The 57,671-nt window shown below is 66.0% G+C and carries 54 protein-coding genes and 2 tRNA genes (2 of these 56 running past the window's edge); 17 read left to right on the forward strand and 39 right to left on the reverse strand.

Going from position 1 to position 57,671, the window contains the following annotated elements:
* The 14 genes from smc to CH306_RS23900 all read right to left on the reverse strand — a co-directional run.
* Positions 1–1,630: the 5' portion of a chromosome segregation protein SMC gene (smc, locus tag CH306_RS23835; RefSeq protein WP_256981246.1), read on the reverse strand. 2,117 nt of this gene lie to the left of the window's left edge; 1,630 of the gene's 3,747 nt are visible here — the first part of the coding sequence; it begins with the start codon at positions 1,628–1,630; its stop codon lies off the left edge, out of view.
* Between the two features lie 60 nt (positions 1,631–1,690).
* Positions 1,691–1,966, reverse strand: coding sequence for an acylphosphatase (locus CH306_RS23840; RefSeq protein ID WP_094648177.1), 276 nt, complete (start codon positions 1,964–1,966; stop codon positions 1,691–1,693).
* A complete protein-coding gene (locus tag CH306_RS23845) occupies positions 1,963–2,871 on the reverse strand; it encodes an SMP-30/gluconolactonase/LRE family protein (protein WP_143545365.1) in 909 nt (302 codons plus the stop codon). The genes CH306_RS23840 and CH306_RS23845 overlap by 4 nt, the downstream gene beginning before the upstream one ends.
* Positions 2,871–3,299, reverse strand: a complete 429-nt coding sequence (locus CH306_RS23850) for an OsmC family protein (RefSeq protein ID WP_032397787.1) — start codon at positions 3,297–3,299, stop codon at positions 2,871–2,873. The genes CH306_RS23845 and CH306_RS23850 overlap by 1 nt, the downstream gene beginning before the upstream one ends.
* Positions 3,300–3,357: 58 nt before the next feature.
* Positions 3,358–4,224 carry a bifunctional DNA-formamidopyrimidine glycosylase/DNA-(apurinic or apyrimidinic site) lyase gene (mutM, locus tag CH306_RS23855; protein ID WP_032397786.1) on the reverse strand — a complete coding sequence of 289 codons (867 nt, stop codon included), beginning with the start codon at positions 4,222–4,224 and terminating at the stop codon, positions 3,358–3,360.
* A complete protein-coding gene (gene rnc, locus CH306_RS23860; protein WP_032397785.1) occupies positions 4,224–5,006 on the reverse strand; it encodes a ribonuclease III in 783 nt (260 codons plus the stop codon). The genes mutM and rnc overlap by 1 nt, the downstream gene beginning before the upstream one ends.
* Positions 5,007–5,032: 26 nt before the next feature.
* Positions 5,033–5,215 carry a 50S ribosomal protein L32 gene (gene rpmF / locus CH306_RS23865; RefSeq protein ID WP_032397784.1) on the reverse strand — a complete coding sequence of 61 codons (183 nt, stop codon included), beginning with the start codon at positions 5,213–5,215 and terminating at the stop codon, positions 5,033–5,035.
* On the reverse strand, positions 5,216–5,824 hold the full coding sequence (locus CH306_RS23870; protein WP_032397783.1) for a YceD family protein: 609 nt from the start codon (positions 5,822–5,824) through the stop codon (positions 5,216–5,218).
* Between the two features lie 91 nt (positions 5,825–5,915).
* Positions 5,916–6,707 (reverse strand): DivIVA domain-containing protein, encoded by a 792-nt coding sequence (locus CH306_RS23875; protein ID WP_032397782.1) that lies wholly within the window; start codon positions 6,705–6,707, stop codon positions 5,916–5,918.
* Between the two features lie 119 nt (positions 6,708–6,826).
* Positions 6,827–7,315 carry a pantetheine-phosphate adenylyltransferase gene (gene coaD / locus CH306_RS23880; RefSeq protein WP_032397781.1) on the reverse strand — a complete coding sequence of 163 codons (489 nt, stop codon included), beginning with the start codon at positions 7,313–7,315 and terminating at the stop codon, positions 6,827–6,829.
* A gap of 36 nt (positions 7,316–7,351) precedes the next feature.
* On the reverse strand, positions 7,352–7,906 hold the full coding sequence (gene rsmD, locus CH306_RS23885; RefSeq protein WP_032397780.1) for a 16S rRNA (guanine(966)-N(2))-methyltransferase RsmD: 555 nt from the start codon (positions 7,904–7,906) through the stop codon (positions 7,352–7,354).
* A complete protein-coding gene (locus tag CH306_RS23890; RefSeq protein ID WP_045195617.1) occupies positions 7,903–11,319 on the reverse strand; it encodes a pyruvate carboxylase in 3,417 nt (1,138 codons plus the stop codon). The genes rsmD and CH306_RS23890 overlap by 4 nt, the downstream gene beginning before the upstream one ends.
* 132 nt (positions 11,320–11,451) lie before the next feature.
* The gene (recG, locus tag CH306_RS23895; protein ID WP_045195619.1) at positions 11,452–13,728 is read right to left on the reverse strand and encodes an ATP-dependent DNA helicase RecG; all 2,277 of its coding nucleotides are present in this window, start codon (positions 13,726–13,728) and stop codon (positions 11,452–11,454) included.
* A 13-nt stretch (positions 13,729–13,741) separates the two neighbouring features.
* Positions 13,742–15,421: a DAK2 domain-containing protein gene (locus tag CH306_RS23900; RefSeq protein WP_094648099.1), complete on the reverse strand. Its 1,680-nt coding sequence runs from the start codon at positions 15,419–15,421 to the stop codon at positions 13,742–13,744.
* 275 nt (positions 15,422–15,696) lie between these two features.
* Here CH306_RS23900 and rpmB point away from each other — a divergent pair, with 275 nt between their 5' ends.
* Together rpmB and CH306_RS23910 are read left to right on the forward strand one after the other, a co-directional pair.
* Positions 15,697–15,888: a 50S ribosomal protein L28 gene (gene rpmB, locus CH306_RS23905; protein WP_008717389.1), complete on the forward strand. Its 192-nt coding sequence runs from the start codon at positions 15,697–15,699 to the stop codon at positions 15,886–15,888.
* Between the two features lie 131 nt (positions 15,889–16,019).
* Positions 16,020–16,814, forward strand: coding sequence for an enoyl-CoA hydratase/isomerase family protein (locus tag CH306_RS23910; protein WP_094648100.1), 795 nt, complete (start codon positions 16,020–16,022; stop codon positions 16,812–16,814).
* Positions 16,815–16,819: 5 nt separating this feature from the next.
* On the opposite strand, the gene CH306_RS23915 is transcribed toward CH306_RS23910, so the two are convergent.
* Genes CH306_RS23915 through CH306_RS23925 form a run of 3 tightly spaced genes read right to left on the reverse strand, consistent with a single transcriptional unit; the run spans position 16,820 to position 19,061 of the window.
* The gene (locus tag CH306_RS23915; protein ID WP_032397775.1) at positions 16,820–17,512 is read right to left on the reverse strand and encodes a uracil-DNA glycosylase; all 693 of its coding nucleotides are present in this window, start codon (positions 17,510–17,512) and stop codon (positions 16,820–16,822) included.
* A complete protein-coding gene (locus CH306_RS23920) occupies positions 17,509–18,033 on the reverse strand; it encodes a gamma carbonic anhydrase family protein (RefSeq protein ID WP_094648101.1) in 525 nt (174 codons plus the stop codon). Before CH306_RS23920 ends, CH306_RS23915 begins: the two co-directional genes overlap by 4 nt.
* Positions 18,034–18,071: 38 nt before the next feature.
* Entirely contained in the window at positions 18,072–19,061 is a 990-nt protein-coding gene (locus CH306_RS23925) for a thiamine-phosphate kinase (protein WP_179272774.1), read from the reverse strand.
* 191 nt (positions 19,062–19,252) lie between these two features.
* Here CH306_RS23925 and CH306_RS23930 point away from each other — a divergent pair, with 191 nt between their 5' ends.
* Together CH306_RS23930 and CH306_RS23935 are read left to right on the forward strand one after the other, a co-directional pair.
* Positions 19,253–19,501: an Lrp/AsnC ligand binding domain-containing protein gene (locus CH306_RS23930; RefSeq protein ID WP_094648103.1), complete on the forward strand. Its 249-nt coding sequence runs from the start codon at positions 19,253–19,255 to the stop codon at positions 19,499–19,501.
* Between the two features lie 3 nt (positions 19,502–19,504).
* A complete protein-coding gene (locus CH306_RS23935; protein WP_032397771.1) occupies positions 19,505–20,110 on the forward strand; it encodes a DUF3515 domain-containing protein in 606 nt (201 codons plus the stop codon).
* Between the two features lie 18 nt (positions 20,111–20,128).
* Here the strand turns inward: CH306_RS23935 and CH306_RS23940 are convergent, their stop codons facing one another.
* Both CH306_RS23940 and CH306_RS23945 read right to left on the reverse strand, forming a co-directional pair.
* Positions 20,129–21,235 (reverse strand): D-alanine--D-alanine ligase family protein, encoded by a 1,107-nt coding sequence (locus CH306_RS23940; RefSeq protein WP_045199902.1) that lies wholly within the window; start codon positions 21,233–21,235, stop codon positions 20,129–20,131.
* Between the two features lie 73 nt (positions 21,236–21,308).
* Positions 21,309–22,307: an NAD(P)H-dependent glycerol-3-phosphate dehydrogenase gene (locus CH306_RS23945; RefSeq protein WP_032397770.1), complete on the reverse strand. Its 999-nt coding sequence runs from the start codon at positions 22,305–22,307 to the stop codon at positions 21,309–21,311.
* Between the two features lie 102 nt (positions 22,308–22,409).
* On the opposite strand from CH306_RS23945, the gene cofC reads away from it, so the two are divergent.
* From cofC to CH306_RS23960, 3 genes are all read left to right on the forward strand, one after another.
* Positions 22,410–23,174, forward strand: coding sequence for a 2-phospho-L-lactate guanylyltransferase (gene cofC / locus CH306_RS23950; RefSeq protein WP_371828404.1), 765 nt, complete (start codon positions 22,410–22,412; stop codon positions 23,172–23,174).
* Positions 23,175–23,367: 193 nt separating this feature from the next.
* The gene (locus CH306_RS23955; protein ID WP_230597037.1) at positions 23,368–25,488 is read left to right on the forward strand and encodes an RNA degradosome polyphosphate kinase; all 2,121 of its coding nucleotides are present in this window, start codon (positions 23,368–23,370) and stop codon (positions 25,486–25,488) included.
* Positions 25,488–26,423 (forward strand): NUDIX hydrolase, encoded by a 936-nt coding sequence (locus CH306_RS23960; RefSeq protein WP_032397769.1) that lies wholly within the window; start codon positions 25,488–25,490, stop codon positions 26,421–26,423. The genes CH306_RS23955 and CH306_RS23960 overlap by 1 nt, the downstream gene beginning before the upstream one ends.
* A gap of 95 nt (positions 26,424–26,518) precedes the next feature.
* Here the strand turns inward: CH306_RS23960 and CH306_RS23965 are convergent, their stop codons facing one another.
* From CH306_RS23965 to leuC, 3 genes are all read right to left on the reverse strand, one after another.
* On the reverse strand, positions 26,519–27,208 hold the full coding sequence (locus CH306_RS23965; protein WP_032397768.1) for an HU family DNA-binding protein: 690 nt from the start codon (positions 27,206–27,208) through the stop codon (positions 26,519–26,521).
* Positions 27,209–27,356: 148 nt separating this feature from the next.
* Positions 27,357–27,974 carry a 3-isopropylmalate dehydratase small subunit gene (leuD, locus tag CH306_RS23970; RefSeq protein ID WP_032397767.1) on the reverse strand — a complete coding sequence of 206 codons (618 nt, stop codon included), beginning with the start codon at positions 27,972–27,974 and terminating at the stop codon, positions 27,357–27,359.
* A 44-nt stretch (positions 27,975–28,018) separates the two neighbouring features.
* Complete coding sequence (leuC, locus tag CH306_RS23975) at positions 28,019–29,443, reverse strand: 3-isopropylmalate dehydratase large subunit (RefSeq protein WP_032398343.1); 1,425 nt, start codon at positions 29,441–29,443, stop codon at positions 28,019–28,021.
* Positions 29,444–29,593: 150 nt separating this feature from the next.
* Between leuC and CH306_RS23980 the strand changes: the two genes are divergently transcribed.
* Complete coding sequence (locus CH306_RS23980) at positions 29,594–30,322, forward strand: IclR family transcriptional regulator (RefSeq protein WP_094648104.1); 729 nt, start codon at positions 29,594–29,596, stop codon at positions 30,320–30,322.
* A 113-nt stretch (positions 30,323–30,435) separates the two neighbouring features.
* Positions 30,436–30,603: a DUF5302 domain-containing protein gene (locus CH306_RS29205; RefSeq protein WP_170946045.1), complete on the forward strand. Its 168-nt coding sequence runs from the start codon at positions 30,436–30,438 to the stop codon at positions 30,601–30,603.
* A 62-nt stretch (positions 30,604–30,665) separates the two neighbouring features.
* Here the strand turns inward: CH306_RS29205 and CH306_RS23985 are convergent.
* Together CH306_RS23985 and CH306_RS23990 are read right to left on the reverse strand one after the other, a co-directional pair.
* A tRNA-Glu gene (locus tag CH306_RS23985) sits at positions 30,666–30,738 on the reverse strand.
* A gap of 91 nt (positions 30,739–30,829) precedes the next feature.
* Positions 30,830–30,901, reverse strand: a tRNA-Gln gene (locus CH306_RS23990).
* Positions 30,902–31,146: 245 nt separating this feature from the next.
* Between CH306_RS23990 and CH306_RS23995 the strand changes: the two genes are divergently transcribed.
* The gene (locus CH306_RS23995) at positions 31,147–32,766 is read left to right on the forward strand and encodes a bifunctional 3'-5' exonuclease/DNA polymerase (RefSeq protein WP_094648105.1); all 1,620 of its coding nucleotides are present in this window, start codon (positions 31,147–31,149) and stop codon (positions 32,764–32,766) included.
* On the opposite strand, the gene CH306_RS24000 is transcribed toward CH306_RS23995, so the two are convergent.
* The 3 genes from CH306_RS24000 to CH306_RS24010 are packed head-to-tail and all read right to left on the reverse strand — an operon-like array spanning position 32,724 to position 36,031.
* Positions 32,724–33,728 carry a YihY/virulence factor BrkB family protein gene (locus CH306_RS24000; RefSeq protein WP_179272763.1) on the reverse strand — a complete coding sequence of 335 codons (1,005 nt, stop codon included), beginning with the start codon at positions 33,726–33,728 and terminating at the stop codon, positions 32,724–32,726. The genes CH306_RS23995 and CH306_RS24000 overlap by 43 nt on opposite strands.
* 46 nt (positions 33,729–33,774) lie before the next feature.
* Positions 33,775–35,250, reverse strand: a complete 1,476-nt coding sequence (gltX, locus tag CH306_RS24005) for a glutamate--tRNA ligase (RefSeq protein ID WP_094648106.1) — start codon at positions 35,248–35,250, stop codon at positions 33,775–33,777.
* 7 nt (positions 35,251–35,257) lie between these two features.
* Complete coding sequence (locus CH306_RS24010; protein WP_094631800.1) at positions 35,258–36,031, reverse strand: fumarylacetoacetate hydrolase family protein; 774 nt, start codon at positions 36,029–36,031, stop codon at positions 35,258–35,260.
* Positions 36,032–36,161: 130 nt separating this feature from the next.
* Here CH306_RS24010 and CH306_RS24015 point away from each other — a divergent pair, with 130 nt between their 5' ends.
* Positions 36,162–37,385: an MFS transporter gene (locus CH306_RS24015; protein WP_179272764.1), complete on the forward strand. Its 1,224-nt coding sequence runs from the start codon at positions 36,162–36,164 to the stop codon at positions 37,383–37,385.
* Between the two features lie 81 nt (positions 37,386–37,466).
* Here CH306_RS24015 and CH306_RS24020 read toward each other — a convergent pair whose 3' ends face one another.
* From CH306_RS24020 to CH306_RS24040, 5 genes are all read right to left on the reverse strand, one after another.
* On the reverse strand, positions 37,467–38,477 hold the full coding sequence (locus CH306_RS24020; RefSeq protein WP_032397760.1) for a 3-isopropylmalate dehydrogenase: 1,011 nt from the start codon (positions 38,475–38,477) through the stop codon (positions 37,467–37,469).
* 49 nt (positions 38,478–38,526) lie between these two features.
* Positions 38,527–40,122, reverse strand: a complete 1,596-nt coding sequence (gene serA / locus CH306_RS24025) for a phosphoglycerate dehydrogenase (protein WP_094648107.1) — start codon at positions 40,120–40,122, stop codon at positions 38,527–38,529.
* 185 nt (positions 40,123–40,307) lie between these two features.
* Complete coding sequence (ilvC, locus tag CH306_RS24030; protein ID WP_170944858.1) at positions 40,308–41,309, reverse strand: ketol-acid reductoisomerase; 1,002 nt, start codon at positions 41,307–41,309, stop codon at positions 40,308–40,310.
* Between the two features lie 60 nt (positions 41,310–41,369).
* Positions 41,370–41,873, reverse strand: a complete 504-nt coding sequence (gene ilvN, locus CH306_RS24035; protein WP_032397758.1) for an acetolactate synthase small subunit — start codon at positions 41,871–41,873, stop codon at positions 41,370–41,372.
* Positions 41,870–43,813: an acetolactate synthase large subunit gene (locus CH306_RS24040; protein WP_032397757.1), complete on the reverse strand. Its 1,944-nt coding sequence runs from the start codon at positions 43,811–43,813 to the stop codon at positions 41,870–41,872. Before CH306_RS24040 ends, ilvN begins: the two co-directional genes overlap by 4 nt.
* 257 nt (positions 43,814–44,070) lie before the next feature.
* Here CH306_RS24040 and CH306_RS24045 point away from each other — a divergent pair, with 257 nt between their 5' ends.
* The gene (locus tag CH306_RS24045) at positions 44,071–44,619 is read left to right on the forward strand and encodes a PH domain-containing protein (RefSeq protein ID WP_179272765.1); all 549 of its coding nucleotides are present in this window, start codon (positions 44,071–44,073) and stop codon (positions 44,617–44,619) included.
* 60 nt (positions 44,620–44,679) lie between these two features.
* Positions 44,680–46,521, forward strand: coding sequence for a dihydroxy-acid dehydratase (gene ilvD / locus CH306_RS24050; protein ID WP_094648108.1), 1,842 nt, complete (start codon positions 44,680–44,682; stop codon positions 46,519–46,521).
* Between the two features lie 75 nt (positions 46,522–46,596).
* Here the strand turns inward: ilvD and CH306_RS24055 are convergent, their stop codons facing one another.
* Entirely contained in the window at positions 46,597–47,571 is a 975-nt protein-coding gene (locus CH306_RS24055) for a DoxX family protein (protein ID WP_032397754.1), read from the reverse strand.
* A 93-nt stretch (positions 47,572–47,664) separates the two neighbouring features.
* On the opposite strand from CH306_RS24055, the gene CH306_RS24060 reads away from it, so the two are divergent.
* The gene (locus CH306_RS24060; RefSeq protein ID WP_094648109.1) at positions 47,665–48,813 is read left to right on the forward strand and encodes a PQQ-dependent sugar dehydrogenase; all 1,149 of its coding nucleotides are present in this window, start codon (positions 47,665–47,667) and stop codon (positions 48,811–48,813) included.
* A gap of 60 nt (positions 48,814–48,873) precedes the next feature.
* Here the strand turns inward: CH306_RS24060 and gatB are convergent, their stop codons facing one another.
* Positions 48,874–50,385, reverse strand: coding sequence for an Asp-tRNA(Asn)/Glu-tRNA(Gln) amidotransferase subunit GatB (gene gatB, locus CH306_RS24065; protein WP_094648110.1), 1,512 nt, complete (start codon positions 50,383–50,385; stop codon positions 48,874–48,876).
* A gap of 163 nt (positions 50,386–50,548) precedes the next feature.
* On the opposite strand from gatB, the gene CH306_RS24070 reads away from it, so the two are divergent.
* Positions 50,549–51,013 (forward strand): acyl-CoA thioesterase, encoded by a 465-nt coding sequence (locus CH306_RS24070; RefSeq protein WP_179273223.1) that lies wholly within the window; start codon positions 50,549–50,551, stop codon positions 51,011–51,013.
* Between the two features lie 19 nt (positions 51,014–51,032).
* Here CH306_RS24070 and CH306_RS24075 read toward each other — a convergent pair whose 3' ends face one another.
* The 3 genes from CH306_RS24075 to CH306_RS24085 all read right to left on the reverse strand — a co-directional run bounded on the left by CH306_RS24075 (position 51,033) and on the right by CH306_RS24085 (position 54,026).
* The gene (locus tag CH306_RS24075; RefSeq protein ID WP_032397750.1) at positions 51,033–52,064 is read right to left on the reverse strand and encodes an ATP-dependent 6-phosphofructokinase; all 1,032 of its coding nucleotides are present in this window, start codon (positions 52,062–52,064) and stop codon (positions 51,033–51,035) included.
* Positions 52,065–52,165: 101 nt separating this feature from the next.
* Positions 52,166–52,828 (reverse strand): response regulator, encoded by a 663-nt coding sequence (locus CH306_RS24080; RefSeq protein WP_094648112.1) that lies wholly within the window; start codon positions 52,826–52,828, stop codon positions 52,166–52,168.
* Positions 52,829–52,838: 10 nt separating this feature from the next.
* The gene (locus CH306_RS24085; RefSeq protein ID WP_094648181.1) at positions 52,839–54,026 is read right to left on the reverse strand and encodes a sensor histidine kinase; all 1,188 of its coding nucleotides are present in this window, start codon (positions 54,024–54,026) and stop codon (positions 52,839–52,841) included.
* 217 nt (positions 54,027–54,243) lie between these two features.
* Here CH306_RS24085 and CH306_RS24090 point away from each other — a divergent pair, with 217 nt between their 5' ends.
* On the forward strand, positions 54,244–54,900 hold the full coding sequence (locus CH306_RS24090) for a hypothetical protein (protein WP_143545366.1): 657 nt from the start codon (positions 54,244–54,246) through the stop codon (positions 54,898–54,900).
* Positions 54,897–56,288 (forward strand): alpha/beta-hydrolase family protein, encoded by a 1,392-nt coding sequence (locus CH306_RS24095; RefSeq protein WP_094631805.1) that lies wholly within the window; start codon positions 54,897–54,899, stop codon positions 56,286–56,288. Before CH306_RS24090 ends, CH306_RS24095 begins: the two co-directional genes overlap by 4 nt.
* A 17-nt stretch (positions 56,289–56,305) precedes the next feature.
* Here the strand turns inward: CH306_RS24095 and CH306_RS24100 are convergent, their stop codons facing one another.
* The gene (locus CH306_RS24100) at positions 56,306–57,388 is read right to left on the reverse strand and encodes an alpha/beta hydrolase (RefSeq protein WP_256981247.1); all 1,083 of its coding nucleotides are present in this window, start codon (positions 57,386–57,388) and stop codon (positions 56,306–56,308) included.
* Between the two features lie 6 nt (positions 57,389–57,394).
* Positions 57,395–57,671: the final stretch of an Asp-tRNA(Asn)/Glu-tRNA(Gln) amidotransferase subunit GatA gene (gatA, locus tag CH306_RS24105; RefSeq protein ID WP_094648114.1), read on the reverse strand. 1,196 nt of this gene lie beyond the right edge of the window; the window shows 277 of its 1,473 coding nt (coding positions 1,197–1,473); its start codon lies beyond the right edge, outside the window; the stop codon is at positions 57,395–57,397.

The following is a 57,671-nucleotide window of genomic DNA, read 5'->3' on the forward strand; positions in this document are numbered from 1 at the left end:
ATTCGGCGTGTGCGGCATCGGCGGCCGGACCCATGGCCACTGCCACCGCGATCTCGTATCCCGGTTCGACCGTGAGATGGCCCGCGAGCAGACCCGACAGACCGTCCTGCTGATTCTCCACCAGCCACCCGGCACCGTCCTTGCGTTCGAGGCCCATCGTGAGCGCCTCGATCCTGGCCTCGAACGACGCCACCTTCTTGCCCGCGATGCGTTCTTCTGCCTGCAGCTCCGTCACTCGGGCGTCGGCATGTCGCAGTGCGGCGACGGCTCGCTCGTAGTGCGTGTCGAGGCTCAGTTCGCTCGCGTCGAGGGTGCCGATCTGATCCTGCACACTCTCGAATTCGCGCTGAGCCGATTCGCCGCGCTCGCGGGCCTCGTCGATGGCCACCGACAAACGCGCCACCTCCGCGTCGATCGACTCGACCTTGGTTCGGAAGGTATCGACTCGGCCGGACAGACGCGCGAATCCCTCGCGGCGGTCGGCCACCGCGCGCACGGCAGCGAGGTGGGCACGCTCGGCGGCCGCAGCGGCGGCTTCACGCTCGGCCAGCTGCTCACGTGCCGCCTCGAGGGTTTCGCGTGCCATCTCGACGGCCTCGACGAGTTCCATCTCTTCTTCGGCGACTCGATCGGCCTGCGCTTCGAGCTCGTCCGGGTCCTGTCCCCGACCGGTGGATTGCACGGCGTCGAGATGCCGAGCACGTTCGTGGGCGATTCGAACCGTCGCGTTGACGCGTTCGGCGAGGGCCGACAGACGGAACCACGTCTGCCCGGCGGCCTCGGCGCTGGGGGTCAGCCGGGCGACGGCCTGTTCGTGTTCGCCGAGTGCCACCGAGCCGGCTTCGAGGGCGTCCTGCACCATCGCGTACTGCTCACGCGCCGCTTCCTCGTCCTGGGTCTGGTTCGCGAATTCCTCGCGCCTGGCCACCAGGTCGTCGGCCACCAGTCGCAGCCGGGCGTCGCGCAGGTCGGCCTGGACGGTCTGCGCGCGACGCGCGACCTCGGCCTGCCTCCCGAGAGGCTTGAGTTGGCGGCGCAATTCCGTCGTGAGGTCGGTCAACCGCGCCAGGTTGGCCTGCATCGCGTCGAGCTTGCGAACGGCCTTTTCCTTGCGCTTGCGGTGCTTGAGCACCCCGGCTGCTTCCTCGATGAAGGCTCGACGGTCCTCGGGCCGCGATTCCAGGATCGCGGCGAGCCGGCCCTGCCCGACGATCACGTGCATCTCGCGACCGATACCGGAGTCGCTCAGCAGTTCCTGAACGTCCATCAATCGGCACGAACTGCCGTTGATCTCGTACTCACCCGCGCCGTCACGGAACATACGGCGGGTGATCGAGACCTCGGAGTAGTCGATCGGGAGTGCGCCGTCGGAATTGTCGATCGTCAGAGTGACCTCTGCGCGGCCGAGCGGGGCTCGACCCGACGTGCCCGCGAAGATGACGTCTTCCATCTTCCCGCCGCGCAACGCCTTGGCGCCCTGTTCACCCATCACCCAGGTCAGGGCATCGACGACATTGGATTTGCCGGAGCCGTTGGGGCCGACGACACAGGTGATTCCGGGCTCGAAACGAAGAGTCGTCGCCGAAGCAAAGGACTTGAAGCCCTTCAGCGTCAGACTCTTGAGATACATAGCGTCCGTACTTTACCGGCACGCTGCCAGAAAGTGCGCCGAGCCTCCCGCAACGGACGATCAGCGTTCGACGAATCCCGTCAGATCTCCGCGGGCGGCGTCCCAACTCTCCACAACGAGCGTGACCCTGCCCGGAGTCCGATCACCTCGGAGCAGGGCCAGGAGCGCCTCGAGATGCTCACGTGGGCCCTCCGCTATCACCAGGACTCGTCCGTCCGCGTGATTGGTCGCGTGACCGACGAGTCCGAGTTCGAGTGCGCGCGAGCGAGTCCACCACCGAAACCCGACGCCCTGAACGAGCCCGTGCACCCACGCCGTCAACCGTTCGTCGTTCATGCCTGCCACCCGGGCTCGAGCTTCCTGACAGTTCCATCGAAACTGGTGGCGTACAACGCTTTCTCGTCGAACCCGACCCCGCCGAAGGCGACCGACGAGGTCAGCGGAACGCCGGTCGCTATCACACAGGAGGCGCCGGATTCCGGATCGATACGGACCACCCTGCCGGCGAGATTCTGTGCGAGATAGACCGTTCCGTCGTCGCCGACGGTCAGGTCGTCCGACATCGCCAGTGGTCCGACACCGTCGATGCGAATGCGCGCGGACGGTCCGGACGGATTCTGCTCGTCGAGCACGGTGAGCGTGGTCTCGAGATCGAACGTGTTGGCCACGTACATCTTTCCGTTACCGATTCCGATGCCGTTTGCCGATCCCAGATCGGTACGCACCGTCGACACCGAACCGTCGACCGCAACGCTCGTCAGGCCGGAGTGGCCACCCAGGTTGCGGGTGGTGAACAGATCACCGGTCGCCGATCGCGCCAGCCCGTTGGGCATCGTCAGGCCCGACGCGTACGTCGACCGAACCCCCGTGCCGAGATCGATCGTGTCGACGGTGCCGGTTCGGGTATCGAGAAGACCTGCGGCAGCGCTGTTTCCGGTCGTGAAGTACAGCGCGTCGGCGTCGCGGACCAGTCCGCCAGGCGACTGGACGTCGGCGACGAGTGTGCCCCGTGCGCCGTTGGGGGCCACGGTACGCAGCGCGCCGGGTCCGATGAGAGAGGTCTCGGACACGATCATCGAGCCGCGGCCGTCGAACTCGAGGTTCTCGAGCACCCCGAATCCCGCCGCCACCGTGCTCACCGACCACGGAGTGCAACTGCTCGACGCCTCGGCGGTGGGAGCCAGGGCGGTCGCCGTGCCGAGGATCAGACCCGCGACGATTACGGCTGCCCCGGCTCTCATCAGGCGTCCACGTCGATGTCCAAGGTGATCTTCGTACCCGCCTTCAGGGTGCGCCCGACGGTGCACACCTTGTCGATGGCGCGCTCGACGACGGTGAGCAGACGCTCCTGCGCCTCGGGGTCCATCGCGCCGAGGTCGACTCGGAGAATCTCGTTCAGTTCCGGGTACAGCTCGTTTTCGCGATCGGCGGCCCCGGAGACCTCGACGGTGGCGGCGTAGTCGTCGCCCAGTCGCCGCGAGAGCGGTAGGTCCGAGCTCATGCCGGTGCATGCGGCGAGTGCGATCTTGAGCAGCTCGCCGGGGGTGAAGACGCCCTCCACCGATTCCGACCCGATGAGCACTTCGGCTCCTCGGGAGCTGCGGCCGGTGTAGCGACGGGTGCCTGTGCGCTCGACCCAGAGGTTGGTCGGCGTGCTCTGTTCTGCCATGACGGAAATACTAGGCGGGCTGTTCAGGAGTCGAACCCGCGGAATGACCTGGGCGCTGTCAGCTGCGCAGGTGTCGGGGTCGCGGCTGGCAGGTGGGGCAGCTGAACGAGCTGCGGTTCATGAACTTCTCGCGTCTGATCGGGGTTCCGCACCGCGAGCACGGCAGACCCTCCTGACCGTAGGCGTCGAGGGAACGATCGAAGTAGCCGGACTGTCCGTTGACGTTGACGTACAACGCGTCGAAAGAGGTTCCACCCTGCGCGAGGGCCTCGCCCATGACGGCGTGCACTGCGGTCAGAAGGCGCCGCAGCGCCGGCCGCGTCAGCGCCTCCGCGATTCGATTGCCGTGGATCTTCGCGCGCCACAGCGCCTCGTCGGCATAGATGTTGCCCACGCCCGAGAGCACCGTCTGATCGAGCAGTGCCCGCTTGATCTCGGTGTGCTTGCCGCGCAACACGTCGACCACCGATTCGGCGTCGAACAGTGGATCGATCGGATCACGGGCGATGTGTGCGACCGGTTCGGGTAACTCCGTGCCGTCCACGGTGACGATCGGGGCGAGCGCCCAGCCGCCGAAGGTGCGTTGATCGACGAAGCGCAGATCGGCGCCGTCGTCGAGTCGTGCCCGGATCCGGAGGTGCTTCTCGTCCGGGGCGGATGGCGGCTGCACCAGCATCTGTCCGCTCATGCCCAGGTGCACGACGGTGGCGAAGTCGCCGGGTTCCATCACCAGCCACAGGTATTTACCGCGCCGCCGAGCCGAGGAGACGCGCTGACCGCGCAGCTGGCCGATCAGATCGAGGCCACCGAGATCGTGACGCCGCACGGCGCGAGGGTGCAGCACTTCCACCGATTGCATCGTCCTGCCGACGACGTGAGATTCCAGACCGAGCCGGACGACCTCGACCTCGGGGAGTTCCGGCATCAGGATTCGTCGGTTGCCGGCTCGCCGGGAATCGCGGTGTCGTTGTTCGACAACGTGTTCCACGCCAGACTGGCGGCCTTCTGCTCGGCTTCCTTCTTCGACCGACCGATACCGACGCCGCGCGGGAATCCACCGACCAACACGGTCGCGGTGAATTCCTTGTCGTGGTCGGGTCCGGTCGACGAGATCTCGTACGCCGGAACGCCGAGTGCACGTTCGGCGGTCAGTTCCTGCAGGCTCGTCTTCCAGTCCAGCCCGGCACCGAGCTTGGGAGCCCGATCGAGGAGGCCTGCGAACAGCGTCAGGACAACGGTGCGAGCGACGTCGATGCCGTGCTGGAGGTGGATTGCACCCAGCAACGACTCCATGCCGTCGGCAAGGATGCTCGGCTTGTCGCGCCCACCGGTCTGTTCCTCGCCCTTACCCAGCAGCAGATGGCGACCCAGTCCGCCGTCACCGAGACCGCGCGCGACTTCCGCCAAGGCGTGCATGTTGACCACGCTCGCCCTGATCTTGGCCAGCTGACCTTCGGATTTGGTGGGATGCACCGCGTAGAGGTGCTCGGTCACCGCAAGACCGAGGACGGAATCTCCCAGGAACTCGAGCCGCTCGTTGGTGGGCAGACCACCGTGTTCGTACGCGAACGATCGGTGCGTCAGCGCCAACGTCAGCAGAGGTTCCGACAGGGAAACACCGATAGCGGCGAGGAGCGACTCTCGGTCGTCCCCGCCGCCGGCGGCAGTGGAGCTATTCTTCTGTGAACCGCTGTTGTGCCGGTCCACTACTTCGTTTGTCACGTAAGCGGAAATCAGACCGCTGCGACGACCTGGCGGCCCTTGTAGGTGCCGCACGAGGGGCACGCGATGTGGGGCAGAGTCTTCTCGCCGCAACCGCGGTTGGGGCACGTCACGAGGGTGGGCGCAGTGGTTTTCCACTGTGCACGACGCGACCTCGTGTTGGAACGCGACATTTTGCGCTTCGGGACAGCCACTTACTTCTCCTCGGCTTCGTTGTTCACAAGTTCTGTGCTCGGTTCTGGATCCACGCCAAATTTGGCTGCAAGACCAGCCCAGCGAGGATCAATTGTATCGTGACTGTGGCCGGATTCAGCAATCGCCAGGCGAACGCCGCATTCTGGGCACAATCCCTCGCACTCGTCGCTGCACACGGGGTGGAGTGGAAGCTCCAGACCGACCGCGTCGACAATGACGGGTTCGAGATCTATCAGGTCGTCGACGATGCGGTGAATCTCGTCCGCATCGGTTGTCTCCTCGGTGATGCTGTTCGGGTACGCGAACAACTCCGTCAAGTAGACGTCGACGTTGCCACCGACCGGGTCGAGGCAACGAGTGCACTCTCCGGCCGTGGCCGCTCGTACGGAGCCGGTGACGAGAACGCCCTCCGAGACCGCCTGCAACTGCAGATCGAGCGAGACCGGAACACCGGCTTCGATGGCTATGGCATCGAGGCCGATTCGGGAAGGAGCCGGAACCGTCCGCTCGATGGCCTTCGTCGACCCGGGTCGACGACCGAGGTTGAGAATGTCCAGAACGAATCCGTCGTCCAATTCCGGACGGGTCGTTCTCTTGGGCGGGGGCACGTCTGTTCTTCCTTACTGTCGGTATGCCTACTGTCGGTAAGCAACCCCACAACGATACGCATACGTGCATACGAGGGCAAATCGCTGCCGATCAGTGGCGGCTGCGACGCCCCTGCTCCTGGCTCCCGTACGCGGATTCTCCGTACGGCTCACTGCCGTACTCGGGCACGCCCGAGCCGGTTCGCAGCTGCTGACGCCCACGTCCGACCGAACGAATGGTGCCGCTGAGGAACTCCTCGAACTCTGCAAGCTTGGTGTCGACGTAGACGTCGCACTCGCTGCGCATCCGGTCCGATTCGGCGTGAGCGCTGTCGATCACCCGAGCCGACTCGGCGTGGGCCGCCTGAACGACCTCGGTCTCCGACACGAGACGGTTCTGTTCGGCAGTACCGTCTGCGACGGACCGCTCGTACGACGCCGTCCCGGACTCGATCATCCGATCGGCCTCGGTGCGGGCGCGAACGGTCAGAGCCTCGTACTCGCGCTGGCCTTCGAGCACCGTTCGCTCGGCCTCCGCCTCGGCATCGGCCACGAGCTGGTCGGCATGCGCCGACGCCTCGGACACCATGCGATCTGCCTGCGCCTTGGCGTCGGCGAGAATGCGATCGGCCGAATCCCGAGCGTTCTCGACCGTGTTCTGGGCCTCGGCGTTGGCGGTGCCGACCGTCTTCTCCGCGGTGGCCCTGGCATCGCCGACGAGCTTGTCGCGATGGTCCAGTACGTCCTGGGCGTCGTCCAGCTCGCCGGGGATCGCGTCCCGAACGTCGTCGAGCAGTTCCAGGACATCGCCGCGAGGGACGACGCACCCGGCAGTCATCGGAACGCCGCGCGCCTCCTCGACAATGGCGACGAGCTCGTCGAGCGCCTCGAATACGCGGTACACCGGTTACCCCAATCGTCGAATCTGCCACTGCGCGGTCTTCACTCGCAGTGCTGCGCTGTTCAGTCTGCCCGCCGAGGCGGACGTCTGCGCTATACCGGCTCGGTGTGTCGCTCTTCGAACTACTCTGCGGCCCGCTCGGCGATACGGGCGGTCAGGCGGTCCTGAACGAAGGGCGGCAGCATCCCGGTGACGTCTCCCCCGAAGGTCGCGACTTCCTTGATCAGCGAACTGGACAGAAAGCTGTGCGCTGGATTCGCCGGGAGGAACAGCGTGTCCACTCCGGTGAGGGTTCGATTCATCTGCGCCATCTGCAACTCGTAGTCGAAATCGACCGAACTGCGCAGACCTTTGACGATCGCCGAAAAGCCTTCTTGCCGAGCGTAATCGACCAACAGTCCGTACCACGAGCCGATCCTGACGTTCGGCAGATGCTCCGTGGCGACCTCGAGCATCTCGATCCGCTCGTCGATGCTGAACATTCCCTTCTTGCTCTTGTTCACCATCACCGTGACCACCACCTCGTCGAAGGCTGCGGCCGCCCGCTCGAAGATGTCGAGGTGACCGTTGGTCACCGGGTCGAAGGATCCAGGGCAGAGTGCGCCAGTCATGCCCGCGAACCTATCAGCCGATCCCGTGCACGCTCGTTACGCACGTGCAGCGATCTCGATTCGACTCTCGCCGTACTTCTTCGACTTCTCCGGGACCAGTCCGGTCGGCCATCGGGTCTCCGGCGAACGCGACGACCGCTCCAGGACGACGACCGCATCGGGTGTGAGCCATCCCCCGACGACGAGCCTGTCCAACAGCCCGGCGACGGCAGTGTCGGTGACGGCATACGGCGGGTCGGCCAACACCAGGTCGTACTCGGCATCCGCTGCCCCGGCCAGCACGGAGGCCACCGGGGCGCAGCGGACCGAAGCGCCGGGCAATCCCACCGACTCGATGTTCTTTCGCACCACCGCTGCCGCTCGGGCATCGGACTCGACCAACACCGCCGACGACGCTCCACGCGAGAGTGCCTCCAGCCCCAGTGCTCCCGATCCCGCGAACAGATCCAGCACCGCGGCACCGTCGAGTTCCATCCGACTCTCCAGCGAGCTGAACAGCGCTTCGCGAACTCGCTCGGAGGTGGGGCGGGTGCCCTGGCCGGGAACCGACAATCGTCGACCACCCGCGACACCCGCCACGATCCGCGTCATTCGCTGCCGGCCTCTTCGCCCGTCGACCCCCCACCGATGACGACGAGCAGATCGCCGCCTTCCACCTGCTGCACACCGGAGATCGCCAACCGGGTCACGGTGCCGCCGCGGGGAGCGGTGATCGCGGCCTCCATCTTCATCGCCTCGATCGTGGCGACGGTGTCTCCGGCCGAGATCTTCTGTCCCTCCTCGACCGACAGCGTCACCACACCGGCGAACGGTGCCGGAATATGACCGGAGTTGGATCGATCCGCCTTCTCGACCGTGGGGGCCTCGCTCGAGATGGACCGGTCGCGCACCGAGACCGGACGCAACTGTCCGTTCAGAATGCACATGACGGTGCGCATTCCGCGCTCGTCGGGGTCGGAGATCGCCTCGAGCCCGATCAGCAGTTCGACGCCCTTCTCCAGGGCCACCCGATGCTCCTCGCCCTGCCGCAGGCCGTAGAAGAACTGATTGGCCGACAGCCGCGTCGTATCGCCGTACTTCTCGCGGTGAGCGGCGAGTTCGGCTGTGGGACCGGGGAACAACAGACGGTTGAGAGTCTCGCGGCGCTGAGCCGAGGTGCCGTCGAGGTTCTTCTCGTCCTCATCGGTGAGCGGTGTCACCGGCTTGCCCTCGCCACGACCCTCCAGCGCCTTCGTCCGCAACGGTTCCGGCCATCCGCCCGCAGGCGTACCCAGATCGCCGCGCAGGAATCCGATCACCGAATCGGGGATGTCGTAGCGACCGGGATTCTCGGCGAATTCCTCGGCGGACGCGCCTGCACCGACCAGAGCAAGTGCCAGGTCGCCGACGACCTTCGAGCTCGGTGTCACCTTGGTCAGACGGCCCAACATGCGGTCGGCTGCAGCGTAATTGGCCTCGACGGTCTCGAACCGATCACCGAGCCCGAGCGAGATGGCCTGCTGCCGTAGGTTCGAGAGCTGTCCGCCGGGGATCTCGTGTGTGTACACGCGACCCGTCGGTGCCGGCAGACCGGACTCGAACGGCGCGTACACCTTTCGCACGGCTTCCCAGTACGGCTCGAGGTCACAGACAGCCTGCAGATTCAGGCCGGTGTCGCGCTCGGTGTGCGCGGCAGCCGCCACGATCGCCGACAACGCAGGCTGGCTGGTGGTGCCTGCCATCGCGGCGCTGGCACCGTCGACGGCGTCGGCCCCGGCCTCCCATGCGGCGAGGTAGGTCGCGAGCTGACCACCGGGTGTGTCGTGGGTGTGTACGTGAACGGGCAGATCGAAGTTCGAGCGCAGTGCCGTCACCAGAGTCTTGGCTGCGGGTGCGCGCAGCAGTCCTGCCATGTCCTTGATGGCGAGCACGTGCGCGCCTGCGTCGACGATCTGCTCGGCCAACTTCAGGTAGTAGTCGAGGGTGTAGAGGTTCTCGTTCGGGTTCGACAGATCACCCGTGTAGCTCAGTGCCACCTCGGCGAGCGCCGTGCCGGTCTCGCGCACGGCATCGATGGCCGGACGCATCTGATCGACATTGTTGAGCGCGTCGAAGATGCGGAAGATGTCGATGCCGGTGTCGGTGGCCTCGGCGACGAAGCTGCGGGTCACCTTCTCCGGGTACGGGGTGTAGCCGACGGTGTTCCTGCCGCGCAGCAACATCTGAATTGCGATGTTCGGCACGGCCTCTCGCAGGCTCGCCAATCTCTCCCACGGATCCTCGTGCAGGAATCGCAGTGCCACGTCGTAGGTGGCACCGCCCCACGCCTCGATGGAGAGCAGCTGCGGCGTGGTGCGCGCGACGTACGGAGCGACTCCGAGCAGTCCGCTCGTCCTCACGCGCGTGGCCAGCAACGACTGATGCGCGTCGCGGAACGTGGTGTCGGTGACGCCGAGGGCTTTTCGATTGCGCAGATCGCGAGCGAACCCCTCGGGTCCGAGCGCAAGCAGCCGCTGCCTCGAACCGTCCGGGATCGGGGCTGCGAAGTCCACCGGCGGCAGCTTGTCGTGCGGGTACACCGACGACGGACGCTCGCCGTGCGGCTTGTTCACCGTCACGTCGGCCAGGTACGCGAGAATCTTGGTGCCGCGGTCGCCCGAGGAGCGCGAGGTGAGCAGTTCGGGGCGCTCCTCGATGAACGAGGTGGTGACCCGGCCCGCGGTGAAGTCGGGATCGACCAGAACCGCTTGCAGGAACGGGATATTCGTGGCGACACCGCGAATCCTGAACTCCGCCAGGGCTCGTCGGGCACGCGCCACGGCGGTGTCGAAGTCACGGCCTCGGCAGGTGAGCTTGACGAGCATGGAGTCGAAGTAGGCACCGACCTCGGCACCCAGAGTGGTACCACCGTCGAGGCGCACTCCGGCACCGCCCGGCGTCCGGTACGCGGTGATGCGTCCGACATCCGGGCGGAATCCGTTCGCCGGATCCTCGGTGGTGATGCGGCACTGCAGGGCCGCACCACGCAGCACGATGTTCTCCTGCTGCAGACCGAGATCGGCAAGTGTCTCTCCCGAGGCGATCCGCAGCTGGGACTGCACCAGATCCACATCGGTCACCTCTTCGGTGACGGTGTGCTCCACCTGAATTCGAGGGTTCATCTCGATGAAGACGTGATTGCCGCGGGTGTCGAGCAGGAACTCGACGGTACCGGCACACGAATAGCCGATCTGCTTCGCGAACGCGACGGCGTCGGCGCAGATCTTCTCCCGCAATCCCTCGGGCAGATTCGGAGCCGGAGCGAGCTCGATGACCTTCTGATGCCGACGCTGCACGCTGCAGTCTCGCTCGAACAGGTGCACCACGTTGCCCTGGCCGTCGGCCAGGATCTGAACCTCGATGTGCCGGGGATCGATCACGGCTTGCTCGAGGAACACGGTCGGATCACCGAAGGCCGATTCCGCCTCGCGCGCAGCAGCTTCGATGGATTCGCGCAGCTGCTCGGGCTCGGCCACTCGGCGCATACCGCGGCCGCCACCGCCCGCGACGGCCTTGACGAACAGCGGGAACGTCATCGACTCGGACTCGGCGACGAGCGCGTCCACATCGGACGACGGTTCCGACGACGCCAGTACCGGAAGTCCAGCCGCCTTGGCTGCCGCGATCGCGCGGGCCTTGTTGCCGGTCAGTTCGAGAACATCGGCGGACGGACCGACGAAGGTGATGCCTGCTTCGGCGCACGCCGCGGCCAGATCCGGGTTCTCGGAAAGGAATCCGTATCCGGGGTACACCGCGTCCGCACCGCTGCGTTTGGCAGCGGCGACGATCTCGTCGACCGAGAGGTACGCGCGAACGGGATGGCCCTTCTCCCCGATCTGGTACGCCTCGTCGGCCTTCGTCCGATGTACCGAGTTCCTGTCCTCGAACGGGAACACCGCAACGGTCGAGGCCCCGAGTTCGTAGGAGGCGCGGAAGGCACGGATGGCAATTTCACCGCGGTTGGCAACCAAAACTTTGGAGAACATTGGCTCAACTTACCCGGCAGCGTCGGCCACCGAGGCGTACTGATCTCATCATGCGGGACGATGTCCTCGATTTTCTCCACTGAAACGGTGCAGTAGGTAACGACCGACCCCTCGACCGCTCCCGCCCACCCGTCAGGACTTCTGCAGGTAATCGACTCGATCCGATCGCCAAGCCGATCGCATCATCGACGCGATGCCGGGATCGTTCGCCAGCGACGGGTCCTGCGCGAACAGGGACCGGGCGCAGTCCTGCGCGTCCGCGATGATGTCCTCGTCGTCGATGAACGAGAGCAGCCGCAACCCGCTGACCGTGCCCGACTGTGCAGCTCCGAGAACGTCGCCCTCGCGACGAGTGGCCAGATCCAGCTTGGCCAGCTCGAAACCGTCGTTGGTCGCTGCCACCGCCTCGAGCCGGGCGAACGAGCCGCCCGCGGGGCTGAGATAGCTGATCATGATGCACAGGCCCTGATGCCCACCTCGGCCGATTCGGCCTCGCAACTGGTGCAGTTGGCTCACGCCGAATCGGTCCGCATCCATGATGACCATGACCGTCGCGTTGGGAACGTCCACTCCCACTTCGACCACCGTGGTGCAGACCAGGACGTCGATCTCGCCGGAGTTGAACTCGGACATGGTGATGTCCTTGTCGTCTCCCGACAGTCGTCCGTGCAACAGACCCACGCGCAGATCGTGCATCGGTCCGGTGGAGAGGGTCTCGTACAGATCCACCGCAGCCGTGGTCTCGGGGCCGTCCTCCGCGCTCGCACTCTTCTTCTTCGCAGCGCTCTTCTTCCCCGTCTCCGCGTCCTCGTCGTCGCCGATGCGGGAGCACACCACATAGGCCTGGCGACCGGCTGCCACTTCCTCGTGAATACGCTGCCACGCTCGATCCACCCAGCCCGGTTTGCTCCTGGCAGGCACCACGTTGCTGACGATGGGCGATCGGCCGCGGGGCAGTTCGGTGAGCACCGACGTCTCGAGGTCACCCAACGTCGACATCGCGATGGTCCGCGGGATGGGGGTTGCGGTCATCACGAGCAAGTGCGGACTGGTGTTGTCGCGAGCTTTCGCGCGCAACGCATCTCGTTGCTCGACGCCGAACCTGTGCTGTTCGTCGACGACGACCATCGCGAGATCGAGGAATTCGACGCGGTCCTCGATCAGGGCGTGGGTGCCGATCACGATGCCTGCATCACCGGTGACGGCGTCGAGCAGCGCGGATCGCTTGGCCGCAGTGGACATCGAACCGGTCAACAAGGCGACCTTGGTCGCCAGCTCGTGCGATCCGAGTTCGCCGCCGGCCGCGAGGCTCCCGAGCATCGACCGAATCGAGCGCGCGTGTTGGGAGGCGAGAACCTCCGTCGGTGCCAGCAACGCACACTGATGCCCGGCATCGATCACCTGCAGCATCGCCCGCAGTGCAACGATCGTCTTGCCCGAGCCGACCTCACCCTGCAACAGTCGCGACATCGGATGCGGTGCCGACAGATCGTGGGCGATCTCGGCTGCCACCTGGTGCTGGCCGGCCGTCAACTCGAATGGCAGACGCCGATCGAACTCCGCGGCGAGACCGTCGGTGATCGGTGGGCATCGCGGAGCCACGCGGGTGGATGCGTCGCGTCGGCGGTCGGCGAGGACGAGCTGAACGGCGAGCGCCTCGTCGAACTTCAGCCGCTCGCGCGCAGAGTCCTTGTCCTGTGCGGTATCCGGGAAATGGACCGACCGCAGCGCGGTGTCGATGTCGACGAGACCGCGCTGCGCACGAACCGACTCGGGCAACGGATCGACCACATCGTCGAGTTGGTCGAGCACCTGTCGGACACAGCGCATGAAGGTCCAGCTCTCGACGTCCTTCGCGGCCGGGTAGATGGGCACGAACGCGCGATCGAACACCGACATGTCCACGGCACCGGAGGAATCGACCGAGCCGCGAGCGAGTCCGGCCAGGGTGCCACCGCCGACGATTCGACCTGCAGGCACGACGGCACCGTCGTTGCCGTCTCCGCCGAGAATCACGTAGCTGGGGTGCGTGAGATTCCACCGCTTGCCGAAGTACTTGACCTTGCCCGAGAACATTCCTCGACGACCGGGCAGCAGAACGTGCTTGAGCTTGTGCGGACTGAAGAAGGTGGCGTCGATCCGCTGCCCGTCGGCAGCGAGTGTCACGGCGAGGAACTGACCGTTGCGGTTCTTCATCGAACGCAGCGTCGCGGACTCGACCGTTGCGACGATGGTGATGTGCTCGCCCTCGGGCGGCTCCTTCTCCCCCAGCTCCGAACCGTGCGTCATGTAGCGGTGCGGATAGTGCCGCAGCAGGTCCTCGACAGTGTGAATTCCGAAGACGTCGGCCAGCGGCGTCGCCGCCGCGGCTCCCAGGATGTGATCGAGCCGATCCACCAGCGTTGCCATTGTCCGAGATTCCCTATTCCACTCCGAATTGCACGAGATCCCCCGGCTGTCCACCTGTATAGACCACCACGTCGACTCCGGGATGTGCGCCCGCCACGTACTCGGCCAACCGATCACCGAAGTCATCCGACGCCTGGGCCCCGACGAGCACCGTCACCAGCTCCCCTCCCGTGGCCAGGAGCTGATCGAGCAACCGACACCCCGCATCGAGCGGACGAGCGGCGACGATCACCACCTCCTGCCCCGCCAGCCCGATGCAGTCGCCCGGCTCGCAGGTGCCGACCCACGTCAGAGATCGCTCCTGTGCGATACGCAGAGAACCCCACCTCGTGCCCGCCGCCGCCTCGGACATCGTGAACGCGTCGTCGACTGCGGCGCGGGCGGCATCGTGCACCGCGAGCGCGGCCAGTCCCTGCACCATCGCCGAACACGGCAACATCACCACGTCCTTGCCGTCCGCTCGGGCAGCGGCGCCGACCGCGACGAGTTCCTGCGCGGACAACGCGCCGTTCGGCAACACCAACACCTCACGATGCTTCATCCCGACGATCGCGCGATGCAGCACCGAGGAGTCGATCGCCTCGTCGCACCGCACCACCGTCGCACCTTCCTGAACGTAGAGGTCTGCGGCACCGTCACCGGCCACCAGCGCCAAAATATCGCGACCGACCGACAGCACCGCTGCGTCGCGGCTCTCGGGGATCGCAACTGCGGCGAACTCGGCCGGACCGAAACACGAGATACGCACTCCGCGAACATCTCCGGCGGCGATGCCGCGGTCGACGGCACCACCGGGGTCGGTGGTGTGTACGTGCGCGGACCAGGCCCCGGAACCGTCACCGGCGACGACGACCGAATCTCCGATGTCGGCCAGTGCTCGGCGAAGTTCCGCCGCCCCCGCCTCGTCCGGCCCGTGCACGACGTAGACCACCTCGTACCCGAGGGAGCGAGACGATCCGTACTCCGACACCGCGACGGGTGCACGGCCGCAGTCCGACGAGAGGTTCGGCGCATCGTCGCCCGTCCGGCGTTCGTGCTCGTGTGGGCGACGGTATCGCCTGCGCGGCGGCGTGCGGCCGATCACCACCTCCACGAACGCATCGACGATCACCGAGAGACCGAGAGCTCCTGCGTCCACGACACCGGCCTCGCGGAGTTCGGCGAGTTGGTCCGTCGTGCTGTCGACGGCCCTAGCAGTGGCCTCGGCGATGTCGACCACCAGCGTGGAGAGGCTGACATTGGCATCGTGCGCCGAGGCTTCGCGATCGGCTGCGGCCAGAACGGTGAGCATCGTGCCCTCGACGGGAACGCTGACCGCGCCCGCGACCAGGACTCTGGCGCGACGCAGCATCGCCTGCATCGACACCGTGTCCAGCGGGCCGTCCGCTGCGGCCTCGGCGACGGCGCGCAACAGCTGGGACACGATCACTCCCGAGTTCCCCCGCGCCCCCGCGACCGCCCCCACTGCCAGCGCTCGCCCGATGGAGCGGGCGTCCGCAGCGGGCCCGGCTGCGCGCATCGATTCCACCGCGGCGCGGAAGGTGAACATGAGATTGGTGCCGGTGTCCGAGTCGGGGATGGGGAACACGTTGAGTGCATTGATCTCGTCGCACCGTGCGGTGAGGGAATCGACGCAGTGGTAGGCCCACTGACGCAGGGCCGCGGCATCGATCGATTCGAGAACGTCGACCACCTCGGCCAGCCTCCCCCCGCGTCACGTCCCTCACCTCGTCCGAACTCCCTCGCGGACAGTGCCCGAAGCTTAGTCGGGCATGATCGGTGGCGCGCCGTACGTGAGCCCCGCGGAGCGTCTGCCGTGGCGGTTTGGTGATTGCGTGCGACGCCGCTATTCTTGCAGGGTTGCCTCGAGGCGATCTTCACGCATTGCAATCCTTGCATCTGCTCGTAGTTCGTTTCGATGTCTTCGACCACATGTATCGATCAACATCTATCAAGGAGTTCGCGACTATGGCTGCCGTCTGCGACGTATGCGCCAAGGGGCCCGGCTTCGGTAAGTCGGTCTCGCACTCGCACCGACGGACCAACCGTCGTTGGAACCCGAATATCCAGACCGTTCACGCTCAGGTTGCGCCTGGTAACTCCAAGCGCATGAACGTGTGCACCTCCTGCTTGAAGGCAGGCAAGGTGGTCCGGGGCTGATTTCGGCCTCGCTCTTCGTTTTCCTCCACGGCGTTCCTCGCGTGCGAGAACTGTGCCCCGCCCCCGTATTCGGAGGCGGGGCACAGTCGTCGGTGCACTCGAACACTTGGACGTCCATTAGAATTCCGATCGTGAGTGATTCGGATGACTACGGTCCCAGCAAGGTCAGCATCGAGGACGGCGTGCTGCGCATCGTCGTCGCCACCGAGGCGGGCGGTGCCTCCCTCGACCTCGAAGGCATCGACGCAGGCACGGCGGCACTGCGATCCGTCAACGCCGGTACCACCGCGATCGGAAGTGTGCTCCTCATCGGCCGCGGGCCCAACTTCTGCGCAGGCGGAAACGTACGCGATTTCGCCGGAGCCGACGACCGCGGCGCATTCGTCGGTTCGGTTGCCGACACGTTCCATGCATTCGTCCGCGAACTGGCCGCCGTCACCGTCCCGGTCGTCGCCGGGGTCCACGGCTGGGCGGCCGGGGCGGGCATGAGTCTGGTCTGTCTCACCGATATCGCCATCGGCGGACCGTCGACCAAACTGCGCCCTGCGTACCCTTCCATCGGATTCACCCCGGACGGAGGAATGTCCTGGACACTCCCCCGAATCGTCGGTTCGGGCCGCGCGATGGACATACTTCTGGGTGACTCGATCATCAACGGAGAGGATGCCGTTCGGCTCGGAATCCTCAGCCGGCTGGTGGGCGACGACATCGTCGACAGTGAGGCCGAGCGCCTCGCTCGAACCCTCGCCAACGGCCCGACATCGGCGTACCAGGGCATCAAGAGACTACTCGGAAGCTCCGAATCAGCAACTCTGACAGAACAATTGGACGCCGAAGCCGCCTCGATATCGGTCGCTGCGGCGTCACCGGCCGGACGTGAAGGCGTCGACGCGTTCGTCGGGAAGCGTCGTCCAGACTTCTCCTGAACCGGTCACGGCAACGTCCAGTCGATCGGTTCGTCTCCGCCTTCGACCAACAGTTCGTTGACGCGGCTGAAGGGCTTGGATCCGAAGAAACCGCGTGAGGCGGACAGCGGTGACGGATGAGCGGATTCGATGAAGGGCACCGATCCGAGCATCGGCTTCAGGGTTGCCGCGTCACGTCCCCAGAGAACTGCCACCAGTCCGGGCGCGTCGGGGTTCTCCGCTCGGGCGACCAATGCCCGAATCGCCTGCTCGGTCACCGCTTCCCAGCCCTTCTTGCGGTGTGACGCCGCCTGCGACGGTTCGACGGTGAGCACCCTGTTGAGCAACATCACTCCCTGCTCCGACCAGGGTGTGAGATCGCCGGTGCTCGGCGTGGGCAGACCGAGATCGTCGGAATACTCCTTGAAGATGTTGCTCAGACTCCGCGGTACGGGTCGCACGTCGGGCGCGACAGAAAAGCTCAGGCCCACTGCGTGTCCCGGCGTGGGATACGGATCCTGACCGACGATGAGCACGCGAACCCGATCGAAGGGGTAGCGAAAAGCGCGCAGCACGTTCTCACCCGCGGGCAGGTAGTGCCGTCCGGCGGCGAGTTCGGCTCGCAGGAAGTCGCCCATCGCAGCGACATTCGTCTCGACCGGAGCGAGGGCAGCAGCCCAGCCCGACTCGACGCTCTCGGACAGCGGCCGGGGCGTCACCGGTCGATCCGGCGAAGGGCGTCGCGGTAGTACGCGGCATTGGCGGAGTACATCTGCACGTTGATGTCGACATGCCCGTCGGGAACCTGGTAGCCCTCACGGATCTTGGCGGGCACGCCGAGCGCCATGGAACGTTCGGGAACGACGAACTCGAACGGCACCACCGCGCCTGCACCGACGATCGAGCCCGCCCCGATCTTCGATCCGTTCAGTACCACCGAGCCCGACGCGATGAGGCAGTTGTCCCCGATGGTCGCACCCTCGACGTGCGCATTGTGGCCCAGTACGCACCCGGAACCGATGACCGTTGCGTCGATCGGAGTGCAGTGAACCACGGTCCCGTCCTGCACGTTGGTGCCCTCGCCGATCGAGATGGTGCCGTAGTCGGCCCGCAGAACCGCAGTGGGCCACACCGACGATCCGGCAGCCAAGGTCACCGCTCCGATGACGACGGCGTCGGGATGAACGTAGGCGTCGGGGTGGATGTCGGGTTCGCGATCACCGAGCGCATAGATAGCCATCTCTGCAACTTAGCCGACTCGACCGACCCGACCCGCGTTCACTCGCCCTCGAAACTCGACCATCCCGAGCTACCCGCGTGGACGCGTCCGCCGACCGTCACTCGACCCGCAGGCGCACCGTCTCCGTGCTCGACGCGGCCGATCACCGTCCATCCCCCGGGAACGGCGGCGGCATCGGGGAAGGTGCCGACGAGCGCGTGATCCTCGCCTCCGGTCAGTACCCACTCCAGCGGATCGTGCCCCATCAGCGTTGCTGCCGAACGCAGTTCGACGGGGATCTCCAGCAGGTCGGGATCGAGGTCGACGAGAACGCCCGATGCGTCGGCGATGTGGCCGAGATCGGCCAGCAGCCCGTCGGAGACGTCGGTGAGCGAGGTCGCACCCGCCTCTGCGGCGTCGATCCCGGCGCGGTACGGCGGGACGGGCACTCGGTGTGCGTCCAACACGGCGTCGTGGCCCGTTCCGTCCCGGTCGCCGAGCAGCAGGGCCAGGCCGGCCGCGGACCAGCCGAGCCGCCCCGCATAGGCGATCACATCACCGGCACACGCCCCCGATCGAAGAACCGGGGCCCGGCCCTGGAGATCGCCGAGCGCGGTGATCGAGATCACCAGCTCCGGCGATTGCACCACATCGCCACCGACGACGGCCGATCCCGCAGCAACCGCCTCGATCCACATGCCCTCGTTGAGACCGTCGGTCACGCTCACCGAAGTGTCGGCCGGGCATCCGAGAGAGACGAGAAAACCCGAGCACTGCGCGCCCATCGCGGCGATGTCCGCGCCGTTCTGCGCGATCGCTTTGCGGCCGATCTGTATCGGACTCGACCAGTCGAGCCGAAAGTGCCTGCCGTGCACCAACATATCGGTCGATGCCGCGATCCGACCGTCGGGCGCGGCGACCACGGCTGCGTCGTCGCCGGGCCCGACGATGGTCGACGACGGCTGCTCGCGGCCCGTGATGGCCCGAGCGATCACGTCGAATTCGCCGACCTGAGCGACGGTGCGCTCGCTGCCGGTGGCCGAGTCGATGACGGTGTCGTCGATGATGTTCCTCCCTGAGAACGCGGTGCGTGAGCGACGGTCTCGCGCGGAGCGAGTGCCGCGCCTGCGGTACCTTTTAGCGGCGGTCGGGACAGTACCGATGCAGCAGGTTACGTGCGAAGAGAACGTAGTCGAACCAACCTACAGTCGAGAAGTCCGGCAGGGGAAAGGGACCACCGATGGTGCAAGCATTCGTTCTCGTTCAGACCGAGGTCGGTCGTGCGACGGCCGTCGCACAGCAGATCGAGGCCGTCGACGGTGTCGTGTCGGCCGAGGCAGTGGTCGGGCCCTACGACGTGATCGCGCGCGCCGACGGTGCCTCCGACGCCCGGATCGCCGAGATCGTCTCTCGCATCCAGAAGGTCGATGCCATCACTCGCACCCTCACCTGCCCCGTGGCCCCTCGGTCGACGACGTCCGTCGGATAGCTCGTGAATTCACCCGACACCGGCAACGACGCCGGCACCGAAGACGGCCCCGCCGAGACCGAGGGCACTCGCGAGCAGCGCCATCCCGCAGTCATCGCCACCGCGATCGCGCTACCGGTCGCGCTCGTCGTCGGAGTTCTGGTTGCCGCCATCGCGGTGAATCGCTCACCCGTCCTCGATCCGGTCGCGCTCGGCCCGGTCGACTCCCCCGATGCCGCGAGTGCGCAGTGCACGTCGCTGCTCGACGCCCTGCCCGAAGACCTCGGCGACTACACCAGAGCCGAACTGGCCGACCCGGCCCCGGTCGGAGTCCGCGCGTGGGTCTCGGCCGAGGAGAACGCCGAGCCGGTCGTGTTGCGCTGCGGTCTGCCCCGGCCGATCGGGTTCGATGTGGCCGCGCCGCTTCAGGTGATCAACGGCGTTCAGTGGTTCGAGGTGTCCGGCGCAGACGACGGGATCGACGCCAGCACGTGGTTCGTCGTCGATCGCGGTGTGTACGTTGCCCTGACGATTCCGGGCGACTCGGGCCCCACCCCGTTGCAGGACGCGTCCTCCGCCGTGTCGGGCGCGCTGCCCCAGCAACCTCTCGACCCGGCTCCGTTGCAGTAGCGCCGGGCCGCAACAGCTCTAACGCAAACCGGTACCGCGGGCGAGAGCGGTGTCGATCAGGGTGGCGATCAGCGTCGGGTAGTCGACGCCCGATTCGGCCCACATCTTCGGGTACATCGAGATCGAGGTGAACCCGGGCATGGTGTTGATCTCGTTGATGACCGGGCCGTTCTCGGTGACGAAGAAATCCACCCGCGCCAGACCCTGGCAGTCCAACGCGCGGAAGGCGGCGACGGCGAGCTCACGAATGCGGTCGCTCGTGGCGTCGTCGAGGGCAGCCGGGATGTCGAACTCACTGACATCGTCGAGATACTTGGTGTCGAAATCGTAGAAGGCATGATCGTCGATGTCCGCGTCGGGAATTCGGATCTCGGCGATGGCGCTCGCGCGCACGGTGCCGTCGGGAAATTCGAGCACTCCGCACTCGACCTCGCGGCCGTGGATCATGCCTTCGACGATGACCTTGGGGTCGTGTTCGCGTGCGACGGCGATCGCGGTGGGGAGTTGGTCCCACGCGGTGATGCGCGAGATTCCGATGGACGATCCGCCTCGGGCCGGCTTGACGAATGCGGGCAGGCCGATTCGGTCACGCTCGCCTGCCGTCAGGTCGTCGACCCCGCGTCGGAGTACCACCTGGCGACCGATCGGCAATCCTTCGGCACCGAGCAGCTTCTTGGTGAATTCCTTGTCCATCCCCGCAGCGCTGGCCAGCACGCCCGGCCCGACATACGGAACGCCTGCCAACTCGAGCAGACCCTGCAGGGTGCCGTCCTCGCCGTACGGTCCGTGCAGAACCGGGAACACGACGTCGACGGATGCGAGCACCGTCCCGCCTTCCCCCTCGCCGAGGGCGAGCAGAGCGCCGGCGTGACCCGGGTCCGTACTGAGAGCCAGCGCCGCCCCGGTCTTGTCCACGGTGGGCAGGACGCGGTCGTGAATCGTCAGCGCGTCGATGTCGGAGGAGCCGAGTACCCACGCACCGTCCGGGGTGATTCCCACGGGAACCACCTCGTACCTGGCCGGATCGAGGTTCTGCAGCACGCTACCTGCCGATACACAGGACACAGCGTGCTCGCTGCTGCGGCCCCCGAAGACGACGGCAACTTTGATGCGGGGAGTACTCACGATGAGAAACCGTACCGCCGCGGCTCGTCGAACGCGGATTCGCCCTGTTCGTCGCGAGACCGCGATCACTGCCTCACTCGGGCTTGATGCGACGTCCCAGCAGGTGCCCGACCGCATCCGGTACGGACATGCCGCCGTGACAGACGCGATGCACGGCGTCGGTCAGCGGCATCTCGACGTCGTAACTCTCGGCGAGCGCCCGGACCGAGGTGCACGACTTGACGCCTTCGGCAACCTGCCCGTGCGCTGCTTCCTGCGCACTCTCGAGGGAGCCACCCGAACCCAGTCGTTCTCCGAACGTGCGATTACGCGAGAGGGGGGACGAGCAGGTGGCGACCAGGTCGCCCACGCCGGCCAGGCCCGACAGCGTCGACGGCTTGGCACCGAGTGCTACTCCGAGGCGGATGATCTCGGCCAGGCCCCTGGTCATGATCGACGCGAGGGTGTTCTCGCCGTATCCGACGCCTGCGGCCATACCGCACGCGAGGGCGATGACGTTCTTGCAGGCACCCCCGATCTCGGCACCGATGACATCGCTGTTGGTGTAGGGCCTGAAATATCCTGTGGCACAGGATTTCTGAATCTCGAGGGCACGCTGGGAGTCGGAGCACGCGATGACCGTCGCGGCGGGCTGTCCCTCGGCGATCGGGCGCGCGAGGTTGGGACCGGACAGGCACGCGACCCGGCTGGGATCCGCACCGGTGACCTGAGAGATCACCTGGCTCATCCGCATGAGCGTTCCGGTCTCGATCCCCTTCGCCAGGGAGAGCAGCGTCGCGTGCGGCGGAATCGAGTCGGTCCACGCCCCCAGATTGGCCCGCAGACTCTGTGAGGGCACGGCCAGCACCACGATGTCGGCTCCGTCGAGTGCACGGACGGGATCACTCGTCGCGCGAATCGAGGACGGCAGCTCGATTCCCGCAAGGTAGTCCTTGTTCTCGTGGTCGTCGGTGATGGATGCGGCGAGTTCCTCACGGCGGGCCCACATGGTGACGTCCGTTCCGGCATCGGCCAACACCTTGGCGAATGCGGTGCCCCACGAACCCGACCCCAATACCGCTGCTCTGCTCATTCCGCCAACCCCTCGCCTACTTCGCCGATGCCCTGTCCACGCGCGCATCACCCTAACTCGCAGACCTGCTCGGGCGGTCGGAGTCGGCACAGATCCATGACGCTGGCAGGATCGAGCACCATGGGTGCATCACGAGACGATGACGGCGACCGCGTCGTCAGGGTTCTCATCGCGGTGAAGGATCTGGCCACGGCGAAGTCGCGCCTGGCGGCGGAGTTCTCGGCACCCGACCGGACACGATTGGTGCTCGCGATGCTCAGCGACACCGTGGCCGCCGCAGACTCGGTGTCGGCGGTCGATTCGGTCACGGTGGTCACCCCGGATCCTCTCGTCGCGGACACCGCCCGCAGAATCGGTGCACGGGTGTTCGACGAACCGGTCCGCGATCCGGCACTGCAACCGGACGAACGCCTCAATCACGCGTTCGCGGCCGCGGCGCACGTACTGCGTCACGGTCACGTCGGCGCGGACGTCGATGGGGACGAGACCGTCAGCGCGGGCCACGTCGACATCATCGCGTTGCAGGCAGACCTTCCGGCGATGCGTTCGACAGAACTCGCCCAGGCCTACGAGCGCGCCCGGCGGGGAGGCAGATCACTCGTGGTCGATCATCACGGCACGGGAACCGCTGCCCTGATCCTCAAGGATTCCCCCGACGAGTTGACACCGCTGTTCGGACCGGACTCCGCACGCCGCCATACCGCCTCGGGCGCACGGGAACTCGACGGCGAGTGGCCTGGCCTTCGACTGGACGTGGACACCGCCGACGACGTCCGCAGAGCGCATCGTCTGGGAGTCGGACCGGCGACGGCGGCCGTTCTCCACTCGCTCGGGTGGAACGACGAGGCATCCGCGACGACTGCGTGACGGTAGGGACCGCCACGGCAGCCGGGTGAACACCGACCCGAGTTCGGCCATCGGAGTTTCACCGACGCCGGGTATGGGGGATGATCGTGCGGTGAGCAAAGACGACGTGCAGCCAGCGAACCAGGATCCGCCGATCGAGACAGGAAAGGCCGCAGGCTCGGAGCCGGCGTGGAGCGCGCCGATCGCGTCGACGATGCCGAGCATCCCGTCCGCACTACCGGCCGCCACACCGGAATCGGTGGACGCTGCGACCGTTCTTCCCGAAAATCGCTATCTCAACCGAGAATTGAGCTGGCTCGATTTCAACTCGCGTGTCCTCGCTCTCGCCGAGGACTCCTCGCTGCCCTTGCTGGAGCGGGCGAAGTTTCTCGCCATCTACGCGTCCAATCTCGACGAGTTCTACATGGTCCGGGTCGCCGGTCTCAAACGTCGCGACGAAACCGGTCTGTCGGTTCGATCGGCCGACGGAATGACTCCTCGCGAACAGCTGGCGGTGATCGGGCAGCGCACCCAGGAACTTGCGCTCAAACACGCGCGAGTGCTGCTGGATTCGATTCTGCCCGAGCTCACCGCCGAGGGCATCGCGATCATCCGGTGGTCCGATCTGGACAGCGACGAACGTGCGCGACTGTCGGACTACTTCACCGAACAGGTGTTCCCGGTTCTCACACCGCTGGCCGTCGACCCGGCGCACCCGTTCCCCTACATCAGCGGCCTGAGCCTCAATCTCGCTGTGACAGTGAAGGACTACTCCACGACCGGGGAGCACTTCGCCCGCGTCAAGGTCCCCGACAACGTCGATCGCTTCGTGCGCGTCAAGCGCGGCGAGGGCACTCACCGCATCGACGCCTTCCTGTCGATGGAGGAGTTGATCTCCGCTCACCTCCATGTGCTCTTCCCCGGCATGGAGGTCGTCGAGTCCCACGCGTTCCGGATCACGCGCAACGCCGATTTCGAGGTCGAGGAAGACCGCGACGAGGACCTGCTGCAGGCTCTGGAGCGAGAACTCGCTCGGCGGCGCTTCGGCTCGCCGGTCCGTCTCGAGATCGCCGACGACATGACCGAGCACATGCTCGAACTGCTGCTGCGTGAGCTCGACGTCGATCCCGGCGATGTCATCCAGGTTCCCGGACTGCTGGATCTGTCCTGCCTGTGGCAGGTCTACAGCGTCGACCGCCCCAACCTCAAGGACGCACCCTTCGTTCCTGCCACCCACCCCGCGTTCGGTGAACGCGAGACCCCCAAGAGCGTGTTCTCGACTCTGCGCGACGGCGACGTCCTGGTGCACCATCCGTACGATTCCTTCTCCACCAGCGTCCAACGCTTCATCGAGCAAGCAGCGGCCGATCCTCAGGTGCTCGCCATCAAGCAGACTCTCTATCGCACCTCGGGAGATTCGCCGATCGTCAACGCACTCGTCGACGCGGCCGGAGCGGGCAAGCAGGTCGTTGCACTGGTCGAGATCAAGGCGCGTTTCGACGAACAAGCCAACATCGAGTGGGCACGCAAGCTCGAAAAGGCGGGCGTGCACGTGGTCTACGGCCTCGTCGGCCTCAAGACGCACTGCAAGACCTGCCTGGTGGTGCGCCGAGAGGGGTCGGTCATTCGCCGGTACTGCCACATCGGTACCGGCAACTACAACCCCAAGACAGCGCGTATCTACGAGGACGTGGGCCTGCTGACGTCATCGCCCGAAATCGGGGCCGACCTCACCGATCTGTTCAACTCGCTGACCGGATACTCGCGAAAGTCCAAGTACCGCAACCTTCTGGTCGCTCCGTACGGGGTGCGGCGCGGCATCGTCGAGCGCATCGAAGCGGAGGTCGAACACCTCAAGAGTGGCCGTGCGGCCGGAATTCGCCTCAAGGCCAACGCCTTGGTCGACGAGCAGGTCATCGACGCGCTCTACCGAGCATCGATTGCCGGAGTGCCGGTGAAGGTGGTGGTGCGCGGAATTTGTGCGCTCAAGCCAGGAGTTCCCGGGCTGTCGGAGAACATCGAAGTTCGTTCCATCCTCGGTCGATTCCTCGAACACTCACGGGTTCTGCATTTCCAGGGTGCGGACGAGTTCTGGATCGGCAGCGCAGACATGATGCACCGCAACCTCGATCGCCGAGTGGAGGTGATGGCTCAGGTCAAGGATCCCCGACTGGCGAACCAGCTCAGCGACATCTTCGATTCCGCCCTCGACCCCACCACTCGATGCTGGGAGTTGGGACCGGACGGCGGCTGGGTCGCCTCACCTGCTCGGGGCGAGAAGGTTCGTGAACATCAGGTCGACCTGATGCGCAGTCGGAGGAATCAGGCGTCCTGATGGGCACTTCCGACGGTTCTCCCCGCGCCAACATCTTTGCGGCCGGCTCGATCCTGTGGCGTCGTTCACCGAGCGGCGACTCCGGCGTCGAGGTCGCCTTGGTGCACAGGCCCAAGTACGACGACTGGTCGTTCCCCAAGGGCAAGCTCGATCCCGGCGAGACAGCTGTCGACGCAGCGGTCCGAGAGGTGAAGGAGGAGACCGGATTCGACTCACGACTGGGGCGGTCGCTGTCCTACGTCACCTACCCGATTCCGGGGCACCGTCGGGTCAAGAAGGTGCTGTACTGGGCGGCCGAGGTCACCGGGGGCGAGTTCGTCCCCAATGTCGAGGTGGACGAACTGCGCTGGGTGGCACCCGAGGACGTCGGCCGCGAACTCTCGTACCCCATGGACCACAAGATCCTTCGCCGGTTCGTGGCCAAGCCTGCCGACACCTCGACGGTGCTGCTGGTTCGTCACGGCAGTGCCGGGTCGCGCTCGCGGTTCAAGGGCAACGATGTCGACCGTCCGCTCGACAGGACCGGACGGCGGCAGGCCCAATCCTTGGTCTCGCTGCTTCGTGCCTTCGGCGGTGATTCCGTGTACGCAGCCGACCGCGCTCGATGCGTCCAGACAGTCGCTCCGTTCGCCGAATCGTTGGGGGTGGACATCACTCCCGAGCATCTGCTGTCCGAGGAAGGCTACGCCGACGACCCTCGCAAGGGGCGACATCGCGCTCGCGACATAGCCGAACTGCCCGGCACCCCTGTTGTCTGCAGCCAGGGAAAGGTGATTCCCGACCTGATGCGATGGTGGGCGGAGAAAGACGGAATCACGTTGCCTGCCAACCGAAATCGTAAGGGTAGTGTTTGGGTGCTCTCGCGCCGTGACGGTCGGCTCATCGCTGCCGACCACATCGCCAGTCCGTTGCCCACCCTCACCGCCGACGGCTGAGCGGCGCAACACCAACGACGGAAGGCCCCCGACTCGATGTTCGAGTCGGGGGCCTTCCGCGGTGTTCACACTGTCATACGTGAAGCAGGCAGGCTCTACTTCTTCGCTGCGCGCTTCGCGGGGGCCTTCTTGGCCGGTGCCTTCTTGGCCGGAGCCTTCTTGGCGACGGTCTTCTTGGCCGCTGTCTTGGCCGGAGCCTTCTTGGCGGGAGCAGCAGTCGTTGCGGCCTTGCGCGCAGTCGTCTTGGCCGGAGCCTTCTTCGCAACGGTCTTGCGTGCGGTGGTCTTCGCGGGAGCTGCCTTCTTGGCGGCGGTCTTCGCGGGAGCCGCTGCCTTACGAGCAGTGGTCTTGGCCGGCGCTGCCTTCTTGGCGGCAGCGGTGGTTGCCTTGCGGGCGGTCGTCTTCACGGCAGCCTTCTTCGCAGCCGTCTTCTTCGCAGCCGCAGTCTTCTTGGCCGGAGCCGCAGCGGCACCGCGCTTGACGGCAGGACCGGTGGCGGGCAGCTTCTGCCCACCGGCGATGACGGCCTTGAACTGCGCACCCGGACGGAATGCCGGAACGTTGGTCGGCTTCACGCGAACGGTCTCGCCGGTGCGGGGGTTACGGGCGACGCGGGCTGCGCGACGACGCTGCTCGAACACGCCGAAGCCCGTGATCGTGACACTCTCGCCGCGGTGCACTGCGCGCACGATGGTGTCGACGATGTTCTCGACAGCCTCTGTGGCGCTCCGCCTATCAGACCCCAACTTCTCGGTCAGGGCGTCAATCAGCTCTGCCTTGTTCATGGATTTCCTCCGCTATATGGTGGCCCATCGTCGGACCGACTACTACAACGGTAAACCCCAAGTCGTCAAGAGTCTATGCGCCACGCCAATTTTCATTCTGGTGTCGCGGAATGATTCACGGCCGCAAAGCGTGTCGGACCGCCGCCGATCAGCTTTCGGCGGGTGTCTCGATCCGCGCCGGAAGGGTCAGGGGTTTGTATGAAGGCCTTGACTTTTCGTACTCCGTAATGGCCTCTACCTGGCGTAATGTCAATCCGATGTCGTCCAGGCCCTCCAGCAGACGCCACCGCGTGTAGTCGTCAATCGCAAAGGGCACCACCAACGTTCCAGCCGTTACGGTCTTGTCGACGAGGTCGACAATTATTTCCAGACCGGGCTGTTCTTCTAAGGCTTTCCACAGCAATTCGACGTCGGATTGATCCACTTCGGCAGCCAGCAGCCCGGCCTTACCCGAGTTTCCGCGGAAGATATCGGCGAAACGGGAGGCGATCACGACCCGAAATCCGAAGTCCGAGAGTGCCCAGACGGCATGCTCGCGTGACGATCCCGTACCGAAGTCGGGCCCGGCAACGAGCACCGAGCCTCGGTCGTAGGGCTCGAGGTTCAACACGAAGTTCGGGTCCGAGCGCCAGGCGGCGAACAACCCGTCCTCGAATCCGGTGCGCGTGACGCGCTTGAGGTAGACCGCGGGGATTATCTGGTCGGTGTCGACGTTGGACCGCCGGAGCGGAACTCCGATACCGGTGTGTCGAGTGAAAGCTTCCATCGAATGTGCTCCTCTGAGTTCGATCGATCCGAGCGAAGACGCGTTTACGCGAGATCCGCCGGAGACGACAGGGTTCCACGGATTGCCGTTGCCGCTGCTACCAACGGTGACACGAGATGGGTGCGCCCACCCTTGCCCTGCCTACCCTCGAAATTGCGGTTGGACGTCGACGCCGATCTCTCGCCCGACGCCAATTGGTCCGGGTTCATTCCCAGGCACATCGAGCAACCGGCCTGACGCCACTCCGCTCCTGCGGCCGTGAATATCTCACCCAGACCTTCCTCCTCGGCCTGCGCTCGCACCCGCATGGAACCCGGTACCACCAGCATTCGCACTCCGTCGGCAACCCGGTGTCCTTCGAGAACGGACGCGACGGCCCGCAGATCCTCGATTCGGCCGTTGGTGCACGAGCCGACGAACACGGTGTCGACGGCGATATCGCGGATGGGCGTTCCCGCTTCCAGACCCATGTACTGCAAGGCCTTCTGGGCTGCCACCCGCTCGCTCTCGTCGACCATCGCCTCCGGATCGGGCACCGTATCGCCAAGTGGCGCACCCTGACCCGGATTCGTTCCCCACGTGACGAACGGCGTCAACGTGTCGGCGTCGATGTGGACCTCGTTGTCGAACACCGCATCCGGATCGGTCGCCAATTCGTTCCACGCGGCCACCGCCGCATCCCAGTCGGCTCCCCGAGGAGCGTGCGGGCGTCCCTTCAGGTACTCGTAGGTGACCTCGTCGGGTGCGATCATGCCTGCCCGCGCTCCGGCTTCGATCGACATGTTGCAGATGGTCATTCGCGCTTCCATCGACAGCTTGCGAATGGCCTCACCGCGGTATTCGAGGACGTAGCCCTGACCGCCGCCGGTGCCGATCTGTGCGATGACGGCGAGGATGAGATCCTTGCTCGTCACACCGGGGGCGAGTTCTCCGTCGACGGTGATGGCCATCGTCTTGAAAGGACGCAGCGACAAGGTCTGCGTGGCCATGACGTGCTCGACCTCACTGGTGCCGATGCCCATTGCGATCGAGCCGAAGGCACCGTGCGTCGAGGTGTGACTGTCTCCGCACACCACGGTCATGCCGGGCTGGGTGAGACCCAGCTGTGGGCCGATGATGTGCACGATGCCCTGATCGAGATCGCCCATCGGGTAGAGCCGAACACCGAATTCCTCGCAGTTGCGTCGAAGGGTGTCGACCTGCGTGCGCGAGACCAGATCGGCGATGGGCGCGAAGATGTCGGCCGTCGGGACGTTGTGGTCCTCGGTCGCGATCGTCAGATCGGGACGACGGAGCCCGCGGCCGGCCAACCGAAGTCCGTCGAACGCCTGCGGGCTCGTCACCTCGTGCACCAGATGGAGGTCGATGTAGATCAGATCCGGCTCACGCGCCCCGCCTTCGCCGCCGCCTCGGACCACCACATGCTGGTCCCATACCTTCTCCGCCAAAGTCTTCGGTGTTTCGGACATCGCTGTCGCGGACCTCGTCTTTCCCTGTCGTCGTCGCGCCGGTGAACGGGCTGGTTCACCTCGCGTGATCGTCTCGACATCATGCCCCCGGCGCGCACCGAAGATGTCGTAGTTGTGCAATCTCAGCATGCGGGAGGCTAATATCGTTCTATGAGACAGCATAGCCCCAATGGCCTCGTCGACAAATCGAGCGGTATCGGTGTCCTCGACAAGGCGATGGCGGTGCTGCACGCGGTGGCCGAGAAGCCCTGCAATCTGGGCGATCTGTGCGCTCGAACGAGCCTGCCCAGGGCCACGGCCCACCGGCTCGCGGTCGGCCTGGAGACCCACCGGCTTCTGGTACGAGATGCCGACGGCCTGTGGCGGACCGGGCCGGGACTGGGCGAGCTCGCGGCGAGCGCATCGGATGCCCTCCTCGATGCTGCTGCCTCGGTACTCCCCCGCCTACGCGAGATCACCGGCGAGAGTGTGCAGATCTATCGGCGCGAAGGAACGGTGCGGGTGTGCGTGGCGTCCATGGAGCCGCCGACCGGACTTCGAGACACCGTGCTCGTCGGAGCACGCCTGCCGATGACGGCCGGGTCGGGTGCCAAAGTGCTTCTCGCATGGGCAGATTCACAGACTCAACGAACAGTTCTGCCCGATGCGGAATTCGGTGAGCGCACCCTCCTCGAGGTTCGACGGCGCGGTTGGGCGCAGAGTGCGGGCGAGCGCGAACCGGGCGTCGCGAGCGTTGCCGCGCCGGTGCGCGACAGCAACGACGTTGTGGTGGCGGCGATCTCGGTGTCGGGACCGATCGATCGAATCGGGCGCAAGCCCGGAGCGCGCTGGGCAGCCGATCTCCTGGCGGCCGCGGACGCACTGCACAAGCGACTCTGAGGCAGGGCGCAGACCTCACGGCCCGAGGAAAACCAGCTGATCGCGCTGCGAGAGTGGGGTACCTTCGTCTCGAGCGGCCTACCCGGCCGGTCGTCGACTGCGAGGAGTCACCCATGCCCGAATCCGGCAGTGAAGAACTGAAGAAGAAATTCCGCGAAGTCCTGGAACAGAAGAACAGCAAGTCCCACAATTCCGTCGAACACAAGGACGGTGGGCCGAAGGTCAACAACGCTCACGGTCCGGCCGACCATCAGAAGATGTTCCGCCGCAAGAGCGTCTGAGACGCCCACACCGAAACGACAACACCCTCCCGATCCACGGATCGAGAGGGTGTTGTCTGTTGTAGCCCCGACGGGATTCGAACCCGCGCTACCGCCTTGAGAGGGCGGCGTCCTAGGCCGCTAGACGACGGGGCCAGGAACTTCACCTGCATTGTTGTTCGAGCTTGTAACGCTGAGCCAGCTTAACTGCCTCGGCCTCGGCGACAAAATCGCCTTCACCTGCTCGCTGGGGTACCAGGACTCGAACCTAGAATGGCGGTACCAGAAACCGCTGTGTTGCCAATTACACCATACCCCAATGGACTTGAATCGAACTGCGCATCACGATCGATGTGCACTGCGTTTCGAGCCGGGATAGAGACTATCAAAGGTGACTACCCATTCTGCAAATCGGCTGCTCAGAGCCACCGAAACCGCGCGGCGCAGACTTCGGGGCCGGCCCGAGTCGCAGCTTCCTCGGGCCCCAGGAGCCCCCTCGACGCCTCGTCCGACCAGTGGAGCAGACTTGTTCTCCGTGACCGATCGCAGACCCAGCCGAGTCCGATGAGGGTTCTGCTCGTTCCTCAGGGCGAGCAGGCGGTACTGACGTACCTCGCCGACGACGGCTCGATGCAGAGTGAACCCACGGTGGCCGAGGATCCGGTCGCGGCCGTTGCCGGGCTGGAGCGAGACGAACGGCCGAGGTGGGTGTGGGAGGACACCAGCCGGATCTACCCTCGGTTGCTCGAACGAGGAGTACGCGTCCGCCGCTGTCACGATCTGGCCCTGGTCGGTGCGATTCTGGCGATGCGCGCCGGCTCGGCGACTGCCCCTTCGGCTCCCGCCGACCTGCGGCCGGGGCTGTTCGACGCGAACCCCAACTCCGATCCCGCGGCCGTGCTCACCGAGTATCGGCGTCAGCTTCGCGACATCGGTGACGATCGCGCACTGCACCTGCTGGCGGCGGCCGAGTCGGCCGGGGGCCTGGCCGCCGCGGAGATGACCTTCGACGGGTTGCCGTTCTCCGCGTCGGCACATCGCCGTCATCTGGACACGATGCTCGGTGCGCGGCCGCTGGACGGTTCTCCACCCCCGGCTCTCGTCGAGCTCGAGAACCAGATCTCGTCGGCGTTCGGGCGGCGCGTCAACCCTGCCTCTCCCGTGGAGCTGGTGGCCGCGTTCGCGCGCGTCGGTATCGAACTGACATCGACTCGCGCGCACGTCATCCGCGACATCGACCACCCGGCAGTTCCGCTGCTGCTGCGCCACCGCGATCTGTCGAAGCTGCACGCTGCGAACGGGTGGGCATGGCTCGACGCGTGGGTTCGCGACGATCGTTTCCGTCCGGTCTATGTTCCCGGCGCTGTGGTCTCGGGCCGGTGGGCCAGTCGCGGCGGAGGCGGCCTGCAGATTCCGAAACCCCTGCGCGCCAGTGTGATCGCCGATCCCGGTTACACCTTCGTGGCCGCCGACGCCGGTCAGCTCGAACCGCGCATTCTCGCTGCGATGTCCGGCGATCCCGGTATGGTCGCCGCGGCAGGCACCGCAGATCTGTATGCACCGGTGGCGGCAGCATCGTTCGGCGGCGATCGCAGCCACGCCAAGGTTGCCGTTCTCGGGGTCCTGTACGGGGCGACCTCCGGCGAGGCGCGTTCGCTGCTGACGCGACTACGGGCCTCGTTCCCCGGTGCCGTCGCACTGGTGGAGGAGGCCGCCCGCGCGGGAGAACGGGGCGAGGTCGTTCGTTCGTGGCTCGGACGGGCCTGCCCACCGCCCTCGCCGCAGTGGTGGTCGGAAGGTGACGCGCACGCGCGGGGCCGGTTCATGCGCAATTTCGTCGTGCAGGCCACCGCCGCCGAGTGGGCGCTGTGCTTGTTGGCCGATCTGCGTGGCCGGTTGGCCGGGAGTGGAGCCCGCAGGAGTGACCCGAATGCCGGGAGCGGAGCCCGCAGGAGCGACGGGGATTCCGGGACCAGCAGCGAGTTGGTGTTCTTTCAACACGACGAGGTGGTGGTGCATTGTCCCGTCGCCGATTCGGAGCGTGCCGCCGAAGCGATTGCAGCATCGGCGTTGTCGGCAACTCGGCTGATGTTCGGCGACACGGCCGTCCGGTTTCCGATGGAGACGAGAATCGACCGCTTCTACGGCGCTTCGGCTGCCCGCTCGGAGCCGGATTCGGACTGAGCTCCCGGTGGGTCGGCGAACGTCACGTCGATGTCCTCGAACGGCTTGCTGCGTTGTGCTTCTGCCTGTCCGGTGTAGGTGAGTTTGTCACCTTCGGTCAGTTCGACATCGTCGGTGAACGGGGCCAGAAGGGACCGCGGGAACAGCCTGTCGACACGAACCACGTTGATCTCGATGCAGATCACGATCGATACCGAGGTCACGTACAGAAAGGCCAACAGCCCGAGCACCACTGCAAAGACACCGTTCGTCACCGTCGAACTCGCGGCGACGTATTTCACGTACACACCGCCGAACGTCTGCAGTAGCTGCCACGTCAGACCGGCCACTACGGCTCCCGGAAGTACCTGTCCGATCGACACCGCTCGCACTGTGGCGAGCCGAAACGCAACGACGAACACCCCGACGTACAGCAGCGTTCCGATCACGAAGACGACGAGACCTGATTCCGGGCCGAAATATCCTGCGGCACTGAGCACATTCAGTGCGGTGATAGCCAGTACCGCCAGGCCCACGGTGCTCAGCAAACCCAGTCCCCGCACTCGGGCTCGAATCGGATCGGGCCGGAGATTCTTCGGTACGGCCCATGCGGTGTTCATCGCGTTCTGCAGCGCAACGGACACACCGAGCCCGCCGTACAGCGACCCGAGGATACCCACCGTCAGACCGACCGTGCCGCCACCTATCCGTTCGGGACGCCCCAATTCTTCACCGACCGCCGGGATCTGACCGAGTGCCGAGTTCAGGATCTGTTGTTGCAGCTCCGGGTTGCCCATCAACACGATGCCCAGAATCACGGAGAAGAGCAGCAGCGCAGGAAAGAGCGAGACGAAGGCGTAGTACGTGATCAGGGCGGCGAGGTAGCCGCCCTGATCGTCGACGAACTTGTACACCACCGCAATGGGATAGCCGAGAACCGGTCGCCTGCGCTGGAGTCGATCCAGTCGATCGGAGACACTCATTCGAGGCTGCCCCCGCGGCCCGCGGTGCGCCTGGGGCCGTGCGCCGTCACGCCACCCGGGCGCGTGCTGCAGCCAGGCGTGCCAGGGTCTTCTCGCGCCCGAGCAATTCCATGGACTCGTACAGCGGCGGACTGATGTGCGACCCGGTCACTCCCACCCGAATCGGGGCGAAAGCCTTGCGCGGCTTGAGCTCGAGCTTCTCGATCAGCGCGTCCTTGAGAGTCGCCTCCAGATCGGCCGTGGTCCAGGTCTGCAACGCCGTCAGCGCCTCGACCGAGGCGTCGAGAACGGGTGCGGCATCGGCACCGAGGTTCTTCGCCGCGGCTGCAGGGTCGATCTCGAAGTCCGCCTCGTCGACGAACAGGAACTTCAGCAGTCCCCAGGCATCCGAGAGGACGACGATGCGGGTCTGCACCAGATCGGCCGCGACGGCGAACACCTTCTCGTCGACCGGCTCGGTGAGATTGCCCTGCGCGACGAGGTATTCGCGCAACCGCGCCGCGAAATCGTCAGCTGCCAGCATCCTGATGTGCTCGGCGTTGATCGCGTCGGCCTTCTTCTGATCGAAGCGTGCCGGGTTGGAATTAACCGACGAGATCTCGAACGCCGCCACCATCTCGTCGAGAGAGAAGACGTCGTGATCGTCCGAGATGCCCCAGCCGAGAAGAGCGAGGTAGTTCAGCAGACCTTCCGGAACGAACCCACGATCGCGGTGGATGAACAGATTCGATTCGGGGTCACGCTTGGACAGCTTCTTGTTGCCCTGGCCCATGACGAACGGCAGGTGCCCGAACTCGGGGGTGCGTTCTGCGACGCCGATCCGGATCAGTGCCTCGTAGAGAGCGAGCTGACGAGGCGTCGACGACAGCAGGTCCTCACCGCGCAGGACGTGGGTGATCTTCATCAGTGCGTCGTCCACCGGATTGACCAACGTGTACAGCGGAACTCCGTTGCCTCGGGTCAGAGCGAAATCCGGTACGGTCCCGGCCTTGAACGTGGTCTCCCCGCGCACGAGGTCGTTCCACGTCAGATCGTGATCGGGCATCCGCAGTCGCACGACGGCCCCGCGTCCCTCGCTTCGATAGGCCTCGCGCTGCTCCGGAGTCAGGTCGCGGTCGAAGTTGTCGTAACCGAGTTTGGGGTCGCGTCCGGCTGCCTTGTGACGGGATTCCACTTCCTCCGGCGTGGAGAACGACTCGTAGGCCTCGCCGGCGTCGAGCAACTGCTGCACGACGGCAACGTGTTGCTCGCGACGCAGCGACTGCCGGTAGGGCTCGTACGGGCCACCCACCTCGGGGCCCTCGTCCCACTCGAGGCCGAGCCAGCGCAACGCGTCGAGCAGGGCGGCGTAGGACTCTTCGGAGTCGCGTGCTGCGTCGGTGTCCTCGATGCGAAAGACGAAGGTGCCGCCGTGATGCCGGGCGAACGCCCAGTTGAACAGTGCGGTTCGGACCAGACCGACGTGCGGGGTCCCGGTGGGCGACGGGCAGAACCGAACGCGGACATCTGTTGCTGTGGTCATGCTCGCCCTACTTCTTCGCTGCGACGGGGTTGGTCAGGGTACCGATTCCCTCGACGGTGATCGACACGCTGTCTCCGTCGGTGATGGGCCCGACTCCCTCGGGGGTTCCGGTGAGAATGACGTCTCCGGGGAGCAGTGTCATCACCGCGGACACCCACTCGATGATCTTCGGAATGTCGTGCAGCAGAAGCGAAGTACGACTCTGCTGCTTGACCACGCCGTCGACCTCGGTCTTGATCTCGAGATCGGTCGGGTCGAGCGAGGTCTCGATCCAGGGCCCGAGTGGGCAGAAGGTGTCGTGTCCCTTGGCGCGAGTCCACTGTCCGTCGTGCTTCTGGTGGTCACGGGCCGAGACGTCGTTGGCGACGGTGTATCCGAGCACCACCTCGTACGCCTTGGAGGCCGGGACGTCCTTGCACGGGCGGCCGATGACGATCGCCAGTTCACCCTCGAAGTGCACCTCGTTCGAGGACGGTGGCAGCACGATGGGCGCTCCGGGCCCGACGATGGAGGTGTTCGGCTTGATGAAGATCACGGGGTCCTTCGGAGCCTCACCGCCCATCTCGGCCACGTGCGCGGCGTAGTTCTTCCCGATGGCGATGACCTTGCTGGCGAGGATGGGGGCGAGCAGTCGCACGTCGGCCAGAGGCCACGACCGACCCGTGAACGTGGGTGTGCCGAAAGGATGTTCGGCGATTTCCTTCGCAGTCTGCGAGTCACCCTCACCTTCGATACTCACGAATGCCACACCATCAGGACTTGCAATTCGACCGAGACGCATGACGGAAGTCTATCGACCGTCGTTCTCCGCACGTCGACGCCGTCCGATCCACCGATCTTTCGCCGGTGTAAAGTTCGCGTTGATCCACATAGCAAGATCGTATGTCCATATTTTGAGACGGAAGGCCGGAATGAGCGACACGAAGCAGTTGTCCAGCATCGGCGAGACGCGACGGTGGTTCATGCTCGTGCTCGGGATGCTCGCGCAGACTGCGGGCGCCGTCTTCATCAACGGTGCTGCATTTCTCATTCCTGCCCTGCACGACGACCGGGGACTCGGCCTTGCGACTGCAGGATTCGTGGTTGCGATGCCCACCGTCGGCATCATGCTGACCCTCATCGCATGGGGCGTGCTCGTCGACCGCATCGGCGAACGTCTCGTTCTGGTGATCGGGCTCGGGCTCACGGCCGCAGCGAGTCTCGGCGCGGTGGTCAGCACGTCCATCCCGGTGCTCGCCGTCCTGCTGCTGGTCGGCGGTATGGCAGCGGCCAGTGCGAACAGCGCGAGCGGACGCGTGGTGGTGGGATGGTTCCCGCCGCATCGCCGTGGACTGGCAATGGGCATCAGGCAGATGTCGGTGCCCCTGGGCGTTGCCCTTGCCGCCCTCACCATCCCACCCATCGCCCGTGACCACGGCGTCGGAGTGGCACTGCTCGTACCCGCTGCGGTGTGCGCTGCGAGCGCCCTGCTCTGCCTGGCGGTCGTCGACCCTCCCCGTCCGAATCGTATCGACGCGGCGGCGCAGGGTCTGCTCGACAATCCGTACCGAGGCAGCAGCCAACTGTGGCGCATTCATGCCACGTCCATCCTGCTGGTGGTTCCGCAGTACGTGGTCTGGACATTTGCGCTCGTGTGGCTGATGACCGACCGAGGGTGGACTGCTGCGGCCGCGGGCGTCCTCGTCACCGTCACCCAGATCCTCGGTGCACTGGGCCGGATGAGCGTCGGAGCACTCTCCGATCGGGTCGGTAGCCGCATGCGGCCCCTACGGTGGGTTGCGGCCACCGCCACCGTCAGCATGCTGGGGCTCGGCATCGCCGACTGGTTCGACTCCCCCGCCGCAATCGTCCTGCTCGTCGTCGCGTCCGTCGCCACCGTTGCACCGAACGGCCTTGCCTTCACTGCTGTCGCAGAGATATCGGGACCGTATTGGAGCGGACGCGCCCTCGGCGTGCAGAACACGAGTCAGTACGTGTTCGCGTCGGCCGTACCGCCGATCTTCGGGGCGCTTGCGACGGTCAGCTTTCCCGTCGCATTCCTGGTGTCGGCGATCTTCCCTGCACTCTCCGTGCCGATCGTCCCCGACGATCCGCGTTCCGAGACTTTCGACGAGAATTCCGACAGCGCCGGCTGATCCAGACCTGCGGGGATGCCCGAGAAACACGACATGCCACGGTGGGCAGTCGGCCCACCGTGGCATGTCGTGACGGCCCTGCTACAGACGCGCTGCGATTCTCGCGCCGATGTCCTTCGTCGACGCGGTTGTGGTTCCTCGCTCGGCGAGATCCGCTGCGACAGCGGCTTCCACCCGCGCCGCACCTGCCGCATCGCCGAGATGATCGAGCAACAACGACACCGACAGGATCGCGGCCGTCGGGTCCGCCTTCTGCTGCCCTGCGATGTCGGGAGCACTGCCGTGCACGGGCTCGAACATACTCGGATTGGTTCCGGTCGCATCGATGTTTCCGCTTGCGGCCAAACCGATTCCGCCGGTCACCGCCGCCGACAGGTCCGTCACGATGTCACCGAACAGATTGTCGGTGACGATGACGTCGAACCGGCCCGGGTCGGTCACGAGGTGAATCATCGCGGCGTCGATGTGCTGGTACGCGACCTCGACGTCCGGGAACTCGGCCGCGACCTCGTCCACCGTGCGAGCCCAGAGGCTGCCTGCGAACGTGAGCACATTGGTCTTGTGCAGCAGCGTCAGATGCTTGCGCCGAGTCAGAGCCCGCTCGAAACCGTTGCGCACCACCCGCTCGACCCCGTAACGGGTGTTGACACTGACCTCGGTGGCCACCTCGTGCGGGGTGCCGACACGAAGCGCGCCACCGTTGCCGGTGTACGGCCCCTCGGTGCCCTCCCGCACGACCACGACGTCGATGTCCTTGTCACCGGCGAGTGGGCCGACGACACCCGGGTACAGCTTGGCCGGACGCAGGTTGATGTGGTGATCGAGCTCGAACCGAGCGCGCAACAGCAGTCCGCGCTCGAGCACGCCGCTCGGAACCGACGGATCACCGATGGCTCCCAACAGAATTGCGTCGTGCTCGCGCAGTTCGGCCAACACCGAGTCCGGCAGCAGTTCCCCGGTGGCGTTGTAGCGACGCGCGCCGAGGTCGTACTCGGTCTTCTCGGCACCGGGTGCAACGACGTCGAGCACGGCGAGCGCCTCGGTGACGACCTCCGGTCCGATACCGTCTCCGGCGATGACGGCCAGCTTCATCTCACTCCTCGTGATTCTTCGACTTCGTTCTATCGACTGCGAGCGATGCTCAGGACAGGTCGACCAGTTCGATGGTGGACGCGCCGACCGCGGTGGCGATGCTCGCGCTCAACTCCTCCGACACGTCCTTGTCGACGCGCAGCAGAATCGTTGCGCCGTCGCCCTCGGAGTCCTGGCTCAGTGCGGCGGCCTGGATGTCGATGCCGGCATCGCCGAGCAGGGTGCCGATCCGGCCGAGGCTGCCGGGCTGATCCGCGTAGTTGACGATGAGGTTCTTGCCCTCGGCACGGAGGTCGAAGTTGCGGCCGTTGATGTTGACGATCTTCTCGACCTGCGTGGTGCCGGTCAGAGTGCCCGCGACGTTGAGCACCGAGCCGTCGCCGTAGACGGCGCGGATGTCGACCACGCTGCGGTGGTTCTCGCTCTCGGACGCGGTGGTGACCTCGGCGGTGACGCCACGCTCCTCGGCGAGCGACGGGGCGTTGACGAACGTGACCGAGTCCTCGATGACGGCGGAGAACAGACCGCGCAGCGCCGAGAGCTTGAGGATCTCGACGTCCTCGGCGGCGAGTTCGCCGCGGACGTCGACCGACAGCGACGTGGGAAGTTCGGTGGACAGAGCGCCGAGCAGCACACCCTGCTTACGCACGATCTCGAGCCACGGCGACACCTCCTCGCCCACGGCGCCACCCTTGACGTTGACGGCATCGGGCACGAATTCGCCTGCGAGAGCGAGCAGAACCGACTTGGCGACATCGGTGCCCGCCCGGTCCTGTGCCTCGGTCGTCGACGCGCCGAGGTGCGGGGTGACCACGACCTGCGGCAGCTCGAACAGGGGGCTGTCGGTGCACGGCTCGGAGGCGTAGACGTCGATTCCGGCGGCGAACACATGTCCACTGGTGATGGCGTCGGCCAGGGCCTGCTCGTCCACCAGCCCACCGCGAGCAGCATTGACGACGATGACACCCGGCTTGGTCTTGGCCAGGGCTTCCTTGCCGATGATGCCCTTGGTCTCCGGGGTCTTCGGGAGGTGAACCGAGAACATGTCGGCGCGCTCGAGCAGCTCGTCCAGGCTCACCAGTTCGATGCCGAGCTGGGCGGCGCGCGCGGCCGAGACGTAGGGGTCGTAGGCGATGATATGGGTCTCGAATGCTGCAAGACGCTGTGCGAACAGCTGACCGATGCGGCCGAGTCCGACGACGCCGACGGTCTTGCCGAAGATCTCGACACCGTTGAACTTGCTGCGCTTCCACTCGTGCCGACGCAGAGTGGCGTCGGCGGCGGGGATCTGGCGCGCGGCCGACAGCAGCAGCGTCACCGCATGCTCGGCGGCGGTGTGGATGTTGGAGGTCGGGGCGTTGACGACGAGGACACCGCGCTCGGTGGCTGCAGGTACGTCGACGTTGTCCAGACCGACGCCGGCGCGGGCGACGATCTTGAGATTGGTTCCGGCGGCGAGAACCTCTGCGTCGACCGTGGTCGCGGAACGCACCAGGATCGCGTCGGCCTCGGGGACCGCGGCCAGCAGCGCGGGGCGATCCGGGCCGTCGACCCAACGGACCTCGACGCCGTCGCCCAATGCCTCGACGGTGGACGGCGCAAGTTTGTCGGCGATCAGAACGACAGGACGGCCTGGCTGGCTCACGTGAAGAACTCCCTATGTCGGTTCGAGACTGTTGTCGGTGAAAAGTCGGAGCTGGTGCAGCAGAAACAGTTTAGAGGCCGGAGACGTCGAACTGTGACGCCACCTGCCTCACGCATCGAAGGGCACCCCTACGGATGCAGGGGTGCCCTTCGATCAGCATGCGTGAGAACGTGATTCGATGAGAATCAGGCCGTTTCGGTGATCGGGCGATCGACCCAGCTCATCAGGTCGCGCAGCTTCTTGCCGGTGACCTCGATGGGGTGCTCGGCGTTGGCCTTGCGCAGGCCTTCGAGCTCGGTGTTGCCGTTCTCGACGTTGGCGACGAGGCGACGGGTGAACTCACCCGACTGGATGTCGGCCAGGATCGCCTTCATGCGCTCCTTGGTGCCTGCGTCGATCACGCGCGGTCCCGAGAGGTAGCCACCGAACTCCGCGGTGTCGGACACCGAGTAGTTCATCCGAGCGATGCCGCCCTCGTACATGAGGTCGACGATGAGCTTGAGCTCGTGCAGCACCTCGAAGTACGCCATCTCGGGCGCGTATCCGGCCTCGACCATGACCTCGAAGCCCGTCTTGACGAGCTCCTCGGTGCCGCCGCACAGCACGGCCTGCTCGCCGAAGAGGTCGGTCTCGGTCTCTTCCTTGAACGTGGTCTTGATGACGCCTGCGCGCGTTCCGCCGATGCCCTTGGCCCAGGACAGAGCCAGTGCCTGACCTTCGCCCTTGGGGTCCTGGTCGATGGCGATGAGCGCGGGAACGCCCTTGCCGTCGACGAACTGGCGACGCACGAGGTGGCCGGGGCCCTTGGGTGCGACCATGCCGACGGTGACGAACTCCGGTGCCTTGATCAGGTCGAAGTGGATGTTGAGTCCGTGCCCGAAGAACAGCGCGTCGCCGTCCTTCAGGTTGGGCTCGATCTCCTCGGAGAAGATCTTGGCCTGCGCGGTGTCGGGTGCGAGCACCATGATCACGTCGGCCCATTCGGACACCTCGGCGGGAGTGCCGACCTTCAGGCCCTGCTCCTCCGCCTTGGCGCGGGACTTCGAGCCCGCGGCCAGGCCGATGCGCACATCGACACCGGAGTCGCGCAGGCTCAGCGAGTGCGCGTGGCCCTGGCTTCCGTAACCGATCACAGCGACCTTGCGGCCCTGGATGATCGACAGATCAGCATCGTCGTCGTAGAACATCTCGACTGCCACTGTTTGTAACCTTTCCTCTTCGATTTCGCTGAAAATCACGTCCGTCGCTCAGCGCGACGCTGTGATCGATTTCGGTCCACGTCCGACGGCAACGACTCCCGACTGAACTATTTCTCGAATTCCATAGGGGTCCAACATCTTCAGCAACGCATCGAGCTTCGAGCGGGTGCCCGTCGCCTCGACCGTCACGGCCTCGGGAGACACGTCGATCACCTTGGCGCGGAACAGGTTCACCGTTTCGATGACCTCACTGCGCACACTCGCGTCGGCGCGGACCTTGATCAGCACCAACTCGCGAGCCACCGAGGAGTCGTCGTCCTGCTCGACGATCTTGATGACGTTGATGAGCTTGTTGAGCTGCTTGGTCACCTGCTCGAGCGGGAATTCGTCGACGGTGACCACGATCGTCATCCGCGAGATCTCGGGAATCTCGGTACCGCCGACGGCAAGCGAGGAGATGTTGAAACCACGGCGCGAGAACAACGCGGCGACGCGGGCCAGCACACCTGGCTTGTCCTCGACGAGGACGCTGAGGGTATGGCTCGTGCTCACTTGTCGGTGCCTTTCACGTCGTCGATCTGCGGGTGTGGGGCCTGCTCGCGCTCCATGGCCTCGTCGAGGCCGGGCTCGCTTCCCACGGTCTCGTCCTCGTCGAACAGCGGACGGATTCCGCGCGCGGCCATGATCTCGTCGTTGCCGGTACCGGCAGCGACCATCGGCCACACCTGTGCGTCGGCTCCCACGATGAAGTCGATGACGACCGGACGATCGTTGATCGCTCGTGCCTGAGCGATCACCGCGTCGACGTCCTCTTCCCGCTCGCACCGCAGCCCGACGCAACCGAGCGCCTCGGCGAGCTTCACGAAATCGGGGATGCGAACGGCACCGTGGGTACCGAGATTGGTGTTGGAGTAGCGCTCCTCGTAGAACAGGGTCTGCCACTGGCGAACCATGCCGAGGTTGCCGTTGTTGATGAGTGCGACCTTGATCGGGATGCCCTCGACCGCGCAGGTCGCGAGTTCCTGATTGGTCATCTGGAAGCATCCGTCGCCGTCGATGGCCCACACCTCGGCGTCGGGGAGGCCCCTCTTGGCACCCATTGCGGCCGGAACCGCGTACCCCATCGTGCCGAGGCCGCCCGAGTTGAGCCACGTACGCGGCTTCTCGTAGTTGATGAACTGTGCAGCCCACATCTGGTGCTGACCGACGCCGGCGCAGTAGATCGCGTCGGGGCCGGCGAACTTGCCGACCGAGCTGATGACGAACTCCGGTGACATCGATCCGTCGGACGGGCGGTCGTAACTCAGCGGGTAGGTCTTGCGGATGCCGTTCAGGTAGACCCACCACTGCTCGAGATCGAGCGTGGTTCCGGTCGCACGGTCCGCCCGCAGTGCCTCGATGAGCTCGGTGATGACCTCACGGCAGTCGCCGACGATCGGCACGTCGGCGTAGCGGTTCTTGCCGATCTCGGCCGGATCGATGTCGGCGTGGATGACCTTGGCATCCGGTGCGAAGGACGAGAGCTGGCCGGTGACTCGGTCGTCGAACCGGGCACCGAGCGTGATCAGCAGATCGCTCCGCTGCAATGCGGCCACCGCGGCGACGGTGCCGTGCATACCCGGCATGCCGAGGTTCAGATTGTGCGAGTCGGGGAACGCGCCGCGGGCCATCAGAGTGGTCACGACAGGAATTCCGGTCAGTTCGGCCAGCTCGAGCAGCTCCGCCGAGGCGTCGGCCTTGATGACGCCGCCACCGACATAGAGCACCGGCTGCTTGGCGTCGGCGATGTAGCGGGCCGCTTCGCGGACCTGCTTGCCGTGCGGCTTGGTGACCGGACGGTAGCCGGGCAGACGCATCTCCGGCGGCCACGAGAACGTGGTCTGCGCCTGCAGGACGTCCTTGGGGATGTCGACGAGCACCGCACCGGGACGGCCCGAGGCGGCGATGTAGAACGCCTCGGCCATGATGCGCGGGATGTCGGCACCGTCGGTGATGAGGAAGTTGTGCTTGGTGATCGGCATCGTGATACCCGAGATGTCGGCTTCCTGGAAGCCGTCGGTCCCGATGAGACTACGGGCGACCTGGCCGGTGATCGCGACGACGGGAACCGAATCCATCTGAGCGTCGGCGAGTGGGGTGACGAGGTTGGTCGCGCCGGGACCGGACGTTGCCATGCAGACGCCGACCTTGCCGGTCGCCTGGGCGTAGCCGGTCGCGGCGTGGCCTGCACCCTGCTCGTGGCGCACCAGAATGTGGCGCACCTTCACCGAGTCGAAGAGCGGGTCGTAGACCGGGAGAACCGCGCCACCGGGAATGCCGAATACGGTGTCGACGTCGAGTTCTTCGAGGGCCCGAACGACCGACTGTGCGCCGGTGACCTTCTCCGGTGCGACGTGGCGTCGCGATCCGTTGGTCACTGCGTCTGCGGACGGGCTGGCGGCTGTCCCCGACTTACGGGTCGTGGGCCCTGGGCGTGCGGTTGGTGCGCTCACTGATTGCTTCCTCAGGAATGTGAAATTGCTGGGCGATCTCTGGGCAAGAAAAAACCCCCGTCAGCGTGAGCTGTACGAGGGTGGCGCGTCGATGCGAGTTTGAACAACCGGCTCAGGCGTTGACGCGCCGGCCGATTACGAGTATCCAATTCCGCTTCACGCGCTCGACGGTAGGCGCGCGCACAGGGAAGAGTCAAACTCGTCACGACGCAATCCCATTATGTGAGATCGCGTAGATGCAATGCGAAGATGAATGGGTGTCGTCTTCGCAGCAGTCCGAACCACCTCGGCCATCATCCCACACCGCACCCGAGTCACCGAAAGGTGCCGAGGGACCGCAACCACCGACAGCGCAGGTCATTCGAGTCCCACGCCTCGCGCTCCTCGGCGTCGGCCTGTTGCTCTTCGGCACCGGACTGACCGCCGCCAGCTGGCCCCTGGCCATGGGCTGGCTGCTCATACTGCCCATCGTCGCCGGCATCTGGGTGTTTCGGGTGCGCACGGTCGTCTCTCCCGAGGCGATCACGGCGCGACGGTTCGTGGGTTCGGATGTGATCGCGTGGGACTCGGTGGCGGGTCTGCACTTCCCGGACCGTCGATGGGCGCGTGTGGTCCTGACCGACAAGAGCGAGAAGTCCCTACCGCTCGTGCGATTCGACCTACTCCCCCAGCTCGCCGCGGCCAGCGGCGGCCGTATCACCGACCCCTACGCCGCGGCCGCCGCTGCTGCCGCCGCGAAGGATCGGGACCGTGAGGAAGCCGACGACACCGAGGGCGACGGCGAACAGGCACCGAAGGACCGGTAGTCGACGGCGAGTAATCTCCTCGGTGCGAGAAACCGCTGCAACGAACGAGGACAACGCACTATGCCGCCGCTACGCTCACGGGTCACCACTGTCGGACGCAACGCCGCGGGCGCACGCTCGCTGTGGCGCGCCACCGGAATGACCGATTCGGACTTCGGAAAACCCATCGTCGCCATCGCGAACTCGTACACCCAGTTCGTCCCCGGCCACGTGCATCTGAAGAACGTGGGCGAGATCGTCGCCGACGCCGTACGAGCTGCAGGCGGGGTACCCCGGGAGTTCCACACCATCGCCGTCGACGACGGAATCGCCATGGGTCACGGCGGCATGTTGTACTCGCTGCCCAGCCGCGAGATCATCGCCGACTCCGTCGAGTACATGGCCAACGCCCATACTGCCGACGCCTTGGTGTGCATCTCGAACTGCGACAAGATCACTCCCGGCATGCTCAATGCCGCGATGCGCCTGAACATCCCTGCCGTCTTCGTCTCCGGTGGACCGATGGAGGCAGGCAAGGCCGTGGTCGTCGACGGCGTCGCGCAGGCACCGACCGACCTGATCACCGCGATCTCCGCCAGCGCCAACGACGCCGTGTCCGAGGCGGGCCTCGACGAGGTCGAGCGCAGCGCGTGCCCCACGTGCGGGTCGTGCTCGGGCATGTTCACGGCCAACTCGATGAACTGCCTCACCGAGGCGCTCGGTCTCGCCTTGCCCGGCAACGGCTCCACGCTGGCCACTCACGCGGCCCGCCGCGCGCTGTTCACACGTGCAGGCACCACCATCGTCGAGGCAGCGCTGAAGTACTACCGCGACGAGGACGAATCGGTCCTCCCCCGCAACATCGCCACTCCGGCCGCGTTCCGCAACGCCATGGCTCTCGACGTCGCGATGGGCGGATCCACCAATACGGTGCTGCACACCCTCGCTGCCGCGCAGGAAGGCGAGGTCGACTTCGATCTGGACTCCATCGACGCCATCAGCCGCAAGGTCCCGTGCCTGTCGAAGGTCTCCCCCAATTCCGACTACCACATGGAGGACGTGCACCGCGCCGGCGGAATCCCGGCCCTGCTCGGCGAACTGCGACGCGCGAACCTGCTCGAAACCGATGTCTCGACCGTGCACACGAAGAGCTTCGACGAATGGCTCGACACCTGGGACATTCGATCCGGCAAGGCCTCCGCCGAGGCCGTCGAGCTGTTCCACGCCGCCCCGGGCGGTGTCCGCACCGTCGAACCGTTCTCCACCGGCAACCGCTGGTCCTCGCTCGACACGGACGCCGCAGGTGGCTGCATCCGCGATCTCGAGCATGCCTACACGGTCGAGGGTGGTCTGGTGGTACTGCGCGGCAACATCGCCGTCGACGGTGCAATCCTCAAGACCGCAGGGATCGACGAGGACCTGTTCTCCTTCCAGGGTCCGGCACTGGTCGTCGAGTCGCAGGAAGAAGCGGTCTCGGCCATCCTGCAGAAGAAGATTCGGCCCGGTGACGTGCTGGTCGTCCGCTACGAGGGCCCCAAGGGCGGCCCGGGCATGCAGGAAATGCTGCACCCGACGGCCTTCCTCAAGGGGGCCGGACTGGGCAAGGTCTGCGCACTGATCACCGACGGCCGCTTCTCCGGCGGAACTTCGGGACTGTCCATCGGACACATCTCCCCCGAGGCCGCCGCCGGCGGTGTGATCGGGCTCGTCGAGAACGGCGACCAGGTCCGAATCGACGTCGCCACCCGCACCCTTGAGATCCTCGTCGACGACGAGACCCTCAAGACGCGACGCGCGAAGATGAACGCGTCCGAGCGGCCGTGGCAGCCGGTCGATCGCCAGCGCACGGTCACCACCGCTCTACGCGCCTACGCCGCCCTGGCGACATCGGCGGACAAGGGTGCCGTTCGCTACGTCCCCTGAGGGTGAAAACCACGTGAGCGGAACTTCGTAGCAGGCTACGAAGTTCCGCTCACGTGGTCGGGCGGCTGTCAGAGGTCAGCGAACGACGGGGTTGGCCCCGTTGAGGAAGATCCAGATGCACACGCCTGCGGCGATGCCGACGACGAGCGCCAGGAACGAACCGATCCGCGGCCGGGTGGCCCATCCACGTCGGCCGTCGAACGCGATGCGTCCCGGGCCGGTGAGAATGATCGCCGCTGCAGCGAAGCCGAGGACCGTCTCGTACTCGACACCGCCGCTGCCCGAGAACTGCAATCCGGGCTCGACGGCCTGCTTGAAGCACCAGGCGTTGATGATCGTGGCCAGCACGGCCGCGCCCGCAAGTGGTGTCGCCAGACCCAGGATCAGCAGCGCTCCACCGAGGGTTTCGCCAGCCGCGGCCGCGATCGCGAGAATTTCCGGGTAGCGGAATCCCGAACTCTCCAATAGGTTCTGAAATCCGTCGAGACCGGGGCCGTTCCACAGTCCGACGAGCTTCTGCAGTCCGTGACCGAGAAACACCGCTCCGATGGTGACACGGAGGACGAACAGACCGAGGTCGGTGCTGCCGCGGCGTGCGGGAACCTCGACGGTCTCGGTACGAACTTCGGGCTCCGGGGCAACGGCCGCCGCGGGCGCTGCCGCTGCGGTGGTCCCGAGGTACTCGGTGGAGCGATCGGAGTACGCACTCGACGTCGTGCTCTCGGAGGTCGACGGGCGATCGGACGTCGAATCGGCGAAGGCCGACGGTCGATATGTCTGCATCTTCTCCGTGGGCTGTGCGTCTGCCGAGCGTGCGTCGGACGACGACGAGTACGGAAAGTCGAGTTCGTCGTCGGTTCGCGGCAGTCGGTCCGAGCGCTGGGCACCGAACGCCGTGGTCGGCGGACCCGCGGCGTCGGTGCGATCGGACGCCGACGTCTCCGAGGTGGAGCGCGAGGGTGGAATCTTCTCCGTGGGATTGTCGTACGGGCTCTCGGCCGGTTCGTACGACTGATCCGGCCGGTTGGGGTCGCGCGGTGTATCGGTCACCTCCCCACAGTAGAGCCGAAGTGCGCTCCTCACCGACGTCGACGCTTACGGCCGCGTGGCGTGTCTCCCTCCACGTTCCGTAACGTTCGAAGCATGAAGCCGGTCGGAGCGTCGCCACGAACTGCAACCGCTGCCGTCGTCGCCCTGTCGATGACCGCAGCCCTGCTCGCCGGGTGCGCCCGTTTCGACGACTCGAACGCCTCTCCGTTCACTCCTGCCCCGGAGGTGGGCGCGGCCGAGCTGGAGCCGACGACTCCCAGCGACACGCCGCCGCCGTCCGATCCGAACGCGCCACCGCCGCCGTCCGGTCCGTGTGTCGACCCGGATTCGGCGGTGATCGCGACATGTCTGGACACCACGGGCGGTCTCGTCGCGCTCCCCGACGGACAGTCGGCACTGGTCGCCGAGCGTCGCACCGGTCGCATCATGGAGGTCGCTGCCGGCCGCACGCCGGTCGAGGTGGCTCGAATCGATGTCGACGGCACCGGCGACGGCGGCCTGCTCGACATCGCGCTGTCTCCGACGTACATCGAGGACAAGTTGCTCTACGCCCTCATCACCACATCCGCGGACACCAGAGTGGTCAGACTCGCTCAGGGCGATGTACCCAAGGACATCCTGACCGGCATCCCCCGCGGCGCGACGGGCAATCGCGGAGCCATCGATTTCTACACACCGAACGAACTACTGGTCCTCACCGGCGACAACGGCGATCCGGCCGCGGCGGCGAGCCCGAACTCCCTGTCCGGCAAGCTGTTACGGGTGACGTCACTGTCCCCGACGACAAACCCCCCACGCCCGCAGATCGCACTCAGCGGCATCGGCACGGCGGGCGACGTCTGCACCGACGGCACCGGAAACATCTACGTCACCGACCGGACCGCGCTGGAGGATCGCCTGCAGCGCATCGACACTCTCGGTGCAGTGTTCAACCCGGTGTGGACGTGGCCGGACCGTCCCGGTGTTGCCGGATGCGCAGCGGGCGCAGGTGGGGTGGCCGTGGCCCTCACGACGGCCAAAGCTGTTGCAGCACTGACCACGGACCCGAACACCGGAGCTGTCTCGGCCGAACCGACACTGCTGATCCAGGACGAATACGGCCAGTTGAACGGCGCGACGAGCTCGGCCGACGGACAGATCCTGGTGGGCACCGTCAACAAGAACGGGCCGACCGTCGGACCCACCGACGACCGCGTCGTCAAGGTGCCGTTCCCCGGCGGCGGCGGAGGCGGCTTCGACTGAACGACGAACGACTGCGGCCGAGCGCGATACGCGCTCGGCCGCAGTCGTTCTCGGTCGTGATCAGGGCTGACCGCAGGCCTCGAGTACCAGCTCCTTGACGCGGGCGGCATCGGCCTGGCCGCGCGTCGCCTTCATCACCGCACCGACGATCGCCCCGGCGGCCTGAACCTTGCCGCTGCGGATCTTCTCGACCACACCGGGATTCGCTGCGAGCGCCTCGTCCACGGCGGCCTGCAACTTGGTGTCGTCCTTCTCCAGTACGAGATTGCGCGCCGCCATGACCTGCGCAGGCTCACCCTCGCCCGCCAGCACCCCGTCCACCACCTGACGGGCACCGTTGTTGTTGAGCTTGCCGTCGGCGACCAGCGCAGCCACCTCGGCAACCTGAGCCGGCGTGATGGACAGATCGGTCAGTCCGACGCCGGCGATGTTGGCCTGCTGCGCCAGGTACGACACCCACCACGAGCGTGCCGCCTGCGCCGACGCACCCGCCTCGACCGTCGCCGAAACGAGCTCGAGTGCACCGGAATTCACCAGATCGCGCATCTCCTCGTCGGAGACACCCCACTCCTTCTGAATCCGACCACGGCGCAACCACGGCAGCTCGGGCAGCGTCGTCCGAAGCTCCTCTATCCAGGCCGCGTCGGGAGCGACGGGCGCAAGATCGGGCTCGGGGAAGTAGCGGTAGTCCTCGGCGGTCTCCTTCTTGCGGCCTGCGGTGGTGGTGCCGTCCGACTCCTGGAAGTGCCGAGTCTCCTGCGTCACCTCCCCACCCGATTCGAGAACCGCCGCCTGACGCCGCATCTCGTACCGAACGGCAACCTCGACGCTCTTGAGCGAGTTGACGTTCTTCGTCTCGGTGCGGGTGCCGAATTCGGTAGCCGTCTTCTCCATCAGAGACACATTGGCGTCGCAACGCAACGAGCCCTGATCCATCCGCACATCGGACACGTTCAGCGACTTCAACAGGTCACGGAGCGCGGTCACGTACGCACGAGCGACCTCGGGCGCACGCGCACCGGTCCCCGTGATGGTCTTGGTCACGATCTCCACCAACGGCACACCGGCACGGTTGTAATCGAGCAGCGAGTGCGACGCCCCCTCGATGCGCCCGGTAGCCCCGCCCACGTGCGTCGACTTACCGGTGTCCTCCTCCATGTGCGCGCGCTCGATCTCCACACGAAACGTGCTGCCGTCGTCGAGCAGCACATCGAGGTAACCCTCTGTCGCGATGGGCTCGTCGTACTGCGAGATCTGATAGTTCTTCGGCTGATCCGGGTAGAAGTAGTTCTTGCGAGCGAACCGCCCCCACGGGGTGATCGAGCAATTGAGAGCCAGCCCTATCCGAATCGCCGACTCCACGGCAGCAGCGTTCACCACCGGAAGCGCGCCGGGAAGGCTCAGGCACACCGGGCACACCTGGGTGTTCGGCTCCGCACCGAACTCGGTGGGGCAGCCGCAGAACATCTTGGTCGCCGTGCCCAACTCCACATGGACCTCCATGCCCAACACGGGGTCGAACTTGGCGAGCACATCGTCGTAATCGATCAAATCGACGGTTGCAGCAGTCATGCACGCAAGTTTATGTCCTACCCACCGCCAGCCGTTCCTGCAGGCTCCACTCCCGCCCACCCGGATCGTTCCCGCAGGCTCCACTCCCGCCTACAACGCGCGAGTAACAACGAGTCCTCGTTACCGTGCACGGGTGACTCCCCCAGAGCGACAGACACTGTCCATGACCGTGCTGATGACACCCGACATGGCCAACTTCTCCGGCAATGTCCACGGCGGCACGATTCTGAAGTTCCTGGACCAAGTGGCGTACGCCTGCGCCAGTCGCTACGCGGGGGCCTACGTCGTCACCCTGTCGGTCGATCGCGTCGTGTTTCGCGAACCCATCCACGTCGGAGAACTGGTCACGTTCTCTGCGTCGGTCAACTACACCGGCCGCACCTCCATGGAGGTCGGCATCCGAGTGGAGACCGAGAACATCCAGTGCGGTGAATTACGCCACACCAACAGCTGCTACTTCACCATGGTGGCGATCGGCGACGACGGCAAGCCGAAGACACTGCCCCAGTTGACGCCGACCACCGAGATCGGTGCCCAGCGTTTCGAGGCGGCGCGACGACGGCGCGAACTACGCCGCGAGACCGAGGAACGTGAGGCCGAGATCCAGGAAGCCTCAGGACGTATCTGACGGTCGACGCCCCGCCCGATCAGCCGAAGAACGCGGCGGCGTCGTCGTATCGGGTCTGGGGTACCCGCTTGAGTTGCTTGGTGGCCTCGGCCAGAGACACCAGGCCGATCTCGGTTCCGCGCAACGAGACCATCTTGCCGAAGTCGCCCGAATGGGCCGCATCGGTCGCATTGACGCCGAATCGTGTTGCGAGAACGCGATCGTACGGCGTCGGTGTTCCACCGCGTTGGACGTGGCCGAGCACCGTGGTCCTTACTTCCTTGTTGATGCGGCGTTCGATCTCGACACCGAGTTGGTGGGCGACTCCGGTGAATCGAACGTGGCCGAACTCGTCGATACCGCCGTCGAGAAGCTTCATCGAGCCCTCCATCGGCTTGGCACCCTCGGCGACGACACAGATGAAATGCGAGTCTCCGCGCTGAAAACGCTTGCGCACCAACGTGCATACTTCTTCGACGTCGAACGGCTGCTCGGGGATCAGCGTCATGTGCGAACCGGACGCCAGACCGGCGTGCAGAGCGATCCACCCCGCGTGCCGACCCATCACCTCGACCAGCATCACGCGCTGGTGGGATTCGGCGGTGCTGTGCAGACGGTCGATCGCATCGGTGGCGATCGTCAGCGCCGTGTCGAAGCCGAATGTGACGTCGGTGCAGTCGATGTCGTTGTCGATCGTCTTGGGCACGCCGACCACGGGCACACCCTCCTCCGACAACCACGCGGCAGCGGTCAGGGTCCCTTCGCCGCCGATCGGGATCAACACGTCGATGCCGTTGTCCTCGAGAGTCTGCTTGACCCGATCGAGTCCGGCGCGCAACACATCCGGATTGGTGCGCGCGGTGCCGAGCATCGTGCCGCCCTTGGTGAGCAACCGGTCGTTACGGTCGTCGTTGCGCAGTTGCACCCGACGGTCTTCGAGAAGCCCGCGCCATCCGTCCTGGAAACCGACGACAGTGGAGCCGTAGCGCGCGTCCGCGGTGCGTACGACTGCGCGAATCACCGCATTGAGCCCCGGGCAATCGCCGCCTCCGGTCAGAACTCCGATGCGCATCGATTTTCGCCTCTCTGCTCGCGGGTCCGTGAAGCGGACCCGGTGACGGACGTCAGCCTAATCGGGCGTTGGATGCTGCGCGCGTCGGTACCGTCCGGTCCTCACTTCGGCGTGACGACGCCGGTCTCGTAGGCCAGGACGACCGCCTGAGCGCGATCGCGCAGTCCGAGCTTCGCGAGGACCTTGCCGACGTGCGTTTTCACGGTCTGCTCGGCCAGGAACAGCGAACCCGCTATCTCGGAGTTGGACATGCCGGTGGCGATCAGTTCGAGAACCTCGCGTTCCCGCGGAGTCAGATCGCTCAGACGCGCGGACGTCTGCCGCCGAGCTCCCCGCCGGGAGGTGACGTCGGCGATGAGCCGTCTCGTCACCGACGGCGCCAACAACGCCTCGCCTGCGGCGACGACCCGAACACCCCTGATCAACTCCTCGGCCGGAGCATCCTTGAGCAGAAAGCCACTCGCGCCGAGCGCCAGGGCCTCGTAGACGTAGTCGTCGATGTCGAACGTCGTCAGCATCAGAATGCGCACCGGCGACGGAAGTGACGCAGAGAGAATGGCGCGAGCGGCATCGAGGCCGTTCATCTCGGGCATCCGAACGTCCATCAGCACCACGTCGGGCAACAACCGGGCGACCTCACCGACCGCGGTCCTGCCGTTGTCGGCGTCTCCGACGACCGAGATGTCGGCCTGCGCACCGAGAAGGGCACCGAACCCCTGCCGCACCATTGCCTGGTCGTCGGCGATGAACACCGTTGTAGCCACGCGCAACAGCCTAGGCGAGATCGTGCCGAACAACCGGTGCCGTCGAGATCGGCATGCCGTTCGGAACGTGCACCGCGACCTCGAATCCTCCGTCGGGCAGATAGGTGGCGTGCAGCGTGCCGTGCGCCGCGCGCGCACGATCGTGCATACCTGTTATCCCGTGCCCACCGGTATCGGCTCCAGCAGTGCGTCGGACACTCGTGCTCGGCGACGCAGTGTTGATCACGGTCATGACGACCGTACTCGGCCCGACCGTGATGTCGACGGTCACCGCGGCCCCGGGCGCGTGCCGGGCAGCGTTGGACAGCGACTCCTGCAGAACTCGGTACAGCGCCAACCCTGTTGTGTCGGAGATCGATTCGATCCGGCCGGTGACAGTCCACCGCACGTCCATACCGGCCTTGCGGCTGGCGTGCAGGGTGCGTTCGAGGTCGAGTGCATTCGGTGCCGGCGCGTCCTGCCACTGCGCTCCGTCGCTGCGCAGCACGCCCAGCATTCCCCGGATCTCGTTGAGCGCTTCCCGGGCGGTGACGGCGATCGACTCGAATTCCTGTGCTGCGGAATCGGATACATCATCGAGTCGATACTGCGCGCTCTGCGCCTGCACGACGACCATCGACATGTGGTGCGCAACGACATCGTGCAGATCGCGGGCGATCTTGGCTTTCTCCTCGAGAACGGTGCGTCGGGTGCGCTCGAGCTCACTGACTTCCTCTTGCTGCGCGAGCTGCCTACGGGAGAGAACGAGCCAGCGGATCAACAGTCCGAACACCACGATCGCGGTCAGACCCACCGACCAGCCGACGCCGTCCGCGCCCGGCATGTAGGCGAAGAACACCAGCATGCTGGCCGGCCAAGCGACGAGCAGAACCGATATCGGCGAGCGAACCGCGACGGCGAACAACAACGCCAGAAGAACGAGTATGTGCACCACCTGCCACGGGTAGTCGTAGCCGGGTACACGGTCGAACGCTACCGGTATCACCAGAGCGAACAGAGCCGAGACGGCCCATCCCAGTGCGGGATTGACGCGGATCAACGCGAAAGGAAACGCGGCGAGTGCGCCGACGATGGGCAGTAGCGGACCCGAGACCTGATGGGTGACCGGCAGAGTCGGCCATGCAATCGAATACAGCGTTGCAGAGATCGCAACGATCAGCACGTCGATCGCGCGGAAGCCACCGAGTCGAGTCGGCACTCGACGCCGAATCGCTCCGAGTTCGGCGTCGCCTGATCTGTTCCTTCGCACGCACCGAGCCTAGGGACTGCGAGCCGACGAGGTCGTCATACCTGGGTATCAGTTCTGTGCAGTATCCAGGTATCGGATCGCCCCTGGGGAACACCGATGCACGTACGGCAGAACGAGACTTCGGTGCGATGTCCGATGAATACGCCGCTCCCTAGCGTCGAAAGCCATGAACAGGAACACTTCTCGCGTCGTCATGTGCGCGGCGGCGGCGATCGCAGCGGTGACGGCAACGACGGGCGCGGCATCGACACCGCCTGCTGCCGAATCGACTTCGCCTGTCGCGGTCTCGGTACACGCACTGGTCACCGAGTCGGCGGACGTCGCCGCCCTGACTATCCCCGACGACTTCGGATCGGTGATGGGATACCGGCCTCGGGTGCAGGACGACATGGCAGAGAACCCACACGGCGATTGCTCGTCGCCCGTTCCGCTTCCGTCCGAGTTCGATTCCGCATGCAGGGCCCACGACCTGGGCTACGACCTGATTCGGTACGCCGCTGCCACAGGAACGACAGTGGATCCGCAGTGGCGCAGATCGTTCGATGCCCAGTTGGAGGGGCGTATGCACGCCGCCTGCACGGACCGGGCCGACGACGGGCCCCGTCAGGTCTGCGACGCCGCCGCATCGGTGGCTGCCACGGCCGTCGACCTCAACTCCTGGCGACAGTTCTTCGGCGCACCGGTGGCCGAGCCGGCATTGCCCTTCGTGTTCGGCGGCGCGGGGATCGTTCCGATTGCACTGTGGGGCATCGCGACCGGCCGACATGCGCGCCGACGCCTGCTGACCACCGAGCCGGTGTCCCGGACGATCGAGCCCGCATGATCGCGCCGATCGTCGCAGGCACCGGAGTTGCCGGTTCGGCTCACCCGACTGCCCCGGCCGAGACGGGTGTCCGATTCCCCCGAATCGGCACCTCGGTGGCCCTCACCGTTGCAGTGATGGTGTCCTCGGCTCCCTCGTTGCTCCCTCGGTCGGCCGTCACCCAGGCCCTGTTCACCGGCACTGTGATGGCGACGGCACTCGCGGCCGCATGGTCGGCCCGGCGCGTGTTCGGCTCGCGCACGCCCGCTCGGCGGTGCCTGCAGGCCTGGTCGGCCGGTGTCGGGGCAGGGATATCGACCTGCTCTTTTGCAGCGAATATTCTGTGGCAGAACCGATTACGGATCTCTATGGACGTCGGGACGGTGGACTGGCGGTACGCAGCGGAGGTGGCGGCAGGGGCGATCTGTGTTGCGGTGGTTCTCTGCGGACTGGGCCGTGCGGCTGTCGGAATCGGCGGCGCACTCGGCCGTGGTCGATCGGTGATTGCGGTTACCATCGTCGGTCTTGCGTCGTTCGTTGCCGCGCCTTCGGTCGGGTCGGCCGTATCGGACTCGTTCTCGGCCTCGAACTCCGTTGTGGACGACGCGGAGCCCGCTCCGAGCTCGAACACGAGATCAGGAGCTCCGGCCTCGCTCGTCCCGTGGCGCACGCTCGGCGCAGAGGGCCGGAAGTTCGTCTCCGGCGGTCTCGCTCCCGGCACCGTGCGCGCCTACGCGGGTCTGGATTCGGCCCCGACGGTCGATCGCAGGGTGGCGTTGGCCGTCGCGGACCTGGATCGAGCCGGGGGGTTCCAGCGCAGCGTCGTGGTCGTCGCGATACCGACCGGATCGGGGTGGGTGGACGAGAACGCCGTCACCGGTGCCGAAAGCAGATTCGGTGGTGACGTCGCCACAGTGGCGGTGCAGTACTCGAGCGCGCCCAGTTGGGCGACATTCCTGTTCGCCGAGGACGACGCGCGTAGTTCCGCGGACGCAGTGGTTCGCGCTGTGGCGACGCGCGCGGCATCGGAACCGACACCGCCCGACATCATCGTGTACGGCCAGAGTCTGGGCGCGGTGGCGGGAAGCGACGTGTTCCTCTCGATCGGACGGAGCGATCCGGGTATCTGCGGTGCCGTGTGGGCGGGTCCGCCCGCCGGGGCCGTGAACACCGACGGCGCAACGGTGGTGGCCAATTCCTCGGACCCCGTCGTCCGGTGGTCGACCGACCTGCTGTGGTCACCGCCGAACACGTCGAGCACCCGACCCGACGCGCCCACACCGATGTGGCTGCCCGGCGTGAGCTTCCTCCAGACGTCCGTCGATCTTACGGCCGCACTCGACGTCGGAGCCGGTCACGGCCATCGGTACGGAACCGACCAGGGTACGAGCATGCAACGGTGTCGGTGACGACCACGCCGGGCGATTCAGTCGGCAAGCCCCAATCGCCCACCGAGCCAGTCCATTTCCTGCTCCAGCGCGGGAGCCCACACCTGCATCGAGTGCCCGCCGGGCAGCTCGCTGTAGTGCACCTCGAGACCCGCAGCCTCTGCAGCCGTGAAGGTTCGCTCGGTCTGTGGCCGAAATTCCTCGTCGTCGGCACCTACCACGAACGCACCGGCCGAATCGGGAAATCTGTTGCGCGAAAGTATGTTCAGCGGCGTCGATAGCTCGAAACGCGCCTCGTTCGCCGGGGTGTCCGTGCCGTATGCCGCCGCAACGGATTCGCTTCTCGTCCCGCGCCGTTGCTCGTCCTCGCCGGAGATGTCGAGAAAGGTGGGGTACACCGACGGTGCAGTCACCGCCAGCTGCAGCGCGCACGTTCCGCCGTAGGAATAGCCGCCCACCGCCCACGCCCTCGGATCCGAGGACACCCGGAAGTTCGACCGAACCCACTGCGGCACATCGACGGACAGGTACGTCGCGGCATTCCCGAGGTCCGAATCCATGCACATCGGATTCGCCTCGGTGTCGCCGAGGCCGTCGGCCACCACGACGATCGGGGCCGCGCCGTCGTGACGTGCCGCGAAGGCGTCCATCGTCTGGGCCAGACGACCACCCTCGATCCAGTCGACGACATGGCCGGGTTGGCCGGTGAGCAGCACCAGCACCGGTAGGTCGCTCGCTCCCGCGTCGTACGACGCCGGAACGTAGACGGTCGCGGGTCGCGCGTCGAAGTGCGACACCGTGCCGGGCACGTCCATATCGATCAACCTGCCGGTGCCCTCGGTCGGGACGGCCGGTCGGTGGCCGAGCGCCACGGCCACCGTCGGGTACCGAGTGACGGTCAGATTGGTGAGCACCGTCGCCGCCACCACAAGCGATCCCACGAGACCCAGAGCACTCAGCGGGCCGAACACCGTTCCCAGCGTTCGGCCTCGCCGTGTCCTTCGGACGACCGCGAACACGAGGACGGTCGTCAGGACCGCCGTCGCAGTCAGTGCGACCGCGGGCACTGCACCGGACAGCAGTGGCTGATGAGCCAGATCGGCAGCCCACCGATGCAGCACCTCGAACTACCTCAGATCGCCGCGGGCGGCCTCGTATGCGGCACCGACACGGTAGAGCCGCTCGTCCGCGAACGCCGGAGCCATGATCTGCAGACCGACGGGCAGTCCGTCCTCGGAAGCAAGACCCGACGGCACCGACATCGCGCAGTGACCCGCGAGGTTCGTGGGCAGGGTGCACAGGTCGTTGAGATACATCGCCATCGGATCGTCGACCTTGTCCCCCAACGGAAATGCCGTGGTCGGGGTAGTCGGCGACACCAGCACGTCGACCTTCTCGTACGCG

The organism is Rhodococcus sp. 15-725-2-2b, assembly GCF_002259075.1.
Lineage (GTDB): Bacteria > Actinomycetota > Actinomycetes > Mycobacteriales > Mycobacteriaceae > Rhodococcoides.

Bases quoted from the DNA above. Each gene is read 5' to 3' on its own strand.
- CH306_RS23840 (WP_094648177.1), bottom strand. From the start codon at position 1,966: ATGAACGACGAACGGTTGACGGCGTGGGTGCACGGGCTCGTTCAGGGC.
- CH306_RS23845 (WP_143545365.1), bottom strand. From the start codon at position 2,871: ATGAGAGCCGGGGCAGCCGTAATCGTCGCGGGTCTGATCCTCGGCACG.
- CH306_RS23850 (WP_032397787.1), bottom strand. From the start codon at position 3,299: ATGGCAGAACAGAGCACGCCGACCAACCTCTGGGTCGAGCGCACAGGC.
- mutM (WP_032397786.1), bottom strand. From the start codon at position 4,224: ATGCCGGAACTCCCCGAGGTCGAGGTCGTCCGGCTCGGTCTGGAATCT.
- coaD (WP_032397781.1), bottom strand. From the start codon at position 7,315: ATGACTGGCGCACTCTGCCCTGGATCCTTCGACCCGGTGACCAACGGT.
- rsmD (WP_032397780.1), bottom strand. From the start codon at position 7,906: ATGACGCGGATCGTGGCGGGTGTCGCGGGTGGTCGACGATTGTCGGTT.
- CH306_RS23890 (WP_045195617.1), bottom strand. From the start codon at position 11,319: ATGTTCTCCAAAGTTTTGGTTGCCAACCGCGGTGAAATTGCCATCCGT.
- recG (WP_045195619.1), bottom strand. From the start codon at position 13,728: ATGGCAACGCTGGTGGATCGGCTCGATCACATCCTGGGAGCCGCGGCG.
- rpmB (WP_008717389.1), top strand. From the start codon at position 15,697: ATGGCTGCCGTCTGCGACGTATGCGCCAAGGGGCCCGGCTTCGGTAAG.
- CH306_RS23920 (WP_094648101.1), bottom strand. From the start codon at position 18,033: ATGGCTATCTATGCGCTCGGTGATCGCGAACCCGACATCCACCCCGAC.
- CH306_RS23930 (WP_094648103.1), top strand. From the start codon at position 19,253: ATGGTGCAAGCATTCGTTCTCGTTCAGACCGAGGTCGGTCGTGCGACG.
- CH306_RS23945 (WP_032397770.1), bottom strand. From the start codon at position 22,307: ATGAGCAGAGCAGCGGTATTGGGGTCGGGTTCGTGGGGCACCGCATTC.
- CH306_RS23955 (WP_230597037.1), top strand. From the start codon at position 23,368: ATGCCGAGCATCCCGTCCGCACTACCGGCCGCCACACCGGAATCGGTG.
- CH306_RS23960 (WP_032397769.1), top strand. From the start codon at position 25,488: ATGGGCACTTCCGACGGTTCTCCCCGCGCCAACATCTTTGCGGCCGGC.
- CH306_RS23965 (WP_032397768.1), bottom strand. From the start codon at position 27,208: ATGAACAAGGCAGAGCTGATTGACGCCCTGACCGAGAAGTTGGGGTCT.
- leuD (WP_032397767.1), bottom strand. From the start codon at position 27,974: ATGGAAGCTTTCACTCGACACACCGGTATCGGAGTTCCGCTCCGGCGG.
- leuC (WP_032398343.1), bottom strand. From the start codon at position 29,443: ATGTCCGAAACACCGAAGACTTTGGCGGAGAAGGTATGGGACCAGCAT.
- CH306_RS23980 (WP_094648104.1), top strand. From the start codon at position 29,594: ATGAGACAGCATAGCCCCAATGGCCTCGTCGACAAATCGAGCGGTATC.
- CH306_RS29205 (WP_170946045.1), top strand. From the start codon at position 30,436: ATGCCCGAATCCGGCAGTGAAGAACTGAAGAAGAAATTCCGCGAAGTC.
- CH306_RS23995 (WP_094648105.1), top strand. From the start codon at position 31,147: ATGAGGGTTCTGCTCGTTCCTCAGGGCGAGCAGGCGGTACTGACGTAC.
- CH306_RS24000 (WP_179272763.1), bottom strand. From the start codon at position 33,728: ATGAGTGTCTCCGATCGACTGGATCGACTCCAGCGCAGGCGACCGGTT.
- gltX (WP_094648106.1), bottom strand. From the start codon at position 35,250: ATGACCACAGCAACAGATGTCCGCGTTCGGTTCTGCCCGTCGCCCACC.
- CH306_RS24010 (WP_094631800.1), bottom strand. From the start codon at position 36,031: ATGCGTCTCGGTCGAATTGCAAGTCCTGATGGTGTGGCATTCGTGAGT.
- CH306_RS24015 (WP_179272764.1), top strand. From the start codon at position 36,162: ATGAGCGACACGAAGCAGTTGTCCAGCATCGGCGAGACGCGACGGTGG.
- CH306_RS24020 (WP_032397760.1), bottom strand. From the start codon at position 38,477: ATGAAGCTGGCCGTCATCGCCGGAGACGGTATCGGACCGGAGGTCGTC.
- ilvC (WP_170944858.1), bottom strand. From the start codon at position 41,309: ATGTTCTACGACGACGATGCTGATCTGTCGATCATCCAGGGCCGCAAG.
- ilvD (WP_094648108.1), top strand. From the start codon at position 44,680: ATGCCGCCGCTACGCTCACGGGTCACCACTGTCGGACGCAACGCCGCG.
- CH306_RS24060 (WP_094648109.1), top strand. From the start codon at position 47,665: ATGAAGCCGGTCGGAGCGTCGCCACGAACTGCAACCGCTGCCGTCGTC.
- gatB (WP_094648110.1), bottom strand. From the start codon at position 50,385: ATGACTGCTGCAACCGTCGATTTGATCGATTACGACGATGTGCTCGCC.
- CH306_RS24070 (WP_179273223.1), top strand. From the start codon at position 50,549: ATGACCGTGCTGATGACACCCGACATGGCCAACTTCTCCGGCAATGTC.
- CH306_RS24075 (WP_032397750.1), bottom strand. From the start codon at position 52,064: ATGCGCATCGGAGTTCTGACCGGAGGCGGCGATTGCCCGGGGCTCAAT.
- CH306_RS24090 (WP_143545366.1), top strand. From the start codon at position 54,244: ATGAACAGGAACACTTCTCGCGTCGTCATGTGCGCGGCGGCGGCGATC.
- CH306_RS24095 (WP_094631805.1), top strand. From the start codon at position 54,897: ATGATCGCGCCGATCGTCGCAGGCACCGGAGTTGCCGGTTCGGCTCAC.